Annotated in this window: 43 protein-coding genes (2 of these 43 running past the window's edge); 17 read left to right on the top strand and 26 right to left on the bottom strand. The window is 41.7% G+C overall.

Annotation, left to right across the window (positions count from 1 at the left end; all coding sequences use genetic code 11):
- The 3 genes from leuD to AC2SLT_RS09235 all read left to right on the top strand — a co-directional run.
- Window positions 1–392: the 3' portion of a 3-isopropylmalate dehydratase small subunit gene (gene leuD, locus AC2SLT_RS09245; RefSeq protein WP_486547365.1), read on the top strand. Its footprint begins 271 nt before the window's first position; the window shows 392 of its 663 coding nt (coding positions 272–663); its start codon lies beyond the left edge, outside the window; its stop codon occupies window positions 390–392.
- Window positions 393–519: 127 nt separating this feature from the next.
- Window positions 520–1,623, top strand: coding sequence for a 3-isopropylmalate dehydrogenase (gene leuB / locus AC2SLT_RS09240; protein WP_486547364.1), 1,104 nt, complete (start codon window positions 520–522; stop codon window positions 1,621–1,623).
- Between the two features lie 16 nt (window positions 1,624–1,639).
- Window positions 1,640–2,848, top strand: a complete 1,209-nt coding sequence (locus AC2SLT_RS09235) for a L,D-transpeptidase family protein (protein WP_486547363.1) — start codon at window positions 1,640–1,642, stop codon at window positions 2,846–2,848.
- A gap of 507 nt (window positions 2,849–3,355) precedes the next feature.
- Here the strand turns inward: AC2SLT_RS09235 and infA are convergent.
- From infA to AC2SLT_RS09215, 4 genes are all read right to left on the bottom strand, one after another.
- Complete coding sequence (gene infA / locus AC2SLT_RS09230; RefSeq protein WP_350558979.1) at window positions 3,356–3,580, bottom strand: translation initiation factor IF-1; 225 nt, start codon at window positions 3,578–3,580, stop codon at window positions 3,356–3,358.
- A 220-nt stretch (window positions 3,581–3,800) separates the two neighbouring features.
- The gene (truA, locus tag AC2SLT_RS09225; RefSeq protein ID WP_486547380.1) at window positions 3,801–4,616 is read right to left on the bottom strand and encodes a tRNA pseudouridine(38-40) synthase TruA; all 816 of its coding nucleotides are present in this window, start codon (window positions 4,614–4,616) and stop codon (window positions 3,801–3,803) included.
- Window positions 4,617–4,807: 191 nt separating this feature from the next.
- Window positions 4,808–5,914 (bottom strand): asparaginase, encoded by a 1,107-nt coding sequence (locus AC2SLT_RS09220; protein WP_486547362.1) that lies wholly within the window; start codon window positions 5,912–5,914, stop codon window positions 4,808–4,810.
- A gap of 94 nt (window positions 5,915–6,008) precedes the next feature.
- Window positions 6,009–8,045 (bottom strand): FimV/HubP family polar landmark protein, encoded by a 2,037-nt coding sequence (locus AC2SLT_RS09215; protein WP_486547361.1) that lies wholly within the window; start codon window positions 8,043–8,045, stop codon window positions 6,009–6,011.
- Between the two features lie 437 nt (window positions 8,046–8,482).
- On the opposite strand from AC2SLT_RS09215, the gene tgt reads away from it, so the two are divergent.
- Window positions 8,483–9,634 carry a tRNA guanosine(34) transglycosylase Tgt gene (tgt, locus tag AC2SLT_RS09210; protein ID WP_486547360.1) on the top strand — a complete coding sequence of 384 codons (1,152 nt, stop codon included), beginning with the start codon at window positions 8,483–8,485 and terminating at the stop codon, window positions 9,632–9,634.
- A gap of 48 nt (window positions 9,635–9,682) precedes the next feature.
- Here tgt and AC2SLT_RS09205 read toward each other — a convergent pair whose 3' ends face one another.
- Window positions 9,683–9,853, bottom strand: a complete 171-nt coding sequence (locus AC2SLT_RS09205) for a hypothetical protein (protein ID WP_486547359.1) — start codon at window positions 9,851–9,853, stop codon at window positions 9,683–9,685.
- An 848-nt stretch (window positions 9,854–10,701) separates the two neighbouring features.
- Here AC2SLT_RS09205 and fos point away from each other — a divergent pair.
- Window positions 10,702–11,100 carry a fosfomycin resistance glutathione transferase gene (gene fos, locus AC2SLT_RS09200; RefSeq protein ID WP_486547358.1) on the top strand — a complete coding sequence of 133 codons (399 nt, stop codon included), beginning with the start codon at window positions 10,702–10,704 and terminating at the stop codon, window positions 11,098–11,100.
- A 428-nt stretch (window positions 11,101–11,528) separates the two neighbouring features.
- Here the strand turns inward: fos and AC2SLT_RS09195 are convergent, their stop codons facing one another.
- The 3 genes from AC2SLT_RS09195 to AC2SLT_RS09185 all read right to left on the bottom strand — a co-directional run bounded on the left by AC2SLT_RS09195 (window position 11,529) and on the right by AC2SLT_RS09185 (window position 14,178).
- Window positions 11,529–11,702, bottom strand: a complete 174-nt coding sequence (locus AC2SLT_RS09195) for a peptidoglycan-binding protein (protein ID WP_486547357.1) — start codon at window positions 11,700–11,702, stop codon at window positions 11,529–11,531.
- Between the two features lie 186 nt (window positions 11,703–11,888).
- On the bottom strand, window positions 11,889–12,638 hold the full coding sequence (locus tag AC2SLT_RS09190; protein ID WP_486547356.1) for a DUF3800 domain-containing protein: 750 nt from the start codon (window positions 12,636–12,638) through the stop codon (window positions 11,889–11,891).
- Between the two features lie 652 nt (window positions 12,639–13,290).
- Window positions 13,291–14,178 (bottom strand): N-acetylmuramoyl-L-alanine amidase, encoded by an 888-nt coding sequence (locus AC2SLT_RS09185; RefSeq protein ID WP_486547355.1) that lies wholly within the window; start codon window positions 14,176–14,178, stop codon window positions 13,291–13,293.
- Window positions 14,179–14,581: 403 nt separating this feature from the next.
- Here AC2SLT_RS09185 and AC2SLT_RS09180 point away from each other — a divergent pair, with 403 nt between their 5' ends.
- Window positions 14,582–15,028, top strand: coding sequence for a DUF2147 domain-containing protein (locus AC2SLT_RS09180; RefSeq protein WP_486547354.1), 447 nt, complete (start codon window positions 14,582–14,584; stop codon window positions 15,026–15,028).
- Window positions 15,029–15,437: 409 nt separating this feature from the next.
- Here the strand turns inward: AC2SLT_RS09180 and AC2SLT_RS09175 are convergent, their stop codons facing one another.
- The 7 genes from AC2SLT_RS09175 to map form a co-directional block, all read right to left on the bottom strand.
- Window positions 15,438–15,980, bottom strand: a complete 543-nt coding sequence (locus AC2SLT_RS09175) for a DUF421 domain-containing protein (RefSeq protein ID WP_486547353.1) — start codon at window positions 15,978–15,980, stop codon at window positions 15,438–15,440.
- Window positions 15,981–16,010: 30 nt separating this feature from the next.
- A complete protein-coding gene (locus AC2SLT_RS09170; RefSeq protein ID WP_486547352.1) occupies window positions 16,011–18,095 on the bottom strand; it encodes a D-alanyl-D-alanine carboxypeptidase/D-alanyl-D-alanine-endopeptidase in 2,085 nt (694 codons plus the stop codon).
- Window positions 18,096–18,209: 114 nt separating this feature from the next.
- Window positions 18,210–18,815: a 3'-5' exonuclease gene (locus AC2SLT_RS09165; protein WP_486547351.1), complete on the bottom strand. Its 606-nt coding sequence runs from the start codon at window positions 18,813–18,815 to the stop codon at window positions 18,210–18,212.
- An 87-nt stretch (window positions 18,816–18,902) separates the two neighbouring features.
- Window positions 18,903–20,936, bottom strand: a complete 2,034-nt coding sequence (locus AC2SLT_RS09160; protein ID WP_486547350.1) for a DUF294 nucleotidyltransferase-like domain-containing protein — start codon at window positions 20,934–20,936, stop codon at window positions 18,903–18,905.
- A 257-nt stretch (window positions 20,937–21,193) separates the two neighbouring features.
- Window positions 21,194–22,414 (bottom strand): succinyldiaminopimelate transaminase, encoded by a 1,221-nt coding sequence (dapC, locus tag AC2SLT_RS09155; RefSeq protein WP_486547349.1) that lies wholly within the window; start codon window positions 22,412–22,414, stop codon window positions 21,194–21,196.
- A gap of 56 nt (window positions 22,415–22,470) precedes the next feature.
- Window positions 22,471–25,164, bottom strand: a complete 2,694-nt coding sequence (gene glnD / locus AC2SLT_RS09150) for a [protein-PII] uridylyltransferase (protein WP_486547348.1) — start codon at window positions 25,162–25,164, stop codon at window positions 22,471–22,473.
- A 106-nt stretch (window positions 25,165–25,270) separates the two neighbouring features.
- Window positions 25,271–26,068: a type I methionyl aminopeptidase gene (map, locus tag AC2SLT_RS09145; RefSeq protein WP_486547347.1), complete on the bottom strand. Its 798-nt coding sequence runs from the start codon at window positions 26,066–26,068 to the stop codon at window positions 25,271–25,273.
- Between the two features lie 617 nt (window positions 26,069–26,685).
- Here map and rpsB point away from each other — a divergent pair.
- Together rpsB and tsf are read left to right on the top strand one after the other, a co-directional pair.
- Entirely contained in the window at window positions 26,686–27,522 is an 837-nt protein-coding gene (gene rpsB, locus AC2SLT_RS09140; protein WP_486547346.1) for a 30S ribosomal protein S2, read from the top strand.
- 226 nt (window positions 27,523–27,748) lie between these two features.
- Entirely contained in the window at window positions 27,749–28,627 is an 879-nt protein-coding gene (gene tsf, locus AC2SLT_RS09135) for a translation elongation factor Ts (RefSeq protein WP_486547345.1), read from the top strand.
- Window positions 28,628–28,859: 232 nt separating this feature from the next.
- Here tsf and ppc read toward each other — a convergent pair whose 3' ends face one another.
- Complete coding sequence (gene ppc, locus AC2SLT_RS09130) at window positions 28,860–31,700, bottom strand: phosphoenolpyruvate carboxylase (protein WP_486547344.1); 2,841 nt, start codon at window positions 31,698–31,700, stop codon at window positions 28,860–28,862.
- Between the two features lie 234 nt (window positions 31,701–31,934).
- Here ppc and AC2SLT_RS09125 point away from each other — a divergent pair, with 234 nt between their 5' ends.
- A complete protein-coding gene (locus AC2SLT_RS09125) occupies window positions 31,935–32,897 on the top strand; it encodes a DMT family transporter (RefSeq protein ID WP_486547343.1) in 963 nt (320 codons plus the stop codon).
- A 118-nt stretch (window positions 32,898–33,015) separates the two neighbouring features.
- Here the strand turns inward: AC2SLT_RS09125 and AC2SLT_RS09120 are convergent, their stop codons facing one another.
- A complete protein-coding gene (locus AC2SLT_RS09120) occupies window positions 33,016–34,389 on the bottom strand; it encodes a solute carrier family 23 protein (RefSeq protein WP_486547342.1) in 1,374 nt (457 codons plus the stop codon).
- A 432-nt stretch (window positions 34,390–34,821) separates the two neighbouring features.
- On the opposite strand from AC2SLT_RS09120, the gene AC2SLT_RS09115 reads away from it, so the two are divergent.
- Window positions 34,822–36,141: an oxygenase MpaB family protein gene (locus AC2SLT_RS09115; protein WP_486547341.1), complete on the top strand. Its 1,320-nt coding sequence runs from the start codon at window positions 34,822–34,824 to the stop codon at window positions 36,139–36,141.
- Between the two features lie 41 nt (window positions 36,142–36,182).
- Here the strand turns inward: AC2SLT_RS09115 and AC2SLT_RS09110 are convergent, their stop codons facing one another.
- Together AC2SLT_RS09110 and AC2SLT_RS09105 are read right to left on the bottom strand one after the other, a co-directional pair.
- A complete protein-coding gene (locus tag AC2SLT_RS09110; protein ID WP_486547340.1) occupies window positions 36,183–36,779 on the bottom strand; it encodes a protein disulfide oxidoreductase in 597 nt (198 codons plus the stop codon).
- 17 nt (window positions 36,780–36,796) lie between these two features.
- Complete coding sequence (locus AC2SLT_RS09105; RefSeq protein ID WP_486547339.1) at window positions 36,797–38,434, bottom strand: GNAT family N-acetyltransferase; 1,638 nt, start codon at window positions 38,432–38,434, stop codon at window positions 36,797–36,799.
- A 264-nt stretch (window positions 38,435–38,698) separates the two neighbouring features.
- On the opposite strand from AC2SLT_RS09105, the gene AC2SLT_RS09100 reads away from it, so the two are divergent.
- Window positions 38,699–39,337 carry a BLUF domain-containing protein gene (locus AC2SLT_RS09100; RefSeq protein ID WP_486547338.1) on the top strand — a complete coding sequence of 213 codons (639 nt, stop codon included), beginning with the start codon at window positions 38,699–38,701 and terminating at the stop codon, window positions 39,335–39,337.
- A gap of 421 nt (window positions 39,338–39,758) precedes the next feature.
- Here the strand turns inward: AC2SLT_RS09100 and AC2SLT_RS09095 are convergent, their stop codons facing one another.
- Window positions 39,759–41,174 carry an FAD-binding oxidoreductase gene (locus tag AC2SLT_RS09095; protein WP_486547379.1) on the bottom strand — a complete coding sequence of 472 codons (1,416 nt, stop codon included), beginning with the start codon at window positions 41,172–41,174 and terminating at the stop codon, window positions 39,759–39,761.
- Window positions 41,175–42,209: 1,035 nt separating this feature from the next.
- On the opposite strand from AC2SLT_RS09095, the gene serA reads away from it, so the two are divergent.
- The 3 genes from serA to AC2SLT_RS09080 all read left to right on the top strand — a co-directional run bounded on the left by serA (window position 42,210) and on the right by AC2SLT_RS09080 (window position 44,667).
- Window positions 42,210–43,436 (top strand): phosphoglycerate dehydrogenase, encoded by a 1,227-nt coding sequence (gene serA / locus AC2SLT_RS09090; protein ID WP_486547337.1) that lies wholly within the window; start codon window positions 42,210–42,212, stop codon window positions 43,434–43,436.
- Window positions 43,437–43,795: 359 nt separating this feature from the next.
- Entirely contained in the window at window positions 43,796–44,323 is a 528-nt protein-coding gene (locus AC2SLT_RS09085; protein ID WP_486547336.1) for a hypothetical protein, read from the top strand.
- Window positions 44,324–44,388: 65 nt separating this feature from the next.
- Window positions 44,389–44,667, top strand: a complete 279-nt coding sequence (locus tag AC2SLT_RS09080; protein ID WP_486547335.1) for a hypothetical protein — start codon at window positions 44,389–44,391, stop codon at window positions 44,665–44,667.
- Here AC2SLT_RS09080 and AC2SLT_RS09075 read toward each other — a convergent pair.
- The 6 genes from AC2SLT_RS09075 to gmk form a co-directional block, all read right to left on the bottom strand.
- The gene (locus AC2SLT_RS09075) at window positions 44,664–45,833 is read right to left on the bottom strand and encodes a cation diffusion facilitator family transporter (RefSeq protein ID WP_486547334.1); all 1,170 of its coding nucleotides are present in this window, start codon (window positions 45,831–45,833) and stop codon (window positions 44,664–44,666) included. The genes AC2SLT_RS09080 and AC2SLT_RS09075 overlap by 4 nt on opposite strands.
- Window positions 45,834–45,927: 94 nt before the next feature.
- Complete coding sequence (locus tag AC2SLT_RS09070; RefSeq protein WP_486547333.1) at window positions 45,928–48,333, bottom strand: primosomal protein N'; 2,406 nt, start codon at window positions 48,331–48,333, stop codon at window positions 45,928–45,930.
- Between the two features lie 92 nt (window positions 48,334–48,425).
- Window positions 48,426–48,821 carry a Rid family detoxifying hydrolase gene (locus AC2SLT_RS09065; protein WP_486547332.1) on the bottom strand — a complete coding sequence of 132 codons (396 nt, stop codon included), beginning with the start codon at window positions 48,819–48,821 and terminating at the stop codon, window positions 48,426–48,428.
- A 363-nt stretch (window positions 48,822–49,184) separates the two neighbouring features.
- Entirely contained in the window at window positions 49,185–51,368 is a 2,184-nt protein-coding gene (locus tag AC2SLT_RS09060) for a RelA/SpoT family protein (protein WP_486547378.1), read from the bottom strand.
- Between the two features lie 718 nt (window positions 51,369–52,086).
- Window positions 52,087–52,347: a DNA-directed RNA polymerase subunit omega gene (gene rpoZ, locus AC2SLT_RS09055; RefSeq protein WP_486547331.1), complete on the bottom strand. Its 261-nt coding sequence runs from the start codon at window positions 52,345–52,347 to the stop codon at window positions 52,087–52,089.
- Window positions 52,348–52,482: 135 nt separating this feature from the next.
- Complete coding sequence (gene gmk / locus AC2SLT_RS09050) at window positions 52,483–53,097, bottom strand: guanylate kinase (protein WP_486547330.1); 615 nt, start codon at window positions 53,095–53,097, stop codon at window positions 52,483–52,485.
- 467 nt (window positions 53,098–53,564) lie between these two features.
- On the opposite strand from gmk, the gene ispH reads away from it, so the two are divergent.
- From ispH to htpG, 3 genes are all read left to right on the top strand, one after another.
- Window positions 53,565–54,521 (top strand): 4-hydroxy-3-methylbut-2-enyl diphosphate reductase, encoded by a 957-nt coding sequence (gene ispH / locus AC2SLT_RS09045; protein ID WP_486547329.1) that lies wholly within the window; start codon window positions 53,565–53,567, stop codon window positions 54,519–54,521.
- A gap of 127 nt (window positions 54,522–54,648) precedes the next feature.
- Entirely contained in the window at window positions 54,649–55,467 is an 819-nt protein-coding gene (locus AC2SLT_RS09040; RefSeq protein WP_486547328.1) for a thioesterase family protein, read from the top strand.
- 874 nt (window positions 55,468–56,341) lie between these two features.
- Window positions 56,342–57,671: the 5' portion of a molecular chaperone HtpG gene (gene htpG, locus AC2SLT_RS09035; RefSeq protein ID WP_486547377.1), read on the top strand. Its footprint extends 641 nt past the window's final position; the window shows 1,330 of its 1,971 coding nt (coding positions 1–1,330); it begins with the start codon at window positions 56,342–56,344; its stop codon lies off the right edge, out of view.

The raw sequence follows: 57,671 nt of genomic DNA, 5'->3' as shown, positions 1-57,671 counted from the left end.
GTTGTGGTTCGAGTCGTGAACACGCCCCTTGGGCATTATCAGAGTATGGGTTCCGTACTGTGATCGCCCCAAGTTTTGCAGATATCTTTTATAATAACTGTTTTAAAAACGGTATGTTGCCCATTGTATTGCCAGAGGCGCAAGTAGATAGTTTATTTGACGCCTGTTTTGCCAATGAAGGCTATGAGCTAACCGCTGATCTTGAGCGTCAAGTGGTCGTTACGCCTGATGGTACTGAATATCCCTTTGAGATTGATGAATTTCGTAAGCATTGCTTGCTTAATGGTCTTGATGATATCGGTCTTACGCTTCAGCAACAAGATGCAATCAAGGCCTATGAAGAAAAGATGCGTCAACAAACCCCTTGGATATTTAATGAGGTTAACGCTTAGGTCTTGAACCTTGCAAAGTAGCTCTTTAGATAATGGTTAATTAAAAAGTGACTACTTACAAGTGACTAATTAAAAGTGACTAATTAAAAAAATAACTACCTTAAAAACAACTTAGGAAATTGAAAGTATGGCAACTGTATTAACGCTCGCAGGTGATGGCATTGGACCTGAGATAATGACACAAGCCGTCGATGTGCTTAAAGCGGTTAATGAGAAATTTGATTTAGGACTAACCTTAGAAGAGGGAGATTTAGGCGGTGCTGCTATCGATAGGGCAGGAGTGCCGTTACCTGATGATACTTTGGAAAAAGCACGTGCCGCCGATGCCGTCTTACTCGGCGCGGTGGGCGGCCCTAAGTGGGACGGTATAGAGCGTAGCATTCGCCCTGAACGTGGCCTATTAAAGATCCGCAGTGAATTAGGTTTGTTTGCAAATTTACGCGTTGCTAAGCTGTATCCTCAGCTTGCCAATGCCTCAAGCCTAAAACCTGAGATTATCAAGGGACTTGACTTGTTGATCGTGCGTGAGCTCACTGGGGGTATTTATTTTGGCGAGCCTCGAGGTATTCGCACTCTAGATAATGGTGAGCAACAAGGCTATAACACCATGGTTTATAAGACCTCTGAGATTGAGCGCATTGGTAAAGTCGCCTTTGATTTGGCGCAAGTACGTGCTAAGGCTAATGGAACCGCTGCTAAGATCTGTTCAGTGGACAAGGCTAATGTCCTTGAAGTGACAGAGCTTTGGAAACAGACGATGATTAAGCTACAACAAGCCGACTATCCTGACGTTGCATTAAGCCATATGTATGCCGATAACGCTTGTATGCAGCTAGTAAAAGATCCTAAGCAATTTGATGTGATGGTCACAGGCAATATGTTTGGAGATATTTTATCTGACGAAGCCGCCATGCTAACTGGCTCTATAGGTATGTTACCGTCTGCCAGCTTAGATGAAAATGGTAAAGGAATGTATGAGCCGTGTCATGGCAGTGCACCTGATATTGCTGGTCAGGATAAAGCCAATCCGTTAGCCACTATATTGTCTGTCGCAATGATGCTGCGTTATACCTTTAAGCACGAAGCGTCTGCGGCAGCTATTGAGCAAGCAGTCAGTGATGTGCTTGATGACGGTCTGCGTACTGGTGATATTATGGATTCGGTTGAGTCGGGTCTTACCTTAGTAGGTTGTCAGCAAATGGGCGCCGCTGTCCTTGCCAAACTTAGCTAACTTATAAGGATAAAGCATGTTTAGTCAGTTGCAATCGAATATTTCAAAAACTAAATTAACAGGACTTGCTTTGGCAATATTGCTGACAGCGACATCGTGTTCAAATTCGTCCTCTACCGAAAATTCAGCCAGTGTTTCAAAAACTAAAGCCACACAAACCGCAGCGGAACAAACAGATGTCAATCAGACCGATAATAACTTCAATAATAAATCCGATACGGTTAACAATGGTGAACATACTAAAGTAGCAGACAGTCAAGATCAGGCCAATCAATCTAGCACAGGTACAATAAATACAACGTCAAACGACGTATTACCAACGCTTCAATACTCAGTAAATAACTTATCTGAAATTGCGCAGAAGGTAAATAATAGTGACTGGCAGTCTGGAAATAAGATTAACCAAGCCATAGCGACTAAATTACAAGCTTTGCTAAACTGGAATCATCATGGCGTTGGTGCTGTAGATGGTAAGTGGGGCAAAAATACACGCAAAGCCATGCAAGCCTTTCAAAAAGCCAAGGGCTTGACTGTCACTAATGACTTAAATCAAGAGACGTGGGATGCATTGAATGAAGACCGATCACTTGTTAATCAGCCTGTATTGGTGAACTACACGCTGACTGATAACGATGTTAATATTAATATGACAACCATCCCTGCAAGTGCTGAGGCGAAGGGCAAGCTTGAGGGTATGTATTACGAAAGTGTGGGAGAGGCCATAGCTGAAAAGTTCCATATGGACTTGCAGTATTTAACACAGCTTAATCCTAATATTAGCTTTAAATCGGGTGAAACCATTACGGTTTATAACCCTGGTAATCCTAATACCACGCCTGTCAGTCGGGTAGTCGCCGATAAAGATACGCAAACCTTATTTGTTTATGACGCAGATGACAATTTGGTCGCCAGTTATCCGACAACAGTCGGTAGCACAGCAACCCCTTCACCCAGTGGTACGCATCAAGTAAAAGTGAAAGTACATGAGCCAAATTATACTTATACTGCAGAGGATGGTAGCCAAACCATAATCCCACCAGGTCCCAATAATCCTGTCGGCTTAGTATGGATTGGACTCACCAAACCTTCTTACGGGATACACGGATCGCCAGATCCTGAGCGTATCAGCCGTCAAGCCTCATCAGGCTGTGTGCGCTTAACCAATTGGGATGCATTAGCATTGTTTGGGGCGATTGATGATGATGCCACTGTGGAGTTCAAATAATAACTTCTGAATTCCATAACCTTTCTTTATTCGTGATAACCGTTTTTTAAGCTATAGTCAAAGAAGTCTAAAATGGTTACAAGGCAACCGAGTGCAAGTACTACTTGAGTAGACTTAACGAGGTTAACACTGTAACCGTTTAGCAGTTCGCTGACTATATTGTTTTTATTTGGGTTAAGAAAACCATCCCCAACCCTTTCTTTGAAAAAAGGATGGGAGCTAATCTTTTCTAAGTTCAAAAAAGATTAATGATCGTTTGTCTAAAAGATGAGAAGCATTGCTTTGCAATAAAGGAGTGCCTACTACCTTAAATTTTATCGGTTGATTATCCCGAATTCAGGTTAATATAGCGTGATGCTTTTATAAAACTAAAAAAAACCGCTATCTCAAAGGAGTAGCGGTTTTTTGACTTAAATAGGTCATACTTCAAATAGTAAATGATACTAAAACCATTCGAATGTTATAGACTCTATAATAAGCCTGCGTTAACGAGATGATAAGTATGGGTTAGGTCTTACCACGGTAAGTAATACGACCTTTAGATAAGTCATAAGGTGTCATTTCAACTTTAACTTTATCACCCGTTAAGATACGAATATAGTGTTTACGCATCTTACCAGAAATATGGGCAATGATTTCATGACCATTTTCTAGGCGCACTTTAAAAAGTGTATTGGGAAGGGTATCGATAACTTCACCTTCGAATTCAATAATCTCGTCTTTTTTTGCCATAAGTATTTAGGTTAACCCTTTGAATAGAATTGTAGTAGGACATAATTATACGCTAACAAAGGGCTTATAGCAAATATAGCCACACTATCACTTGATAAGTTGCACATAGTTTGTTAAGGGTCAAAAGTTGACGGAGTGTTCAAAACGTTTTAATCAAGCCCCTTGCATAACGAGGCATTTATCCATAGAGGTTTAGCCATAGATATCTAGTCAGGTAGGTCTAGTCAGGTAGGTTTAACCACTGCGGCGTTAATGGCATTGATGGCAGCAAGGCTTGCAAGTGCTCAGGATAATAGGCATTGACAAAGTACAGTCCATCAGGAGAAGCAGTTGGAGGTGCAATCGTGCGATCTTTGGCCTGTAAGATACGAAGATAGTCATCCGGTTGCAGTTCACCTTTACCGATAGCAAACAAGGTTCCCATGAGATTCCTAACCATATGATGCAAAAAACCATCAGCCTGAATATCAAACACAATAAATTGACCGTGTTCAAATAAATTGGCATGGTGAATGTTGCGTACAGGCTGTTTAGATTGACAAGCTGCTGCTCTGAAACTGCTAAAGTCATGTTGCCCAACAATATGGCGAGCGGCTTGTTGCATTAAGTCCAATGCCAATGGCTCATGGATATGAGTGACTAAATGATTCAGCATGGCAGGGCGCTGTGGCTGATTTAAAGTAATATAACGATAGCGCCGGGCAATCGCCCCAAAGCGGGCATGAAACGCGTCTGGCATTGGCTCTATCCAGCGAACCGCAATGTCATCTGGCAAAATGCTATTGGCACCCCGAAGCCAATTATAGACCCCACGCTTTGCCGCCGTTTTGAAGTGAGCCACCATATTTCCGCCATGAACACCGGCGTCCGTCCGTCCAGCCGCCACCACCTCAACGGGCTCGTTGGCTATTTTACTCAGCGCTTCTTCCACAACCTGCTGTACACACAGTACTTCTTGCTGACGTTGCCAACCGCGGTAATTTGCGCCATTAAACTCAATACCCAGTGCAAAAGTTTGTAAAGACTGTTTAGCCATCTGATTAGGCGCCGTTGCCGAGGTCGGCATAGCGTCAGTGTCTAGGATAGAATCATTATCTGTGAGTTTTTCATCCGCTTTGATATCAGGCACCGTTTTTCTCTTTAGATAAGGGTAGTTTTTGTTAAATGGTCTTTAGATAAGGATAGTTTTGTTAAATAGTTTTCAGTTAAGGACAGTCTTTACTCATACTATTTACTGACACTATAACTCCAGCGTTGGCGTCGCCGTGCAGGACTATCATAGGCTAAGCATAACCACAGTAGACGGGCGTAAACCGCAGAAATGGTCAGTCTACCAGCGGACAGCACATGGTGTTCATATTGCCAGCTACCAGCCGCATAGGCATCGCTGACACCGCCAAACGGGCATTGAGTGGTACAGACAATAAGATGCCCATGCTGATAAAGCTGATCTAGTGTTGTCGCTAAGTGCTCATTGTAAGGAATATTACCCGCCCCAAAGCCGATGAGTATGATGCCTGTTGGGGGTAGCGTTAATAAGCTAGATAATTGAGTCGCCAGCCAATCACCCTCGTTCGGCACACAATAGACAGTCGCAACGATCGCTGCTTGAGCATTAGCGACAATGCTTTCTACCTTGGCATGTGCGTCTTCAATCCATACCTTACGGCGGGCAGGATGCAGCAGTTTGTCATAACTATTAGCAGGATATCCTGCTCGGTGATGACCGGTAAAAGCCATTAAATCATGGCTGTGAATTTTTTGCACGGTTTGCGCCGGCCAAGACTCTCCTGCGAAAGCAATAGAGACACCAGGGTCGCCATGTGCCGCCAGACCAAGGGCATCTGATAAATTCTGCCAAGCATCACTATGCGCATCTATCCTATAATCGTGAATATCATTGGGGTCAAACAAAGGTTTCATACTGGCCGTCAGTACCAGACACAGATCAGAGCCTGCAAATGCCTCAGCCAAAAATGAACCCAGATAGCTAAGCGTATCGGTCCCAGTAATTAATAGGAACTGCCTATTACCATCGGCATAAGACTCTACAATCAGTTTAAAAAAATGTGCTAGATCTGACGGGGTGAGCTGGCTGCTGTCTTTGACGCACGAGTTAGCAAGTACCGCTACATTAGGCGTAATATTTTGATGAATGTTATCGATAAGTAGAGGTAAAAAGGTTTGCGCTGGTAAAGCCGCTAAAGGTTTACCATAGCTTCCAAAAGTGCCCCCCGCATAAATGAGTTGCACTTTACGAGGGGGAGCTTGATCAGAATTGATATTTGAGTTTCTAAGAGGTTTGGCTGTGCTAGGTGTTTGCGATGAAGTCATGATAAGTAATTTACAACGTATTATTGCGGACTATGAAAGGTCGGCAGGACATCTAAAACCGATCCCTACCTTAACCCTTTCTGGAGCGCATAGTTTAATACAAGCGACTTAATATGTCTTTAGCAATCGACTTTTGTTTATCACTACCATCACCTTCGATAACTTCTTGCACCAAGCGTTTGGCACTGTCGTATTCACCCACTTCTAAATATTGATGAGCTAAGTCCAAAGTCAGCTGAGTGCTGTCTAATTCTTTAACGAAATCAAACGCCTGCATATCATTAGTCAAGGTGGCTTCTTGTTCCAAATCCGCGACGACAGGTGCAATCGAGATGTCTGACTCTGCGCTATCGGCAACTTTTTCTTGTTCTTGTTCCGGTTCAACCCGATTTTCTGACACGAGGTTAGCATCGCTTGCATCGTTAAGTTGACTATCCTCTACCTTAAGCTGATTAGGAATATTCTCTAACTGGCTATTATTAAGATCATTATCTATATCGTCTTTAATATCATTACCTTTTGACTGGCTTAGCTCCTGATCTTTTTTGATGCTTTCTTCTTCAACCGTTTTAGCTTTATTAGCCTCTTCATTAGCTAGGTCTTCATTAACAGTATCTTGCATACTGATGTCTTCATTAGCTATGTCTTCTTTAACAGTATCTTGCTTAACTGTTTGCTGACTAAAATCTTCATTGACAGTATGTTCGGTTGTGTGTTTATCATTAACCTTAACTTCTTGAACCACCTTTGTAATAGCATCATCTTGTGTGCTAGGTTTCGCAGGGGCGGATTCCTCTTTGACTGCCTCTAATGTCACACCATTGGACGTATCAGATCTATTGTCTTCGACTATGACTTTAGTTTTTGGTCCACTGGTTTTAAAATCCGTTTCTGTCACTTTAAGGGTTTTGGTTTGAGACGTGGGGTCGGTCTCTGGATTTACTACCGTATCAGCAGTATTAGCCACTTTGTTAGTATCAGTAGTATCAGGCGATTTAGCAGGTAAAACAGGGGTAGAGTCTGAGTCATCTACAGCTGCTAACGTTTTATACAAAGGGTCTTCAGAGTGACTAGCGGAGGTATTGCTTGTTTCAAGACTATTAGGGTCTTTTATGGTGACGGCACTCTCTGGATCTGCTATTGCAGGTTCAGAAGACTGAGCAGAAGAGGTATGTGATGCGTCCGAGTCTTCCTTGTTGTCCGGGCTGTTAAGGGTGTTTAAATGTTCAGTTTTATCATTCAGGTCATTATTTTTTAGAACATTGTCTTTAAGATCATTGTCTTTAAGATCATTGTCTTTAAGATCATTCTCGGGATGCTGAACTTTTTGTTGTAGCGTGACTTCTTTTTCTGGGTCTTCTTTTTCAGGGTCTTCTAGCTTAGAGTCTTCTTTAATAAGCTCTTCTTTCTGAAGGTCTTCTTTTTTAGACTCTACTATGTTTGGTTCTAGTATTTGAGTATCTTCTTCTTGAGCGTCTTTTTCATGAGTTTTTTCTTTCTCAGCTTGTTCTTCGGTTTCTAGGTTCTTAGCGTCTTCTTTATCTTGTAAAATATCAGCAAGTTCACTCTCACTGATTAGAGGTTGTTCGGCTTTTGAGTGCTCAGAGCGAGGTGTAACAGGCTGGCTAGATATCTCTTTCACTTCAGGTGAATCAGAAGCGTCAGTAGTCGGGGCTTCAATTGAAGCCTTGTTATCTAATTCTTTGTTAGCTATGTCTTTTACGGCTAAGTCTTTATCGGGTACCGTTTTAGATAACTCTTTTTCATATAAGTCGTTTTTAGCCAACTCTTTTTTAGATAAATCGTTGGGAACGTCAGCGGAATCAGCAGCTGAGACTGTCACAGGTGCGTCGTTTGCAAACTGTGCATCCACTATCTCATCGTCATCAAATTCGCTACTATAATGAGTGTCTCGCTCATGTTTAGCCTGTGAGTCTGCGAGGTTTGACTCTTCAGGCACAGCAAGCTCATCGAGTGCATCTGGCTTGTTTAGAGCATCTGGCGCATCTGGTTTAGCCTCTTGCTCAAGACCTTTGCGCTTAACTTGCGACGAGTCACCTCGAAATGCAATATAAAACAACGCAATTAATAGTAGGATAAATATAACGACAATAATAATTCTTAAGCTCATAAACGTATCCTCGCCTGACACCTTGACTCTTGGCAATGAGTAGATAGACGATGTTATAGAAGTAAAAAAGAAGATAAAAAGTAATGCAACTTGTGACAGGTCACTCTGCTTTTATATCAAAGTAAACTAACGATTACTAGTAAATTTTCAAATAAGCAGCGTTTAGCTTTGATACACAGTGTTATTGCTTTGAGTTATCGGTCTTTTAAGCAAGTACAAATCAAACTCTGTCTCAAAATCCAATAGCCCCCCGATAAGGCGCTGTGAGTGTTATAATTGCTCGCATGTACGACCTAATATAATTGAAATATCCTTTAATTCATAGCGCTTTTACGCTGTGACGTTAACCAATGCTTTCAATAGAAACTTTTGACCCCATTTTATAGTCTAAACCCATTATCTTAAGTCTCTACTTACACAATTTTTGAGTCAATGTTATGCAATTTACCTTACACAAAACCGCAGTGGGCGAATCACGCGCACGTCGCGGCACGGTTAGCTTAGCCCATGGTGAGATCCGAACGCCTGCATTTATGCCAGTGGGCACTTATGGCACAGTTAAAGGCATGTTACCGCGTGATATCGAGGCCATTGGCGCTGATATTATATTAGGCAATACCTTTCATTTATGGCTGCGTCCGGGCACTGAGATTATCGACGAGTTTGGCGGTCTGCATCAATTTATGAACTGGGACAAGCCTATTTTGACTGACTCAGGCGGCTTTCAGGTCTTTAGTCTGGGCGCCATGCGAAAAATCAGCGAAGAAGGCGTCGCTTTCAAGTCACCGATCGATGGGGCAAAGGTCTTCTTATCGCCCGAAAAGTCGATGCAAATCCAATACTCATTAAACTCCGATATCGTGATGCAATTTGATGAATGTACCCCCTATCCAGCGACGTATTCTGAAGCGCAAAAGTCACTGGAGTTATCGTTACGTTGGGGGCAGCGCTGCGTCGATGAGCATAACAAACTCGGCAACACCAACGCCTTATTTGGCATTGTACAAGGCAGTATGTATAAAGACTTACGCCAACAGTCGATGCAAGGCTTGCTTGACATTGGCTTTAATGGCTATGCCATAGGTGGTCTATCCGTCGGCGAGCCTAAAGAGGAGATGATCAGCGTCCTCAACTATATGCCAGAGCTGATGCCTGCGGACAAACCCCGTTATTTGATGGGTGTGGGCAAGCCAGAAGACATTTTAGAAGCGGTGCGCCGTGGTGTCGATATGTTTGACTGCGTGATGCCAACGCGCAACGCGCGAAACGGTCATTACTTCGTCACTGGCAACCTTGATAACCAAGGCATCGTGCGTATTCGTAACAGTCAATACCGTGAAGATGTCGGTCCTCTAGATCCAGAATGTGATTGCTATTGCTGTAAAAACTTCAGTCGTGCCTATTTATATCACCTCAATAAATGCAAAGAAATGCTCGGCGCGCAGCTCGCTACCATTCATAACTTACGCTACTATCAGCGCTTAATGCAGGGTATTCGTGATGCGATTGATAACGATACCTTTGATGAATTTGTGGCTGATTTTTATCACAAACGCGGTCAAGAAGTGCCCCCTTTAGAGCTTGAGTAGTTGTATAGAGTTAGCCTGATTGATTTCGAATAAGTCTATAACAGTGGTTTAGTTGTTGGAGCCAATCCCGCTTTCGCTATTATCTTGGTTTACACTGTGGCGTGCGCTACTGGCAAGTGCCGTTCCTGCTGCTACGATATCGCCACTTACCAAGCGCACGCACCACAGTGTTTCACCAAGGATATCCGCTACAATCGGGGCTAAAAAACCTTGTTTCAATTTGATAAGGTTTTTAAATATAAGGGTTTTCTAAATATAAGGAAGGCGAGTCATTAAATGACTCGCCTTTTTTGTGACTGGTCATATATTAAAAGGAATAGGCTACAAACGACTAACCTCACTACCTTAATTCTTTAGAAGGGGTCAAGTTTAGAAATTCTAGTTGATAAAATACCTGATGAAGAGAGTTTAATCTATTTTAAATGGCTGTATGTCGATTCATAATCTTCTTATCTTTCTTTCGTTTTTACTTAATCATTACGGATAATTATTGGTATTATTTTAAAATCCTAGTAAACTTATCTTTAGGTAGCATAAAGTTCAGCACGCGTAGCATTTATAGCATTTTTTAATAAAAGACGGTAGTTATTATTATCGATTAATATAGCTCTCTATATTGGTCGAAATGCTAATACCAAACGGTGCGCAGGGCACACCCTACCGACCACAATACATAATTACGATGCCCTTTCTTACCGAGAGAAGAATATAGCCTTTAATAAACGCCTACCTATAACGCATATAATTCTTAGTGAATTATTACCCCTAATATTAAGTCTCATACACATTTAAGACTTGTTGTTATCGAAGTTATATTCAGAGTTGATAATCTTTATAATATTTCGAACAACCCATCCAGCCTCTGAAACTGTTCTTACTAAAGAGCTTGTAAGCCCGCTGAGCATAATCGTAAACTTGCAATACTTCGCATAAGATCGTAGGGTGCATACCACCTACCATATAGAGCAGTCTCTATTTACTGATGTACGGGGCGCACCCTACTGTTTGTCGATTTGGGTTATTGAAAGCTGTCTATATAAAATAAATAAAGATTTATAGGAGTTGTCATGCTAACAGGACTCAATCACATCACAATAGCTGTCAGTAATTTAGAAGCATCATTGCATTTTTATACGCATATTTTAGGCTTTACACCTCATGTAAAGTGGAATAAAGGTGCTTATCTAACGCTTGGTGAGTTATGGTTTTGCCTATCTTGTGATATACCTAGCCCTAAAACTGATTATACCCATATTGCATTTGACATTGAAGCAAGTCATTTTGATAAGTTTGTTGAAAAACTCAAAGAGTCAAATGTCATTGAATGGAAAGATAACAAAAGTGAAGGACAGTCTTACTATATTTTGGATCCAGATGGTCATAAACTTGAAATTCATGTTGGCAATATTCAGTCAAGAATTGACTCTCTGACAAAGATACCTTATGAGGGTTTGGTATGGTTTTAAGCCAATTCAATGCTTTTATTTAGTTAAGAATAGGGATACATAAGTGGCTCTACTGCACTCTAAGTAAGTCTTCTCAAAAAACATCATTAATTTAAGGTTGTTGTTGCCGAGGGACGAGGCGCGCGCCACTGTATAGAGAAACAGGACGTATGAAGTTGCATATTTGGTAGGGTGGCAAGATTCCAGATGTTGCGGCCCGTTTTTAGGTTTTTAGCACTTTACCTTTAAAAGTTTTCGCCTTTAAGTTTTTTGAAACCTCACGTCCTATTTATTTGTTTTATTATTTAGCATTTACATTAAATTATCACCATTTATCAAGCTGCTTCAAAAGCACCTAATGGAAATTAGCCTTCAATATCTTAGATAAAATAGTAGTGAGTTACTATAGAGAAAATAAGGGTCTGTTGATTTATCAATAGACCCTTGTTTTATTTATCATACTTTTTATTGAGTGCGCTTAAGATAGCGTAAGTTTCTAAGTCCAATACTCCATCCGTTTTTTGCGGTCGAAAGTGTAGCTGAAAGGCATAAATAACATCGCGGCTTGGCTTATCCCATTCGTCAGTCGTGTTGATTGCATATCCGTAGTATCGTAGATACAAGGGTGCGTCCCATGTACCCTTTAGAACAGTCTACATTTATTGGTGCGCGGGGCGCACCCTACTGACCGGATCTAAAGTATATTGTCTTAATACTATTAATAGTCTATAATTCATTCATGGACCGGGAGTTCCCAGTCGGTAAAAGGTGCTAACTTAGGTTAGTGCCTTTTATTTATGGAGAACTGTTTAAGGGAAGACCTTAAGTCCATACCCTACATATGCCTTACCGGTATTTTCTCTACCATATTTACAATATAACTTATGCTTGATGACATCAAATGCCCTGTTATTCTGTTGTGGATTTAAAACATGGTTACCAATAGGGCGAGCTATTAAATCTGCAAATTGTAATCCAGTAGAGTTCACTTTTTTTGAAGCCATTACTAATTCAAAAGGGTAGCACTTATTATGGTGGTTATTACCCTGACAGTAGTCAAAGAAAGCTTGCCTAACCTCATTATCTTCCTTTAAACCTCGTTGTTCAAAAACGATGTGCGTCTTTTTATCCAGTTGACTCTTCTCTCCTAAGAAATTGTACAACCGCTCTAAACCGAATTTAATACCTAAATGATAGGGGTTATGTGGGGTTTCATAGCGCTTTAATAACTCAGGTTTATCAATAACACAGGATATGACAATAAAGTTAGTTTGATTTATCAGGGCAGTTAAATCATTCAATAATGACTGCTGTTGCTGACGAGTGATATTATTAAATTGTCCTGTATTTTTCAGAATCTCTCTTTCATGCAATATAATCATATCGTGACCAAAATGCTTGAATTTTAAGTTTTGAACCTCTTTGACAACTGTATTTGTATAGTGTCTTTTATGAAAAATACAGAAGGCTAAAACAAATATTGGGTACTTAGGGTTGTAACCTGTCAATCTTGGGTCGCCACTTTCGTCCACGTAAACAATATAGTCACTAAAATCCATTCATCTCTCAAAACTATCTATAAAGGTTTATTATAGTATATTTCTATATTATTAAGTTAAAGAGTTTAAATAATGAAAAGCAGATTCATAAGAAAGGAATATTACTCTTAATTGAAAATTATCAAAGCGTCAAAACTCAAATAAAACCTGCCTTAAAAGAACTATTACTGTCAGATATAGAACGTACCGATGGAATAGTACTACCTAGCAGAGACAGGCAAAAACCATACGTCGGAACATTTCACAGCTTGGCTAAATTTGAATGGTTATTTTTCGAGCGGAACAAAGATTGCTCTAAAGTTGTATAGTGATTCATATAAAATGGTGGTTGTTGCCGAGGGACGAGGCGCGCGCCACTGTTTAGAAAAACAAGACGTATGACACTGCATATTTGGTAGGGTGGCAAGAGTCCAGATGTTGCGGCCCGTTTTTAGGTTTTTAGCACCTTATCTTTAAATGTTTTGGCCTTTAAGTTTTTTGAAATCTCACGTCCTATTTATTTCCTTTTTTATTTAGCATTTACATGAAGTTATGCCTATTTAGCAAGCTGCTTCTAAGGCTAATAAATTATATTAATGAATGAATAGCCATCAAATATCCCTAGATATGACGAACCATACGATCACCCATAAGTCTATTCATAAGATTAAGTTTAGTGCTCTTTGATATACTTTTTATTGAGTGCCCTTAATATAGCGTAAGTTTCTAAGTCCATTTCTCCATCTATTTTTTGCGGTCGAAAGTGTAGCTGAAAGGCATAAATAACATCGCGGCTCGGCTTATCCCATTCGTCAGTCGTGTTGATTGCATATCCGTAGTCTCTAAATAACTGTTTTATCTGTGGAATAGTTAGGGTGGCAAAAGAGCCATCGCTCATAAACTGCTGTTTATCAATTTCGTCATACCAAGCACCGATACCATATTCTTTATATAAGCGCTCCCAAGGAAATTTGGCACCCGGGTCAATCTTGCGTGACGGTGCCATATCTGAGTGACCGATGATGTGGGTCGGCTCAATCTCATATTTATCGCTTAAGTCTTTAATCAATTGAGCCAATTTTTGCACTTGAGTATCGGTAAACGCAACAAAATGCTCAGGCGGATGGTAGCCGTTGTTGTCAGTATTTGTAGTACGTCGAAACTGTTTTTTGATGCCTTCATTGACAATTTCTATACCGATTGAGGTATCGTTCAACACGCGTCTCCCTGCAAAGGCACCCTTGCCAGCATGCCAAGCACGCTCTTGATCGGGGACTAGCTGATAAATGGTATTGTTTTCAGTCAAAGGAATTAAATAATGGGCGCTGACATTGGCAGTGGTGAGCAAGCGAATGGATTCCGCTTCATTCTCAGCAGTGTAATGCAGGACGATAGAGGAGATGCGTTGGTTTTTGCCTTGCGCCTGATAAGTTTGGCTATCGATAGCATAGTGCGGTGTGGTGATAGCGACACAGCTTGTTAACACTAAGCTGAGGCTAAGCCCCGCTAACGCTAATAGAGGTACGGACGGCTTTGGTATTGATTGATGTTTTTGGGTCATGTGAAATACTAATTTTACAAGTGAATGAAGTGAAATAAGGATAGTGAAAGGGTGTATTTTAAGGGTAAAAGGCTGACTAAAATGAGGTAATAAAAAAACGACTAGCATTAAATACATAACGGTAATAATAATGCCTTAATGTTACGCAAATGCGTAAATATAATGGATAAACAGTATTTTAAGACCTATTGCATAATAGAGTGTCGACATCCTGAAATTTAAATTGTATGATTAGGCTGTTCGTTGCTACACAAGCTTTGAACCCTGATAAGATCAGGTTGAGTGTTTGGTAAGTCTTAGGACACGTCAAATATTTTAGCCAAGCTTATCAAATCATATTTAGCGATATGATCACGTTGAATACCTTAAATGGATTTACTTATTTTTTCGATTGGAGTCGATTATGAAACGTTTTACTACTTTACTTGCAACTGCTACCTTGACAGGTTTACTATCTACTGCCGCTATGGCAGCCTCTTTAAACAATACCCAGTGGCAATCTGTTGATGACAAAACGGGTGAGAAAAAAGCCGTTATTAAGATGACTGAAAAAAATGGGGTCGTCACGGGTACCATCATTAAAGTGAATGACGCGTCTAAAGCGAAAGAAGTCTGCTCAAAATGCTCAGGGTCCTTAAAAAACAAACCAATCGTCGGCCTGCCAATTCTTACGGGTCTGAAAGCAGACGGTAATAACAAATGGTCTGGTGGTAACTTGGTAGATCCAGAAACTGGTAAAGTGTATGGCGGCAAAGTAACATTGGCATCGAATGGTCAAAGTTTGAAGCTAACTGGTAATATTAAATATACCCCATTAAAGCGTAGCCAAACTTGGACCCGTATTAAATAATGAATGGTTTGATTACTATGATTTAATTATGGTAAATTGATTACCCTAATTACGATAAAAGGTTAGAGAGCTTAAGTTCTCTAACCTTTTTTTGCGCGTTATGTTTAAGATTCGGCTTATGAAGCAATGATAAAACAAGTTAGGTTTTTAAATAACCTTAATTCGGGATAAGATTTTTTGTCAGCCATTGTTTTTATTTGGGTTAAAAAATCCATCCCTAACCCTTCCTTTGGAAAAGGAAGGGAGCTAACCTTTCCAAAGTGAAAAAGGGATGAAGATCATTTGTATATAAGGTAAGAAGCATTCCTTTGCAACAGAGCGGTGCCTATTACCTTAAATTTGATGAGTTGATTATCCCGAATTCAGGTTGAAAAGCTAAATCAGTTGAATAGTCTTAGTGCTTAACGGACTAAGATAAGGCATCAAGGGTATCAGAAGGTTTTAAATTGCCATCTTCGTCAAAGCGATCGTCTGCATCGCGAATAGGCACAACAGTCAGCTTGGCATCACTCTCAAAAATAACGGCGGCAACCTGATCAAAATCATGAATACCTTCACTGCGCATGGCGCATTCGATCTCTTGACGCGTTAAGCGCTCTTTACGCATGGCATCAGGTAAAAACTGACCTTGATAAAAGACCACGCGAGGCTCTGCAATAATAATGTTTGCAAATTCAGCCGAAATTGAAGAGTATTTTGTCACGATATATTGTAAGGACAGTAGTGTTGCAATAGAGGCCATCCCTTCAATGACAGGCACGTTTTTTAATACAATGGTACTGGCGCCGATAGACCCGATCATAACGGTCACTACCCAATCAAAATTATTGAGCTGCGAGGTTGAGCGCTTACCAGAGACTTTGTGAAAGGCGACAATGCACACATAGACAAACACCGCTGTGATGACAATGCGGCTTAAGGTCTCCCAACTGTCAAAAAAAATCATATCCATTAACACATGCCTTTTAAAATAAATGAATATTTATTGCTGAGCTGTCCAGTCTAACATGGTATCGAGCACGTAGCGGGCTTCATACGTATTTAAAGGCTGAGCATTGTCTGAGCTATTGATAATGCCTACCACCACATAGTCTTGACCAGAGTTGCCATGTACATACCCTGCCATCGACGTGACATTATCAAGTGTCCCTGTTTTAATCCAAGCACGACCTATCGCTGCTGAGTTTGGCAAACGATCGGCATGCTGGGCGATTGTACCATCTATACCTGCGACACCCAATGAGTTCACGTAGGTCTGAAAGTCTGGATGTTGATACGCAAACTGGAGTAATTCAGCCAGATTGTCCGCAGTAACGCTACAGTCTCGGCACAGTCCTGAGCCGTTCGTCATAACAGGCGGCTGGGTTTGTAAGTTTTTTTGCCACCAGTGGTTGAGAGTCGCTAAGGCTTTGGTATAGTCTGAATGAGTCTCTTTAATGGGTTTGATGGCGGTGGTATTGTCATAACTACCAGCTTCAAGTGTCTTGACATCAATATATAAGGGTAGCGTTAAGGTCACTTGTTCAGTCATAACGTTATTTGAATAATGGTTAATGTCGTAAATCTGCTGTGATAACGGCAGTGAGGGGTAGCTTACGAACGGTATCGGCGATGACGGTAAACTTGAAAGTGAGTAAACGGTCGGGGTAGTGTCTTGCTCGGTACTCATGTCTAAATAGCTTCCAAACTCAGTCTTTAGGGGGTATTCAGTATTAATAACCCCACCAGATAAGGTGTGGCCTAAGTTTAAAAACTTAACATTACCCGTAATAGAATTGTCTAAATTTAGCCATTTATTCTTCACCACGCCCTTAGCGAATTGCTTGGCATCAGGATAAGCAATATAAAAAGAGTGTGTACCACAAGAGCGTGGTAAGTGCTTTCTAAGGCTGAGGCCTTCGTTTTGCCATACAGGCGCTAAAGTGGAACGAATACTTGAACATCTTCCTAAGTTTGTAAGACCAACACTGTTTGGTAGCTGGTAATCAGCAAGCAATGGCTTATAGATAAGCTGAGCCGTATCATTTTGACCAGCATTCAGTAAGGGTATGGCGGTCATCTCTATACTACTAAAGTTGATCAGTAGACCATCAGGACTGGCATTGTAGGGTCGAAGGGGGTCGTTATCAAACGCAGCAGGATCTTTACTAACGCCTTGAAATACAGAGCTATCCAATATAATGTCGCCTTCTATATGACGAATACCAGCCTTACTAACCTCATACAGCAGTTTGTTTAAACGTTGATGGGTCAGTTTAGGATCGCCACTGCCTCTAATAATCAAGTCGCCATACAAGGTATTACCAGAGATATAGCCTGTATGATATATCTTGGTAAACCATACAAAATCAGGTCCTAGCAAATCCAATGCGATAAAGGTGGGAATCAATTTCATGGTGCTGGCAGGGGTGCGCGGCACATCAGCAAGATGCCGAAAAGGAAAGTCGGCGGCAGCAACACCGCTTAAAGTATTCGATGACTCGTTAATGTCTAATGAATTTTCTGCTAGGACGGGCTGCGTATCGGTTGATGTTGAGCCTGATGTTTTCGAGCCTGTTGTCTCAGTATCTTGATTAGATATAGATTTGGCAGAAACTGAGGAAGGCGTTGGTTTTACGAGTATTTTAGGCACTTGGCTTGGCGGCTGCTCAGGTGGAATGGCATCTGGATCAGTGATGACATTCTGTTTTTCCTTAGCTACCGCTGGATTGACGATAGCAGACAAGCGGCTAGTAGGGGGACGGTCAATGGTTTGTCCCTTATTAGCTTGATTCGGATTAGCTTGATTAGCGTTGTTGTTCTGGTTGGGCTTGTTTAGATTAGGCTGTGGGCTAACAGGCAGTATCACCAAACTGATATCATCTTGACTAATATGAGCTCGATTCAGGGCATGCTCGATGGGTTCAGGCAGTTGCGAATGAGCCTGTGAGAGAGCACCAAGACTAATACCCAATCCAATAGCGATACGAGTGGTGAGTTGAGATACTTTTTGTAGACGTTTTTTATTAATAGTAAAGGTGTCTTTTGCAATATTGGGGTCAAAAGAATTCAAAAGAGGCGACATCATAGGATTAGCAGTATGGTGATTGAGTTAAAAGGTTGAGGGACCAAATAGAAGCGTTAGATAGACATATTGTAGGATAATACTAAAATTTTACAATCTTTAGATGCAGTTGTTTGATTATTTTAGATGTAAAAACGCCATGGCGGTCATGAGTGCATCATTATAGGCATCGTGGGTGCCAAGATTTGGTATCCTTAACTGATGGCAGATATTGGTAAGATGTTGCGATTGATGGGACACGCCTTGGGTACGATTGCCACTATAGCGGTTGTAAAGATGACGAATATCAATGACATGATTGGGAAGGGGGACGCCCATATAGGTTTTTGCTAAAAGATTTAAAAACTGCATATCCAACTGCGGACAGAACCCGACAATGGGACGATTGCCTATGTAAGGCAATAGAGTATTGAGCATTTGCTCATAGCTTAATCCATTTTCAACATCTATAGGCCGTAATCCATGAATGATAATCGTATCCTTTTTTGGCATCACAGGAGGACGGCAGATGAGATGTTGCGCACTACCAGTATTGATAACGTTACCATTAATATGGACTGCGGCAACAGATAGGATATGGTTTTTCTTCGCATTAAGCCCAGTCATTTCACAATCTATAGCTACCCACTGATTTAGGGGTGGACTTTCAAACATACCCTTGTGCTCAGGGCGGGTTAAGCGTTGAAGATACCAAGCTGACTTTAGCTGATGCACAAGGTTCATAATGTTGGCTCTATAAATAATGACAAGAGATAGTTTGGGTCAGATGGTCAAAATATTATGCCTTATACCCAAGCTTATCCTAACCGATCAGGCAACTTCAAGCTGATAACGGTGGCGCAGCTCATTTTTAAAGCTTTTAACCACATTTAAGCACTCCTTAAGTATATCCCGTTCTAGTGCCGATAACGTGGTCGGATCCACTTGTCGAGCTTGCTTATCTTCTGTGGCTAGAGCGATATCTAAACGGCGCGCCATAAAGAATTCAAGTGCTTCATTAAGCGTCTCAGCCCGTTTTTTTGACAGTACATCGGCCCGCACTAAGTGCTCAAGTCGAGCCTTGGTACTTGTTACCTCTACAATATCATTTTCTAATGCCAAGGCACGAATACCATGGACTAAAGGAAATATTCCCGCTTTTTTAAGATCTATGTCTTGTGGCAATGGTTTGCCGATCAGCGGCATAAACTTCTTCCACCACTGATTGACATCGCCAAACTGCAAAGCGGCCTTTGCAAAGCTGCGAATAAACATGGGGTCCGTGCTACGGTGGGCGATCTGTAAATGGCTGCGAAGACTGTCAAGTAGCCGTTCATCTCCGCACACGTAGGCGGCATCGAGTAGTGACGCCAGCCAAATAGCATGCTCTGGTTGCTCTTGTTTAAACCAAGAAGTGACTTGAGCTTTAAAGCGATTTAACGATTGGCGCCACATAGGGTTGGTCATCATAATATTGCCATCGCATAGCGGATAGCCCATTTCAGCGAGGGTTTGATTAAACGTATTGGCATAGGTGGCCAACTCAGGGTGACTAAAGCCATTTCTGATGATTAAGGCATTATCCTGATCAGTACGCATGATTTGCTCACCTCGACCTTCAGAGCCCATGACGATAATACAGGTATTCTCAAACACCATGTTTGGGACGATAATACGCCAAAGTTTTGCAAATACTTGAGCATTTAGTGCCTGAACCATGCGGCTTATCACACTGATCTTTATGCCGTTTTTATGTTGCTCGCGGATATATCGCCCAATCTGCTCAACGGGCTCTTTAAGTCGCTCAATGGTATCGGCTTGTTCGATCTGTAGTGTAATTAAATGAGAGTGGTGACTGATAAAAGCCAGTAAATCCGTTTGACCAAGAACGCCAATGACCTGTTGATTGTCATCGATCACGGGCAACCGGTGGACACGGTGGCGAATCATAGTTAATAACGCTTCGCTGACATCTTGGTGATGGTCAATGGTATGCAGCTTAAATTTGGCATAATCACGGCATAGCGTCGTACTCATATCTACCTGATCACTGACAGCACGGCATATATCAGCGTCAGTTAAAATACCCATATTGCTTTGATGCGAGCGGGTAGGGTGACGCTCTATTGTCGGTAGACGCTTCACCAAAACATGCTTTAAGCCTGCCTGAGTCATGGTGGAGGCGGCATCAAATAAGGTTGCATTCTCAGAGACAGTATGAACCTGTAACATACGAATGGCGGATACGGGTTGCAGCATCAACTGCTGAGATTCTGCTTGCGGGTTGCTTAATGCGCCCTTTGAATGGGTGGCGCGTTCTTGCCAAGGTGAATAAGCGTGTCCCCGCTTACTATAGGCATGCATTCGCTCAGCAAGCTCGCCCCCCAGCAGGTTTTTGATGTGTGGGTTTTGAGCCATTAGCATATCTATCGCTTCAGGATTGACTTGCAGTAACAAGCTGTCTTCAATGGCTTGATAGTGGTAAGTCGGATTAACGTCCTGATTTAAATTAGGCGCTATATCGTCATTTGATACAGCATGATTGGCGTGATACAGATCATCAATTTGGGGAATGGCAATCCGTTGTGGTAGATAGCTAGCTTGAGAGCTTGATGAATCCAGAGGGGTTTTACGACCATCAAACCAGTCATTGCTATACATGGTAGAGTTAAAGTCGTCTGCCTTATTGCCTTTTAAACTTTGCTGAATACCGCCCTTTAATATCACATAAAAATAGTTAATATCTTCAGGACTTATGACCTCATCTTTAGCCAAATAGCGGATCTGGGTTTGTTTTTTTAGCATTTCTCGCTCATTGGCGCTTAAAACGTCAAAAGGAGGTTGCGTAAAGTCTAGCCTTGTCATAAACCGCTCCATGGTTATGTCATATTGTTTGGGTTAATATAGTCGTAGACAAACTATGGTCAGCGAACTACTAAATGGTTACGGCGCTAACCTCGTTAAGCCTACTCCCGTATTACTTGCTACTTGAACTCGGTTGCCTTGTAACCATTTTAGACTTCTTTGACTATATATTTACAAGCGATAGTTATGCAATTTTAAGGCAAAAGAATCCATTTAAAGGGTGTGAAAGCCGGTTCTTAAATAGTGCTATAACGCCGTTAATTTAACAAGTCTTTTATGCGTTCAATAGCTTCACGACTTTCCTCAACACTGGCGACTAATGCCAAACGCACAAAGCCTTTACCAGGATTAAAAGCATTGACGTCTCTTGATAAATAGCGACCTGCCAACGCATTGATATTAAGCTTTTCGTACAAGGCTTTGACAAAAGCTTCATCATCGCGCTCGCCTTGTGTGTCACTAAACTGTTCTGGGGCTTGTACCCATAGATAAAACCCAGCATCAGGCCTGCGTATCTGTAGGATATCTCCTAATTCACTCATCCACAGATCAAATTTTTGAGCATATAACTCACGGTTGTGCGCCACATGATCCTCATTTTGCCAAGCGGCAATAGAGGCCAACTGATGGTGAATGGGCATGGCACAACCTTGATAGGTACGGTACTGCAAATAAGGGGCAAGCAGCTGTGCATCCCCAGCGATAAACCCTGAACGCAGTCCGGGTAGGTTTGAACGCTTTGACAGCGAATGAAAGACAACGCAGTTTTTATAGTCATCACGGCCCATATTGGCACAAGCTTCAAGCAATCCCATTGGCGGCTGATCGAAATACAATTCGCTATAGCATTCATCACTAGCGATAATAAAATCATGTTTATCAGACAGCTTAATGAGTGCCTGCCAGTCAGACTCACTAAACACGGCGCCGGTAGGGTTATTGGGACTACACACAAAGACGAGTTGAGTACGCGCCCATACCGCCTCAGGAACAGATTGATAATCACCCTTAAAGTCATTATCTGGTGTACACGGCACAAAGTAGAGCTCTGCGCCTGCTAGTAGTGCCGCCCCCTCATAAATTTGATAAAAAGGATTGGGCATGACAATTAACGGCTTATTATCCGATTCAGCAGCAGTGGGTTCAATAGCCGCTTGCACAAAACTGAAGATAGCTTCTCGCGTTCCCATGACGGGGAGTACCTGAGAGTCCGCACTGATATGATTGAGCGCAAAACGGGTTTGTAGCCAGTTTGCAATCGCTTGGCGTAGTTCGGGTAGGCCATTCGTACTTGGATAGTTTTGCACCCTACTTAAGTTTCCAGCAAGCGCCTCAAGCACAAAAGCAGGCGGCTCATGCTTAGGCTCACCTATGCCAAGCTTAATAGTCTTATACTCGCTGGCAGGCACTGATTCAGCTAAAAGTTTGGCCATCTTGGCAAAGGGATAGGGATGGAGAAGCTCTAATTTTGGATTCATAGTGTGCCTATTCAACGTTTTACGTATTGTTATGTTTTCAATGAAATATCAATGCCCTAACTCGGCGTGGTCAATATCTGTATCAACGCCTTTTGTAAACGCTTGAGCTTTTCATCGCTGAGCATGCCATCTCCGATATCACTGATATAGAACATATCTTCAGCGCGCTCACCTAAGGTGGTAATGCGAGCCGCATGAACCTCAATGTGTTCATTCAAAAACACTTGTCCAATGCGCGCAAGCAAACCCGGTTGATCCAACGTGGTTAGGCTCATAACATGCTGTCTACTGGCTTCATTATAGTTAAAATCAATGGTCGTTGGTACCTGAAAGTTCTTAAGCTGTCGGGGCAATCGTTTTTGTACCAATTTAGGCGCTTCAGGATTTTTGAAGGCATCGATTAAACGATGCGTCAATTCTTTACGAGATTCTGAGTCAGTGAGCAAAGTTCCATGACGGTCTAGTAGCACATAAGAGTCTAAGGCAAAATCACGAGTGGCAGTAATGATTCGTGCATCAAGGACATCAAGGTTCATTTGGTCAAACACTGCCATAGTGACAGCAAACAGATTGGCTTGGTTTTGGGTATAAATAAAGATTTGTACCGCATCAAGTGTCAACTCACGGTGTTCCCGTAGCACTACCAAAGGTTCACTACTCGCGTCAGAGGCTTTACCGATAGGTGGATGGTTCAAGATGGCTTCGGTATGCCACATAATCGCTTCTGGAATCTCACGTAAGAAGTACTCGTCGCCAAGCTCATCCCATAACGCCAATACTTCATCACGGTTCATGTGTTGATTGTCCACTTTATCTAGCATCGCAATGGCCTGCTTACGCGTGGTCTCAATCATTTCTTGACGGTTGGTCGGGGCATCTAAGTCAGCTCTTAAAATACGACGCGTCTGAGTGTAGAGCTGTCGCATTAAGCTGGCACGCCAACTGTTCCATAGTTGCGGGTTGGTCGCATTCATGTCCGCCACTGTCAGCACATATAAATGGTTAAGATGAGTGACATTACCCACTAGATTTGCAAATCGAGTCACCACTTCAGGATCAGAGATGTCCTGCTTTTGTGCCGTCATTGACATTAATAAATGATAACGCGTCAGCCAACCGATAAGCTTAGCATCGGCTTCACTCATACCATGCGCTAGACAAAACTCAATCGCATCCTCTTCGCCAAGCAAGCTATGGTCTCCCCCTCGTCCTTTCGCAATATCATGGAAAATGGCCGCCAATACGATGATCTCTTTACGCTCAATACGCTGATAAATAGAGCTTACTAAGGCAAATTCATCTTGATACTTTGGATCGGTAAAGCGGTGCAACATACGTATTAATAATAGAATATGCTCATCGACCGTATAGCGATGGAATAAATCGTATTGCATGAGTCCTATAAGATTGACAAACTGCGGCATATAGTTAGCCAGTACCCCATAGCGTTTCATAATTCGCAAACGATGGAATAAGTAGTTTTGCTCTTTTAAATTATCCAAAAAAAGCTTTTTATGCACAGGGTTGTCACGGTAAGGTTGATCGATACCCCGCGCCGCTATTTTTAGAGCACGTAGCGTACGAGTGCGAATCTGTTTGATACCATGCTGACCCATCAATAAAAACATCTCAAGAATCGCCTCAGGATGCTGAGCAAACACATGATGGTGAGCAATGGCGATTTGATCATCACCTATTTTATTAAAGCGGGCGTTGAGTACGGATTTATTCGGTTTTTCAGATTCAGGTAGTCTTGCTTCAATCACCGTTTCATAATAGTGAGAGGTCAACATTTCTGATAACGTCGAAATTTTCATGGCACAACGATAATAATCGCGCATAAATCTTTCTACAGCTGCATTGGGTTCATCGTCAGGCTCTTCGGTATAGCCCATCCGTTCTCCGATATCTCGCTGATAGTCGAACAGTAGCTTATTTTCATTTCGGCCAGTTAAATGGTGCAAGTGATGACGGATTTGCCATAAGAACCCTTCAGAATATCTGAGCTCATCGTATTCTTTTTCTGTTAAAAAGTCTTGGGGCACCAGATCATATAGTTTGCTAATTCTAAAATAGCGTTTGGTAATCCAGCCAATGGTATGAATATCCCGTAGTCCACCGGGTGATATTTTTATGTCAGGCTCAAGGTTGTACTCAGTATCATTTTGATGAGTGTGACGCGCTCTTGATTCCGCAATTTTAGCGTCATAGAAGTCTTTTTGTGACCACACTTCTTTGACAATATTATTGGGTATTGTAGACAGTGCTTCATTACCAACCAATAACCGTGCTTCTAATATATTGGTAGCGACCGTGATATCCTCAGCCATTTTTAAGCAGTCAGCCACGCTGCGTACAGCAAGTCCAGGCTCGATGCCGACATCCCATAAGCTTGCGACAAAACTGTCCACCTTTTGCGCGTCACTATCATTAATAGCGTCTTGTGCGAGCAGTAAAATATCAACATCAGAATAAGGGGAGAGTTCGCCTCGTCCATAGCCACCGACGGCAAATAAAGCAAGACCTGTCTCATTCAATCCATGCAGATCAAAAAGCTCAGTCAATAAACTGTCTATGGCAAAAGATCGAGCGCTAACCAACTGTCGTATATCCACCCCTCTATCGAGCGCTTTAGAGATATCGGCTTCTACTTCTTTCAGCCAGTCAGGAATGCCTAAATTGCGTGAAGGGTTGTTTTTTAAGTCTGGAAGGGGTGGTATTAAAGAGTCGGTGGGGTCATTAATAAACATATTTGGTTCCAAGATATGTAGGATAGTATAGGGTCAAGACACGCTTACTATAATAGGCGTTTATTTTGCCAAAAAAAAGACTGCCAAGGCAGTCTTTAAATGTGTACTAAGTCGATAAAAAACTTAAATCTTCTTCCGGACGGGCTGTAAACACTTCACAGCCATTATCAGTCACCATTAAGGTATGCTCCCACTGTGCCGATAGCTTACGATCTTTTGTGATGGCAGTCCACTGATCAGGTAAGATTTTAGTTTTCCAAGTACCTTGATTGATCATAGGCTCAATGGTAAAGGTCATACCCGACTTAAGCTCTATACCAGTACCCTTGCGTCCATAGTGTAATACTTGTGGCTCATGATGGAAGGTATTACTTATGCCATGTCCACAAAATTCACGAACGATGCTAAAGCGCTCTGGCTCAACCACTTCTTGAATGGCAGCACCAATATCGCCTAGGTGCGCCCCATTTTTGACCACTTTCATACCTGCGTATAAGGCTTTTTGAGCCACATCACAAATACGCTGCGCCATAATTGAGCCTTCACCAATGATCCACATTTTAGAGGTATCACCATAATAGCCGTCTTTAATCACTGTCACATCAATGTTAATAATATCGCCATCTTTTAAGATTTTATTTTCCGATGGAATACCATGACAGACCACATGGTTTACTGAGGTACAAATAGATTTAGGAAAGGGGGGTTGACCATAGTTTAGCGGGGCAGGAATGGCATCATGATCTAACGTAAACTCATGAGCAATTTGGTTAAGCGCTTCTGTACTGATGCCTTCTTTAACATGGTCATCAAGCATTACCAATAGATCGCTGGCAAGTTTTCCGGCGACGCGCATTTTTTCAATGGCCTCTGGGGCCAGTATTAAGTCATTAGTATTCGTCATAAGATATTATTTTATAAGTTAATATTGATAGGTTCAGGGTTAACAAACAAGGGCCTGATACCGTCTGTTTGAATGAATATAGTTAGTAAAGAGCAAGCGTTTAAAAGATTGAGTTAATAGTCGATTAGTATAACATACGCTTCGCTTACTTTTATTTATGGCTATGTTACCGCCTTGTATTCATTATCAATTTATTCTAACGTATGTCAGATTATTTTAAGCATTTTCAAGGAGTTTAATCGAAAATCGATAGCCGTATAAATACTTCACCTCAGGCTTTAATTATGGTAAAATATGTGCCTTATTTTGTTTCTATAACATTCTGTGTAATTAGTGCTTGATTTATGGCGTATTTTTAATAAATCACACTTATACAAGTAACACATAAGAATCAAAGTAAATATTAACTTAGTTTTTAAACCCATCTTTAACCAATGACACACACATTGCGTCTAAAAATTGCTGGGTGTCCGTCGGCTTGACTAATTTGTTGTATCAGATTTAGCCTTAACGAGTTTTAATCGTTATTTAGGCTTTTGAAATAAAGCAAATGCGTGTCGATGGATCGGTAATTTTTGCAGTGTGGAGGCATAACCCAACTTTCAAAGGAAATTTACATGTCAAACAGTCCAACTAAAATGCCAATGCGCGACCTTCTACAAGCTGGCGCTCACTTTGGTCACCAAACCCGTTTTTGGAACCCAAAAATGAACCAATACATTTTTGGCGCTCGTAACAAAATCCATATCATCAACCTTGAGCACACTGTAAAAGCGTTCAACGAAGCGTTAACTTACGTAAACGGCCTAGCCGCTAAAGGCAACAAAGTATTATTTGTTGGTACTAAGCGTGCGGCAAGCGAAGTCATTCGTGAACAAGCGCTACGTGCTGGTCAGCCATACGTTGATCACCGCTGGTTAGGTGGTATGTTGACAAACTGGAAAACACTACGCCAGTCAATCAACCGTTTAAAAGAGCTAGAAAAACAAGCTGAAGACGGTACTTTCGCTAAGCTAACTAAGCGTGAAGCTTTAGAACGTACACGTGCTATGGAAAAACTTGAGCGCTCTTTAGGTGGTATTAAAAACATGGGCGGCTTACCTGACGCTATCTTCGTAGTGGACGTTGACCACGAAGCGATTGCTATTAAAGAAGCTAAAAACTTAGGTATCCCAGTGATCGGTATCGTTGATACCAACTCAAACCCAGATAATGTTGATTACGTTATCCCTGCTAATGATGATGCTATTCGTGCCGTAACTTTATACGTAACCCGTATGGCAGATGCCATTATCGCGGGTAAAGAATACGCGAAAACTCAAGCGGGTGGCGCGGCTGCTCCAGCTGAAGAAACGCCTGCTACCCAAGACGCTCCTGTTGCGGAAGCTCAAACTGCTGAAACGCAAACAGAAGAAGCGGCTGCCCCTGAAGCACCAGCTGATTCAGCTGAGTAATTAAAGTATTGAATAGTTAAAAGTTATGTGACGTTCCTGAATTAGGTATTTATTTATAGTCATGATTGTTTATATTGAAATAGACTACTTACCTAATTTCACGCGTATTACTTGACTCATAGCGGCATGATGTGGAATCCCTCGTCATGCCCTTGTCATTTTATATCCTTACACTGTTCCATATCTAAATTCTATATCCCATAACAACTCAAATAGAGGAAAAAAAATGTCTAAGATTTCTGCAAAATTAGTAAAAGAACTTCGTGACCGTACTGGCCTTGGTATGATGGAATGTAAAAAAGCATTAGAAGAAACCGCTGGCGATGTAGAAACTGCCATTGATAACCTTCGCAAATCAGGTCAAGCTAAAGCCGCTAAGAAAGCAGGTAATATCGCTGCTGATGGTGCCATTATCATCGCTCAAGAAGGCAATAAAGCCATTCTTTTAGAAGTGAACTGCCAAACTGATTTCGTTGCTAAAGACGACAACTTCACCGCATTTGCTAATAAAGTCGCTGAGCTTGCGCTTGCGAACAACGAAACGGATCCTGCTAACATTGCTGAGCTTGACTATGGTAATGGTCAAACGGTTGAAGAAGCACGTGTATCTTTGGTTCAAAAAATCGGTGAAAACATTCAAGTCCGTCGTGCAAAAATCGTTGAAGGCGACAATCTATCATCTTATCGTCATGGTCTACGTATCGGTGTTGTGGTTTCAACGGAAGGCGGCAACGATGACAGTGGTAAGAACTTAGCAATGCACATCGCAGCGTTCAATCCAGTAGCTGTGAATGACACTGATGTACCAGCCGATATCCTAGCTCGTGAAAAAGATATCGCTGAAGCAAAAGCACGTGAGTCTGGCAAGCCTGACAACATCATTGAAAAAATGATTGAAGGTAGCTTACGTAAATACTTAGACGAAGTGGTATTGGTTCGTCAAGCTTACGTCATGGATAACGACCAAAAAGTGGGTGATGCAATGAAAGCTGACGGCGTTACGGTTAAAGAATTCGTTCGCTTTGAAGTAGGCGAAGGTATCGAGAAAAAACAAGAAGACTTCGCTGCTGAAGTCGCTGCTGCTCAAGCGGCTGCTTCAAAGTAATTGATTAATGTTTAACTCTTAATACTAATTCTAAGCGCTCAATACACTGTTATTTAAGTTATTTAAGTTATTTAAGTTATTTAAGTGTTTAGAGCTTTAGACTTTTAAGCGGTTAAAGCCAATCATTAAAAGCCCATCGTTAAATCATTAACGTTGGGCTTTTTGATGTCTTTAATTTGGCTATTTGTTTATTTAGCTATTAATTTATTGAAACGAGACTTAACTTATACACTTAGCCTGTATTACGCAGCCCTGCGGCCAGAGCATTAATACTGCGAATGAGAGGGTCTGTGACATTGATATCGTTATCGTTATTAATAGAATGATCATTATCAGGACTATCAATAATAACAGTACTGTCACGGTTAACTACATTTTCAGACGCGGTAGCATTATGATGTCGCAGCCGCTTCAACAGCTCAATTTGAATATAGTTAATAGGATCTAAGTAGCCATTTCGCCACTCAAGTGATTCCGCTAAGTCTTGCTGATTGGACAATAAAGCCTGTTGATCTAGCAATGAATTCAGACCATCATGGGTTAATTGATGCTCTTTTAAAACAGCGTGCATAATCTTTTCGCGTAAGCTGTCATCATCGCACAATAAACTATAGGCTTTTGCGATACTCATCTCTGACTTGGTAAATGACATCTCGATATTACTAATAAAAGCCCGGAAAAATGGCCAATGGGCGTTCATTTCTTTCATCATTGCCTCATCCTCTTTGACACTGCTTAGCGCACTACCGACGCCATACCAAGCAGGTAGGGTAAAGCGAGCGAGTGACCAGCCAAATACCCAAGGGATGGCGCGGATGGTGGATTTACTCGGCAGACCTTTTTTGCGATGAGAAGGACGTGAGCCAATATTGAGTAAAGATATTTCTTGCACTGGTGTTGCTTCAGAATAAAACTGGTAAAAGCCTGGCGTATGGTCTGTCAGCGCTCGGTATTGTGTTTCTCCTGCCTCAGCAAGCTTAGCAAATAAATCCTCATACTTTGAAAGCGCATCAGGCTGTTTAACAAATCTTGATGAACTGGCTTTTAATGCACCGGTAATGCCCATGGTCAGCTCATAGACGGCGGTGTCTGGATTGGCATACTTGGCGTACAGCACTTCACCTTGTTCGGTAAACTTGATTTGACCATCAAGCGTACCTGCTGGCTGCGCTGCAATGGATTGATGGGTTGGACCACCACCACGACTGACAGAGCCACCACGGCCATGGAACAAGCGGGTTTTGATGCCATACTTTTTCGCTATGCCAGCAATGGTCTGTTGAGCCTTATAGAGCTGCCAAGCTGAGGTGATAATACCGCCATCTTTTGAGGAGTCGGAATACCCAAGCATAATCTCTTGCAGGTTTCCAGAGTGTGCTAGCATGTCTCTATAGAGCGGGTTGTCTAATACAGTAGGGAGGATTTTGTTGATATTTTTTAGATCTTCAATGGTCTCAAACAAAGGTGCTATCGGTAAAGCTGAGGTTAGATAACCCTCGTCACTAATACCGGATAGACCTGAGAAGCGCATCAGCAATAGGACTTCTAACAGCTGACTGGCATTGTTGGTCATGGAGATAACATAGCTACCAAATGTGTCTTCGCCGATAAGCTTTCGCAGTGTCGCTACGGAGTTCATTAACGCAAGCTGTTCCCGCGCTTGATCGCTTAGATTGTCGACATAGATCAGCGGTGTCCCAGTTTTTTGTAGCAGCAGCGTTAGCCAGTGTTGACGTTCACTTTCATTAAGCGATTTATAATCAGGTAAGTTTGGCGCATTAGCGAAAATTTCAGCAACGACATCGCCGTGATACTCTGAATCTTGACGGATATCTAGGGAGGCCAAATGGAATCCGCACGTTTTTACTAAACGTATGGCATCGAGGAGCAATCCATTAGCATGAGCACTATCATGTTTTTCAACACTTTGTCGAATGATGCGTAAATCTTCTAGCAGCTGCTTCGGTGACTGGTAAGCAAATGGTTGTGCTTCAGTATCTGAGCCTTTACTTTGGATAAAGTCATTGGTTGCTTTGATCTTGGCTAGAATAATTGACAATAATCTGCGATAAGGCTCGTTATTATAATCATTAGGATTGTAGTAGAATACTTTTTTATCAAGCTCACTATACTCTTCTATTTTTTGGTAGACTTCAGAAGATATATCGATAATAGTATTACTATGGATCAGCTCACGACGTAGCTTCTTGATCATAACTTGATAATGGCGTAAAACCGTATCAGCATGCATGAGAACTGCCATTTCAGTGGTCTCATGCGTGACAAATGGGTTACCATCTCTATCACCGCCTATCCAAGAACCAAAGGTCAAAAAAGTAGGTAGCGGGTAGTCGTTTAACTCGGGATAGATATGATCAATGGCTTTTTTAAGATTGCGATAAACCTGTGGAATGGCAGTAAATAAGCTGGCATTAAAATAATGCAGACCATTATTAATTTCATCAAATACCAAAGGTTTGCGGGTGCGTATTTCATCCGATGACCATAACAGGTCTATAGTTTGTGCCGTTTTTTGTTTGGCTTGCTCGTAGGCGACACTGTCTTCTGGCAGCTGCTTTAGATCATAGGTATATTTATACAAGGTTTGCAGGATATTCATGGTGGTGCGTCGACGCGCTTCTGTCGGATGTGCAGTAAATACCGGTATGAACTTAAGCTGATCTATCAGCTCTTTTATTTGTTCAGGGCTGACGTTGCGCTCACGGCACTCTTGTAAGGTATTACGAAATGAGCCTTCCCAGTATAGTTTTGACTGCTCTCGTAAAACACGGCGCTGATCACGTAAGTAGTTTTCTTCTGTGAGGTTAGCTAAAAAGAAATAGATAGAGAACGCACGAATGACATTCTTCAAAGTTTGGTTGTCCAGCGAGGCGATAAGATCTATCAGTTGTTGCTTATTTTGTTCATTAGGATCGCGTCGTTCTTGTATAAACCCCTGACGCAAGGTTTCAATAGTACGTAACGTTTCCACCCCAGATTGGCGAGAAATGGTCTCTCCCAACAATGAGCCTAATAGTCTAATCTTTGCACGTAAAACATCATTTTTTGGCATAATCGGCTTCCTTGACATCTCTTTAGCTGTTTTGAAAATCAAATCTATCATTTAAAAACCTGTATGGAAATAATACACTAACACATGAACAATTAATGGTCTAAATTTGCACTGATTAACCAAAAGGGCAGTCCGATAAAATAGGGCAGTCTAATAAAGAAAGCCTTTATTTATTTCAACCAATTAAAAAGCTAAGTTCTCTATAGCCTCTTATTAAAAGCGCTAGGTCGTCATATGATAAAAATTAAGGACAACGCCCAATTACCTGCGATAGGGCTGATTATTGGGTGTATTATTTTTGGGCTAGGAAGTCTTATTGTCGCCCATGTGGATGTCGGCGGCTATGCTATGTCATTTTGGCGACTGGCGATATCAGGTATTGTGTTTACCGTATTGGCAATGATTTTTAATCAACGCATGCCAAAGGCAGAGACGCACAAAAAGTCTCAAAAAGCCTTGTTTTATGCGCTACTGTCTGGTGCATTTTTAGGAATAGATTTGGCATTATGGCATGAAAGTATTTATGCAGTAGGGCCAGGTATTTCGACGTTGCTCAATAGTTTGCAGATATTTTTCTTAGCAGCGTTGGGTTTTTTGATATTCAAAGAGCGTCAAACCATCTTGCAACTTATCAGCTTGGTCATTGCTTTACTAGGCGTGGTATTCATTGCCAGCCCCGAGTTTGCCAATAACAACCATGCGGCTTACGGATTTGTTACGGGCATCGTATCCGCCAGTATGTTGGCGGCCTCAATGACTTTTATTCGCTTGACCCACCAAACCGTTGCCACGCCGATTTTTATTCTAATGCGGCGTATTAGTATTGGCGGTAGTCTTGCGATGTTGATACCCATGCTGATATTTGATGGTGGAAAAATACTACCCAACTCGTTAAGTGAACTTGGCTGGATTATTATATATGGTACGGTGATGCAGTGTTTAGCATGGGGACTAATCGCTTATTCGATTCCGAAGTTGTCTTTAGCGTTAACGGGATTACTGCTGTTAAGTGAGCCGGTCGCCGCTTTAGTAATCGATTACTTTTGGCTAGATAAACCCATCAATACGCTACAATGGACAGGCGCAGCTATGACCATGTTTGCCATATATTTAGGGTCGCTCAAACCAAAACCACTTAATCAAACGGCTAAACTGCGCCGCTATCGTTTCTTTGCTCGTTTTTACCGTCGTCGTTAGCGTGCAATGTGGAAATAAATAAAGCCCATTTCAATCAAAATGGGCTTTGTTATTTAGACCCAAAACCTTAATTTGAAACAACGCCCAGAATTAGAGTTTCGATGTTAGGTTTAAGAGGCTATTTTTTATTAGCGATCTCACGATTAAACAGCAGATTTAGAACAATAGCCGCAAGCGTTGCGGTTCCGATACCGCCTAAGTCAAAGCCGCCGATATGGAGACTAAAATTACCAGCCCCCATTATGACAGTAACGGCAGCGATGATGAGATTGCTATTTTTACTAAAGTCAATTTTATTGTCGATCCAGATTTTCACCCCAGCAATGGCAATTAATCCAAATACCACAATAGACGCGCCCCCCAATAAGGCTGCTGGAATACTTTGAATCACTGCCCCAAACTTAGGCGATAGGCCAAGGAATATAGCCACCACACCTGCCATAACAAAGATAGTAGTACTGTAGATTTTGGTGACGGCCATTACCCCAATATTTTCAGCATAGGTAGTGACGCCCGTACCGCCAAAACCAGCTGAAAATGTGGTGGCGACACCGTCAGCAAAGAAGGAGCGACCAATATAAGGGGTGACATGAGATTTAGTCATTCCTTCAACGGCTTTGAAGTGGCCTAAGTTTTCAGCGATTAAGATAAAGGCAATGGGCGCAATTAAAATAATAGCATCTAAGCTAAATTCTGGCGTGTGCGTCGTAGGCAAGCCAAACCAAGCCGCTTGTTGTACGGTAGTGAAGTCAATAGGTGTGCCGTAACCCATTATATTTGCGACCATGTAGTAAATAATGTAAGACAGCAAAAGGCCGACAAGTAACAGCAGACGGCGAAGCATACCTCGGGTAAAGATAGCCACACTACTGATCAGCACCACGGTTAAAGTGGCCATCCACGCATCAAATTGGTCAGCAGATATGCCTTGTACCGTAACAGGGGCTAAGTTCAGACCGATTATCATCACGATTGCACCGGTGACAATAGGTGGCATCAGCTTTTCTATCCAATCAGTACCGACTTTCATCACCAAAAGCCCTACCAAAGCGTAAAGCATACCGCACACCATAATAGCGCCAAGAGCAACATTTAAGTTGGTGTTTGGGCCACTGCCTGCATAGGCCGTGACTGCGATCACTGGACCGATAAACGCAAAGCTAGAGCCAAGATAGCTTGGCATACGACCGCCCGTTATTACAAAGAACAGTATGGTACAGATGCCTGACATCAAAATAGCCAAATTCACATCAAACCCCATCAACAATGGGGCTAACACCGTCGCGCCAAACATCGCAAAGGTATGTTGAATGGCTAGCATGACACTTTTGACAGGCGGTAAATATTCATTGATAGCGACTGGATGGCGATCTAAATCACCCTGAAAAGGCTTCCAGTTTGGAAACCACTTTCCATTACTAAAGTCTGGGTTATACTCATATAAAGGGAGGGGTTCTTTTGCAGAGGGGGTATCAGTAGCGTGAGGGTCCATAAACTGTCCTTAACCGTGTGAGGTAAAATATATAGTCAAAACACTTTAAGATCGTGTGACTATCAGTGAGAGTGGATACCCTCGTTCATGGTATAACTTATTCAAACGTATTATAGACGAATTTATCCGTTTATATGAAGACCGTTGTTAGCTTAACCTAAAAATGTGTCAGTCATAAAAAGTTATGCTGTGTTTAACCCGACTCGACCTAACTCAAACTAACCTAGTCATATTCAACTGGAGTTACGTGAAGCGTGTAACGTGCTTTTAAGCAATCTGAAACCCACGACTTAAAATCAACTGTCATGCAGGCGTGTTATAATTTTTAATCATATTATTCTATACAGACCCAAACATCTCGCCAATATTTATTGAGATTTATTGAGGATTTATTGAGATTTATTGGGCCTAGACACCATTAAGAGTACTCCTATGATCAAACACCATGGTCGTACCACGGCGATAGACCACCACGCCGACCTACAGGTTTTAAAGCGTATACGCCAGTTTTTATTGCCAAAAGATTTCACGGTTTCAGAAGACTTATTGAATGAAATGGCTCAAGGGTACGATAGGGGAGACCCTGTTGCAGACAGACTGCTTGCCGCCAATTATAAGTTTGCCAAACCGCTGCAAGCTCATATTATGTCCGAGCACTCACTAGCAGATACGACCAAACCCTTATCAGCGTCATTCAAGACTGAATCTGACATTGTTATAAATGGCGAGGTGATAGACGACAATGCTTTAAACGGCAATGCATTAAATAACAATGCTTTAAACGACAATGCGTTAGACGATAATGCCAATTATCAACAGCTTGTCGAGCAGTTCTCCTCCCACCCTGAGTGGTTTAATGCAGATTTGGCAGAAATTGGCGCAATTGCTTACCGCCGCTATCCATTGATGCTGATATGGTTACTTCGAAATGTAGCCTTAATGGCAGGGTATAGCATCCCTGCGTTATCGCTCCCTTTAACCCAGACTGGTGCATTGGTTCACGATGCACTACCTAGGCTGATGCGAACCTATTCTTATATTTTAGCAGTCTCAGAGCATCCTCAGATTAATGGGGCAGATAGTGTGCTAGCGATAGGCAGTGAAGGGTGGCGACAAAGTATTAGCGTCCGCCAGATACATGCCATCGTCCGTCAAAAGCTGCTCAAACAAGAGTGGGATACTGCCTATTGGGGCACACCAATCAATCAAACTGACATGGTCGCCACCCATTTACAGTTCTCTTTACTAATTATGCGAGGGTTAAGGCTTCTAGGTGCTAGAATTACTCAAGAAGAAGCCAAAGGTATCCTGCACTTATGGCATTTAGCCAGTTGGTGGATGGGTATTGATTTAAAGCGGCTACCCGACACTGAAACCCAGTGCTGGGAGTGGATCTATACTTATTTGGCCACGCAGCATTTAGACTTTGAGGTCGGTAAACCGTTAGCAGATGCGCTGCACAGGTTGCCATCAGAGATTATGGGCGAGGACAATAAAAAAGGCAGATTTGTTGAATTGGTCAATGCCAGTGTCACAAGGACGTTAGTTGGTGATGATATTGGCGATGGACTGGGGTTGCCTAAGTCAAAACTGCGTCATGGGGTATTGGTCAGTGTGCCGATCTTATTTGGTATTGATACATTAAGACGTCATAATGTAAAAGCTGCCACAAAGCTTGAAGCGTTTAGAGCGAAACGTCAAAATAATATGAATTGGTGGTTAAGAGAACACGATAGCTACTATCGTAAATAGCAGACATTACTCATTTGCATAACCCCTGCATTACACCTACATTACATCAAAGAGGATAACCACAATCTTAGTCTTAAAGACCATTGGGGTTGAATACCTGTTAATCCTTGGGTCATTTCGCCATCTTTTAAGATGACATATGACGGCGTCACTTGCCCTTCCCAATGTCGAAATATCTCGCCAGACTCATCATTGATCGTGGTGAAAGTATAGTCATGTTCGGACAGATAGTGATGAAGCTCATCATTACTCCCCGATTGGATGGCAATGGTGACAATCGGATAATGACCAGACTGTGCCAACGCATTAATCTTAGGCGAGGTCACTTGGCAAACCCCGCACCACATTCCCCAGAAATAGACCAATACTGGGGAGCGCTGACTCAAATTATCGATATCGACAGGTTGTCCTCGATAATCTTTAAGCTGTAGGGTAGGGCTGGCAGGCATCACCGGCTGACGCCACCAGTTTATTACCGTATAAATTACCAAAAACAAAACCAGATACTTAAAGACTGAGCCTAACCAAGTCCATGCCCAAGCCCATGCCTTTTTTGAGGTTGCAAGCTTTGACGTAGAATTGGGCATAGAATTAGGTTTAGAATTAGACTCAAGTTTTTCAACATCACGGTGTGACATAAAATTCAACTATATTATTACATAGGTTTGGTCGCTCTATCATGTAGAGGCACCCCATCTCTCACACTATGAGAGTTGTCTTTAAGCTCTTTTGGCGTACTGTGTTTAACCGACTGTTTGGCTTTTTTCTTCCACTTTAAGGTGAAGATATCCTCACGACGGTCTTTAAGATTATTCACTGAGCCCTCATTGCGCACATGTATTAACTTGTCTAAATCCAAGTCCGAGAAGAACACCATCTCCGTATTGGCAGTGGTTTCAGCCATAATGGCATCATGGGGAAACGCAAAGTCAGAAGGGGAGAATACGGACGATTGGGCGTACTGAATATCTAAGCTTTCTACTTGCGGTAAGTTGCCGACTGAACCACAAATCATGACATAGCACTCGTTTTCAATGGCGCGTGCTTGGGCGCAATGGCGCACGCGTAAGTAGCCATTTTTGGTATCTGTCCAGAAAGGCACGAACAAGATGTCCATGTCCTCTAGCGCTAACAGACGCGCAAGCTCAGGGAATTCAACATCATAGCAGATTAATATACCAATTCGTCCTGCATCGGTATCAAACACCTGTACTTTATTACCGCCTTCAATCACCCATGCACTGCGCTCATGAGGGGTAATATGAATTTTGCGCTGCTCTTCAACGGTGCCATCTCGTCGGCAAAGATAGCTAACGTTATACAATATTTCTTCTTCTTCATCAAATAATGGCATAGATCCGGCAATCACATTGACGTTATAACTGACCGCAAGGTTCGAGATTTCGTTTTTAAACCATTCGGTATAGTCCGCTAAGAAGCGAATGGCAATATTTTGATCAGTTGACTCACACAGACCCATTAATGGCGCGTTAAAAAACTCAGGCAGGCAGGCAAAGTCAGCATTATAATCCGCCATAACATCGACGAAGAATTCGACTTGCTGTAGTAGCTCTTCAGGCGACTCGACCTCGCGCATCTGCCATTGGATACCGCCAATACGCACATCGGTTTTGCGGGCATTAGGTTTGTAGTCTTGTGGCTCATAATAGATATTTGCCCACTCAAGCAGGGTAGCAAAGCCTTTAGACTGTTTGTCATCAGGTAGGTAGCCGGTCAAAATACGTTTAACGATAAACCCATTGGATAACTGGAAAGACAAAGTAGGATCATAGATTTCACGGGCCTCAACAGCATCGATATATTCGCCGGGCGTCAAGTCCTGATGGTTATAGTATTTAGGGATACGACCACCGGCCAAGATAGCGCGAAAGTTCATTTGGCGGCACAGCTCTTTTCGCGCATCATATAGGCGGCGTCCCAATCGATAGCCTCTATAATCAGGATCTATGAGCGCATCAATACCATATAACGCATCACCTTCGGGATCATCTTTGATGATTTCGCTTTGACCGAGTAGGTCATCATAAGTGTGTGGATTTGAAAAGCGTTGATAATTGACCCGCATGGTCAGCACCATACCAATCAGCTTATCGTGGTCAAACAGAGCGATTTGTCCTTCAGGAAAAGAGTCAATTAACGTATTTACGGTGTTTTTTGACCACGCCCCGCCCAAGTTTGCGTACACACGATCCATTAACTGCTTTAGTTGGGGATAGTCTTTTTTTCTAATCTCTGCAATTTTTAAATGAAAATCTTCGATTTTATCTGTCATATAGTTACCTTTTAATTTGTCTGATGTCACTTAAGCTGCTTTTTTTTCACAAGGTTATTTTTATTAATAAGTTTAGTTTTTCCTAAATTGAATTACTTTTAAACTGATTTACACAAGGTATGGACGGTTACAAGCGTTAAACTATGTAATACAAAGTTACTATATTTATGCTAGATTGGTAAGACGAATTAGTAAATTCATACTTTGCCTTATCAGTCGTCTATAAATTGACATAAATTACGACCTGTTTTAAGGATTATAACAATGCCTCTATACGAGCATTCCACCGTTGAAACCTTAAGTAAAATCGATGATGATGATTTTATGAGGTTAGTTTATGTGAGTAGTTTAACCTTCAAAAGTCGTATAGACACTAAGATATTTGCAATGGTTGAACAACAAGCACGTCGATATAATCATCAAAATGCGGTAACCGGTATTCTTTGTTATGGTAATGGTCACTTTTTACAATGTATAGAAGGCAAGAAGAAGGTATTGATTCCTTTATTAAGTAATATCTTTGAGGACAAACGTCACAAGCACATTAAGGTAATAATGGTGCAACCAATTAAAGTGCCAAAGTTTGATAATTGGGCATTTCGGATGTTATTCCTTGAGCGCTGGCTATGGTCGCCGACCACCAAAAAGCAAGCCAATAGTCTATCTGAGTTTCTTCCCTTTAAACCTAATTCATGGAGCCCTGAATATACGGAGAAATTTCTAAACGCAGTGCAAAAAATTGAGACACCACCGTATATCAGAAAATCAGGCATTACTTTAAATGCGATGGGCAATATGATTCAACACGTGGTCGGCCCCCATCAGACCTTTTTATTAGTTCAAGGAATATTAGGAATATTTGTACTTTTAGCGCTCGTATATTTACTTCCTATCATTTTTTAAGCCACTCATTTTAGACTGAACGGTTTATTTTTCCTAATCACTTATGTTCTATTTACTTTCTTAGAATGTAACCGTAGTAGCCAATCTCGCTTTACACTTGTATCTGCCAATTTGAGCGAGACGTTGGCTACACCTTGGGCTGTCGCTTGCTTCGCGTCGCCACCCCAAGCCTAGCCACGCCATTCGCTCAACTTAGCAGGATACCGTTGCAATCGAGGCTAAACCGCTCTTTCTTTTCGCCCTCAGTTTGCTCTTATGTCAATTGACGACAGGTCAGATCATCTGACGAAATTACCTAGGTGTTATTTGAATAGAATGAGCACTTTCAAAATGTGCACTTTTATAATGACACGGCTTTTTCTAAAGTGTTCTAAAGGAGCTTAAGTCTACCTTAAGTCTGAAAGGCTAAAAGAGACGTCGCCTAAAGATCAAAGATTTTGCCACGGTTCATAATCCCATTCGGATCAAACACTTTTTTAAGCTGTTTTAAGTACTCAATCTCAGTCTCGCTACGGGTGTATTGTAAATAGGGCTTTTTGGTCATACCCACCCCATGCTCAGCCGACACCGAGCCGCCGTATTTCTGTACCGTGGCAAACACTAAGTCATTAACGCTTTGGCACTTCTCAAAAAACTCATCTTTCGATAGGTTAGCAGGCTTCAAAATATTGAGGTGCAAATTACCATCACCAATATGACCAAACCAACAAATCTCGAAGTCAGGATAGTGGCTATTGACCACCGCCTCAATGTCTTTTATAAACTCAGGCACGTAGCTGATTAATACCGATACGTCATTTTTATAAGGGGTAAACACCGAAATCGTTTCTGAGATGTATTCGCGTAGCTTCCAAAGCTCAGTGGCTTGAGCAATGCTTTGGCTCATCACCCCGTCCACTATCCAGCCGTTGTCCATACACTGCTCGAACATCGCCATCGCTTTGTCCATAATAGGCTCATATGGAGCTTCAAACTCAAGTAGTGCATAGTATTTAGTCCGCGCCTCAAAAGGCTGCTGTACATGACCCGTGGCCATGAGCTTTTCAATGGCTACCTCATCAAAGAACTCGAATGCCGTCAGATCAATTTGGGATTGAAACGCCGATAGGACATTCATCACATGCTCAAATTCGTCCATACCGAACACCATCACCGTTAAGTCTTGCGGTGCACGTTCGAGCTTGATTTGAGCTTTGGTAACGATGCCTAGCGTACCTTCAGCGCCAATAAACAAATGGCGTAGATCATAGCCTGTGGCATTTTTGATCATGCCTCGGTTCAACTCCAGTATATCGCCTTTACCGGTAACGACGGTTAAGCCCAATATCCAATTACGGGTCATGCCATATCGAATGACTTTAATACCGCCAGCATTGGTACCGATATTACCGCCAATCTGACTTGAGCCTGCTGATGCAAAGTCAACGGGGTAGTATAAGCCTTGTTCTTCAGCAAACTGCTGTAGCTGTTCAGTGATGACGCCAGCTTCGATATCAACCAGTTTATCAGCAGGATAAAACGTGCCAATCTTATTCATCTTATCTAAGCTGACGACGATTTCTCCATTACTGGCAACAGCACCGGCAGATAGACCGGTACGGCCACCGCTTGGCGTGACGACAATGTTATATTTATTAGCAAGCTTGATAATGGCTTGAACTTGTTCGGTTGATTTCGGGAACACAATGGCGCTAGGTGCTGGCGCAAAGTGCTTGGTCCAGTCTTTACCCCAATGCGATAAGCTTTCTGTATCTGTCTTGATTTGCGTACTATCGAATTGGTGCTCAGAGATTAGGGTATTGAGTAGCGTGGTCAATGCCGCCGGATCTGTAGGCATATCAGCAAGCTTGTGGCTATCAAGCTTTGGGCTATCAACCTTGGATTGATGAGCGCCATGTGTCCGTTCATGAGCAGTCGCATCAGTCGTTTTAGCCGTTTTAGCCGTATTAGGGTTCATTAGTGTCATATCGGTCTCTAGATAGGTTAGGTATGCAATGGAATAAAAAGGTATTGTATTGTAATGTGTACTGAGAAATGTTATTAGTCAGATGTCTAAACCAGTTAAGCTATGATAAATGGTAGTCAATATACCTTCAAAGTAAGCGGTAACTAATCGTCAGTTAAAAAATCGTCAGTTAAAAAATCGTCAGTTAAAAAATCGTCAGTTAAAAAATCGTTAAGTTAAAAAGTCGTTAAGTTAAAAAGTCGTTAAGTTAAAAAGTCGTTAAGTTAAAAAGTCGTTAAGTTAAAAAGTCGTCAGGTTTAACATAAGCTCTTAAGCTAAAATAAAAGCGACGTTTAAGTAATACCATAACTTTATTTTTGCCAATATAGTCTTAATTGGCAAGGGTTTATTCATAATTTGATCTGACAAGGTTAAGTCATATGTTATAAAATAGTCCTATTATGACATACTGATAATAGGTAGTGTAAGAACCTTTATTCACAACCTATAATTGGCTCTTTTGCCTAAAATAAGCCACTACGTTGTTAAAATTTAGATTAAATACAGTGACTATAATAACGAATGATTTCCTCGTATTGACTCATTGTATGCTTAAAATATCATAACTATAGCTTATGAATACAGGTTCTAAAATATATTCTACTGTTTCATTAGATTATGTTTTTTAGTTTTATTAAAATTTCAGATGGGTTATTTATTGACGTGATGTTTTTAGTCTAGTAGATTTGTGAACGGTTATTAGCAGTGTTTAAAATTAAATATTTCAGAGATCATATTTAACGAACCAAATTGTTTTATAATCTAGCCTTGAACTGGCATTCTTCTACTACCATAAATAGTAATGATACATTTTCATTTTAAAGAGCGTCATTTAAATACGCATTCAGAATACATAAGGGTTACGACATGGCACTATCGCTTGATAAAGATAAAATTAAATTTCTTTTGTTAGAAGGGTTGCATGACAATGCCCTTAAAGTACTAAACGATGCAGGCTATACCAATATTGAATATATTTCACATGCTCTTGATCCAGAAGAGTTGGTTGAAAAAATCAAAGATGCTCACTTCATTGGTATCCGCTCACGTACTCAGTTGACACGCGATATCCTTGAACAAGCTGATAAATTGATCGCTATTGGTTGTTTCTGTATTGGTACCAATCAAGTCGATCTAGAGGCTGCACGTGAGCTTGGTATCCCTGTCTTTAATGCGCCATATTCGAATACCCGCTCAGTAGCAGAATTGGTATTGGCAGAAGCGATCATGCTATATCGTGGTATTCCCGAGAAAAACGCTGTGGTTCATCGTGGTGGCTGGGGTAAGTCCGCTAAGAACTCGCATGAAGTACGCGGTAAAGTTATGGGTATCGTTGGGTATGGCTCTATCGGCTCACAGCTTTCAGTACTTGCTGAAAGTCTAGGTATGAAAGTCATCTATCATGATGTGGTGACCAAGTTACCATTGGGTAATGCGGAGCAAGTGGGTAGTCTAGAAGAGCTTCTTAATAAAGCAGATATAGTGACATTACACGTGCCCGATGTGCCTAGTACCCGCTATATGATGAAAAAAGAGCAGTTTGAGCAGATGAAAGAGGGCAGCTACTTTATCAATGCTGCGCGCGGTACCTGTGTGGAGATTGATGACTTAGCAGAGGCACTTGAGTCTGGTAAAATATTGGGAGCAGCAGTAGACGTATTCCCAAAAGAGCCAAAATCTGCGGATCAAGAGTTTGAGTCGCCATTACGTAAATTTGATAATGTTATTTTGACGCCGCATATCGGTGGTTCAACCCAAGAAGCACAGGCCAATATCGGTCTCGAAGTTGCTGAGAAATTTGTTAAATACTCAGATGCCGGTGATACTACCACAGCAGTGAATTTCCCAGAGGTTAGTATCCCTGTTAAAGAGGACTCGCATCGTCTATTGCATATTCACAAAAACGTACCCGGTGTGTTATCACAAATTAACACCTCTTTTGCATCAGCGGGTATCAATATCCTAGCGCAAAGCTTAATGACAGAAGGCGACGTGGGTTATTTAGTAATGGATGTGGACAATCGCAACTCTCAAGAAGCGCTTGATAAGCTGCGTGACATTGAAGAAACCATTCGCGTACGTGTGTTGTTCTAGAGCCCCTAATATCTAAACTTTAAATTTTTAACCTAAAAAAGCTGGCAATTTATTTGCCAGTTTTTTTTAGGTCTATGTTTGAGTATAAGGGATTCCGAAAAAGATCTAATAAATTATAAGGATTATGCAAACGCAAACGGCAAGTATAGCGCCTATTATTTATTCACCAACAAGGATGTGATATTATAGCGAGTATTATCGTGGGTTTAACTGCTTTTGTTTCAGTAAATGCTGAAACACTATCGCATTGCAACTTCCAGCACGATATAAAATAAATCTGGTAAAGCGCATGAGCCTCTTCTCCGACAAGGTTATCAGTGCCGTATAAGATTCTATTTGTCGGAGTTTAGGAGTCTGATATGTCTGTATTACCCCCTTCTTATTCTGATTGCCAAGGCGTACCCGTACTGGATTCAAGTGCTAATTTTCAATCGAAGTCTCAGTCAAAGTCTGAGTCAACTTCGCAATCAAATTCGCTAGCTAATTCACAAACAAAAACTGAATCAAGCTCTTCGTCAATTTCGCTAGCAGCATCGCAATCAAAATCGCAATTAAAATCTAAGTCAAATGCTCAGCCGAATTCTAGATTAGTAACCCGTCGTTATACCCCACGTTGCGCCCTTGCTGAGCAGGCTGTCCATAAAATGGCTGCTTTAGACTTAAATGCCAGTCTAATTATTAAAGCAATGGGCTATCCTCGTCAACATACCATTGCTGCCTCTGAGCGCTTGCGTTATGTTTTATCCAGTCCTTATATGGGTTTGGATGGAAGTTATATTGATGCCTATTACAGCGCCCAAGGTTTCTTATTAAAATTATGTGAGTTGCTTCAGATTGAGTCTGACGTTGTCGATGCTGAAATAGCGGTGCTCTTTAAAAGACTATAGCTACTTTCTAAAGTGTTTGAGTATATAGACGTTGTCTTTAATTTGGCCTAAATCCGGAGTCAACCATGAGTAGAGAGCAACAACCCCCACTCAGTCAAAATCCACTAAAACTAGTCATTAAAAGTCTGATTAGAATAGGGGCTGCTGGGCTCGGTGGTCTTATTGGTTTTTATCTGATGTTTATATCGACTATGGGACCTTCTTACGCGCCAAATATTTGGGAGGGTCGCTGGGACCTTATTATTAGACTCTCTGAGCTAGTATTAGGCGCAGGTATGATTATTGGTGCTTTTGTCTGGCTGATTTGGCCTTTATTACGATTTATTATTAATAGGCTAGGTTAGTGGTGGTGTGAATGGTCATGATGATGCCCATGATCATGTCCATGATAAGGCTTCGTATCAGAACTGTTTGCAGGCTCGTCTATGGCGCAAACCATAGCATCAAGTCGATTATGAGGATGTTCTACTGACTCCACTTGAATGGTGGTATGGCTAATTCCTAAAGCCTCAAGACTGTGTTCAAGGTCATGAATGAGCTCGCTTGCTTCAGTAATTCGCATATCTCCATCAACGACGACATGACACGAGAGCGCATGTAGACCACTGGTAATAGTCCAAACATGAAGGTCATGCACAGCAATAATTTTGGCATGAGATTCGATGCTACGGGCTACTTCATCGATGGAGATCTCTTCTGGCGTACCTTCCATAAGAATATGAGTAGACGCCTTAACCACCCGAAAACCACTTATTAATATTAAAATAGCGACGATAATTGAGGCTACCGGATCAGCCCACCACCAGTCCATCCACATCATGGCTAAAGCGGCGATTATAGCCGCAACAGATCCTAGCAAATCTCCCAATACGTGCAGATAGGCACTGTGCATATTGAGGTTTTTTTCTGCAGGCTTTGCATGATTCTCAGAATGTTGATGCGACTGGTGGGGTTTAGGATCATGTTCATTATGGTGTGGGTGTGCATGTCCATGGGATGCACCGCTTCGGTGTAACATCCAAGCGACGATTAAGTTCACCATGAGACCCATACTGGCAATGATTAACATGCCCTTTGACGCAATGTCTGGAGGGGAGGTAAAGCGACCGACTGCTTCCCATAATATCATTACTGCAATGATAATTAAGGTTGCCCCATTGGCCCCAGCGACCAATATTTCAAAGCGTTTATAGCCATACGTTTTCTGTTTACTGGCTTGCTTTTCTCCAATTTTAAAAGCCAATAAGGTTGCCCCTAACGCTGCAGCATCCGACAGCATGTGACCTGCATCAGATAATAAAGCCAAGCTATGTGTTAGTACCCCGCCAATGGCTTCCACTAGCATAAATCCAGTAATAATCAGGAAACTAAACATCAGGGTACGACGCTGTTTACTTAGGTCTCTGGCGGTTGGGTCATCATGGAAGTGTGGCGGGTCATGCGCTATCCTTGACCCTTCGAGGTGGGGAGGGTTAGAGCTATTGTTTGAATGTTGCGGTTCTTGAGTCACCTTAATCTCCCTATGTTAGACCATCAAAACACTCGTCCTTTATGACCTAAGACAAGCAAAAGACTTATTTGCTAGTCACTATAGACCACTGACGCTACCATCCAATAGGATCAATATCTAACGTTAATTTTAGATATTTGGCAGAAGGCAGTTGTATCACTTGTGGCCACCAAATGTTAAGCACATGATGTAAATCAGGGCGTTGTTTGGCCAATAGTAAAAGCTGACTATGATAGCGGCTATTTTTCATTTTCATTGGAGCGTCTATTGGCCCTAAAATAGCCAAGTTATGTTGAGGCAGTATGGCGATGGCATCTTGTAATGCCTTGGTGGCGCGCTCTAACGTTTTACCTTCACAGCGTATTAATGCGCTATAGGTATAAGGCGGCAGACCCAACATTTTTCGCTCCTTCAACAGCTCTTGAGCAAAAGGTTGGTAGCCTTCACGCACCAATTTTCGCAGTAATAGATTCTCAGGTTGGACCGTTTGGATCAATACCCTACCAGGTTTAGTGCCGCGACCTGAACGTCCCGCAACTTGAACAATGAGCTGAGCTGTATGCTCAGGGGAGCGAAAGTCTGGGGATAAAAATCCTCTATCCGCATTGGGTAAGCAGACTAAGGTCACATTTGGGAAATGATGCCCTTTGGCTACCATCTGCGTACCTACTAATATAGCAGGATCTCCGGTATGAATACGCCGATAAATGTCCTCCCAACTGTCTTTGCGTCGCGTGGTATCCCGATCTATTTGGATAATAGGATAGGTCTTTTTGCTGGTTTGCGGATTTGCAAACAAGGCATGCAAACTTTCGGTAAGGCGGGTGGTGCCCATACCTACCGCACTTAGATTGACGCTAGCACAGTCGGGACAAACCTTAGGAATGGCGGCTTGCCAGTCACAGTGATGACACTTTAAGTAGCTAGGTTGATGGTTATTCAGGTGACTGTGGTGAACGGTTAGGTGAGCCTCACAGCGGACACAGTCAGCTTGCCAACCACATGCTTCGCATAGCAATATTGGGGCGTAGCCTCGGCGATTCAAAAACACCAACACTTGCTCACCTGCCTCCAAGGTCTCACGAATCTCGCTGATAATACTGTCGGTCAACCCGGTATTTTGTGAACTCTTTAAGTTAGGCAACAGTGAGGGTTGTTTGCCACCACTTGAGGCAGTATTGGTATCCTGAGCCTGAACGGGCAGATCACTGAACTTAGTCGGGTTGTCTCGGGCGTCTACCAGCTGCATTTTAGCAGGCAAAGCTTTGCCGGCACGTTCTGTTAACCTCAGCTCCGTGAGCTTGCCATCTTCTACAAGTTTAAGATGTTCTAATGAAGGCGTTGCCGTTCCTAAAACCACCGGTATGCCGAGTTGAAAACCTCGGTATAACGCCACATCGGCAGCATGGTATCGAAGTGTATCTTGCTGCTTATAAGACTGATCATGCGACTCATCAACGATGATCAATCCTAAATCAGCAAATGGGTGCAGTATCGAGGATCGTGTACCAATGATGATTTGGGCTCTACCTTGACGGCAATCCTCCCACCCATGCAGGCGCTGAGTATTATTAAGACCGGAATGAAGGAGCAGAATATTTGCCGCAAAGCGCTCTGCAAATCTTGCTCTGGTTTGTGGGGTCAGCCCAATCTCAGGTACGAGCACCAACACCTGTTTACCTGCCTGCAGTACTGGAAACATGGCCTGTAAATAAACTTCAGTCTTGCCACTACCTGTAACCCCGTTAAGCAAATAGCCTGTATACTTACCCTCTGTTGTGGTAGATAAGATGGCATCAACCGCCTGTTGTTGCTGCTTATTTAAGGTAAGCGGCATTTTGGCGATGGTCACCGGTTTTGGGGCAGGCTGTTCTTCTAAAAAGTGCTCGATTACGCCTTTGTCTTCTAACCGCTTTAAAAAAGGCCGCTCCATACCCTCTAATAATAAAGCCTCTTCACTGGCCCCACTACCCCCATAGAGTTTAAGCATCGCAAACTGTTTCTTTTGCTTATGTGCATTAGCAGGGAAGTCTGAGTCATTGATATGAGGCAGTATGCGCCAATGCGTGATCAATAAATCTAATGGTTTGCCTTGGCGAATCAGTGTTGGCAACATGACAGAAATCACATCACCATAAGGATAATGATAATAACGGGCTAACCACCGTGCTAACGACAGCATTTGTTCGTCCAAAATAGCAGAGCTATCAAGGCTGGATTTTATAGATTTAAGCTTATTGATAGGGACATCGCTGTCATTCATATCAATATGATCGACCACAATACCGATTAAAGTTTGCCGTCCAAAAGGTACTTGAACCCGCCCACCGATTGGCGGTAAATCGGTAGTTAATAGGCTGATATTTTGCTGGGTTTGACTGCTATTAGTAAGACTGCTAATGTGCTTCGCATTAGAGGGTAGGGAGGAACTAGAAGATTTTGGCGGGAGATAATCAAACTCACGATAGAGAGGAACCGGTAATGCGACACGAATAAGCATCTTGGGGTAACCTCTCTATGACTATAGGATTATAGATGAAATAATACGTATCTAGATGTTTGCTTGCTATCTGTCAGTATTTTATAAAGACCCTAGTCTTCAATAAATAAAATTGACTCGATTTCAACCACACCGCCTTTGGGTAGTGCAGCCACTTGTACGGCAGCACGAGCAGGGTAGGGTTCAACGAGACGCTCACTAAAAATGTTATTAAGTGCCGCAAAGTCATTTAAGTCGGTTAATGAGACATTGAATTTAATCACATCACTCAGTTTACCACCGGCTGCTTCACAAATCGCTTCAATATTGTCCATAACTTGTGCGGCTTGAGCCTCAAAGCCGTCACGTAGTTGCATGGTATCAGGATCAAAGCCTAATTGACCTGATATATAAACTAAGCTACCCCCATTGGAAGGGATTTTTACCGCTTGTGAATAGGCGCCTACCGCGGCTGGGGCTTTATCGGTATGAATAATTTGCTTTGACATATTGATTTCCTTAATTGTCATTATTTTGCTTTTATTTTTACGATTACTTTTAAAGAATATTTAAAGGATAGGTATAACCAATATAGTGTTTAACTTTTAACCAATCATTTCTTAAGCACTACTCTCTAAACGCTAATCCTTAACTTATAAATCAAACTCTAACTTCTGACTACTAATTTTAAACCGCTAATTGAAAAAACACTATTGAAAAAACACTATTCAAAAAACACTATTCAAAAAACACTATTCAAAAAACACTATTCAAAAAACACTATTCAAAAAACACTATTCAAAAAACACTATTCAAAAAACACTATTCAAAAAACACTAAGTGAGAAAATTATAATCAGGCCACCTCAAAAGTTATAACCGGTAAAGACGTCTAATACTACCAAAACCAACATGTGGACGTAACGCCTCAATACCTTCTAAAATATGGCTTCGACTACGCACTATGACATGAATTACGGTGGAGTCTGAGCGTATATCAATTTTCTCAATGCCAATACTGAGTTGACGAAGCGTATATAGGACGTGGGAGACTTGCTCATCGTTTAACGCCAAGTTGATTTTCAAATAGGCCGTAAAATGAGGTCGATCACTCGGATGCTTAATATGCTTTTCAATCTGATCTTCACTGTACCAATTGAGCTGGACTAATTCATAAGGCTTTTCGACATATTTATTGATAATAGAGTAACAGCGATGGCGATGCAGTACCAGTCCATGCATGGTTAAATGACCAATAATCGGATCGCCAAATATAGGTCGACAACAGCCTGCAAAGTGGACTTCAACACCATTGGCATTTGATAACAACTGATTGGGACGATCAAAGCCCGTCTGATGCGCACGTTGGTGAGATTTGGTCACATCATCACTAAATAAGCGTGAGACCACTAATTGAGGCAGGAGTGCCCCAACACTCATATTTTCATACAGCTCATTTATACTGCTGACATTTTGCCATTTTAATAAGTCGTCCCAGTCCGCTTCAGTGACGTCATTGAGTGATTTGCCATAAGTTTTTAAGGCACGATCTAACGCTTGTTTGCCATGCTGTTGTTGTTCGGCTTTTGGTAAGTTACTAAACCAGCGTTTTAGGGTACGCTGCGCTTTACTAGTCACCACAATACCTAGCCATTCGGCTTTAGGTTTGGCGTCTTGATCCACCTCAATTTCAACCGTTTGTCCAGCCTTTAGGGTGGAGCCAAGCTTAGAGTCTTTACCGTTGATTTTTGCGCCAACTGCCACGTTGCCAACTTTTGGACCGACTGCATAGGCAAAGTCTAATGCAGTCGCTCCACGCGGTAGCTCATAAGCACGACCTTTCGGACTGTAACACAAGATTTTTCGTGAGTTTAAGTAAGAAATCAGCTCATCGATGGTTTGAACCAAATCATCAAAATCAGTACCGTTCGTATTATTTTCCTGATTTAAATCAATCAACTCCTTCATATTTCGTAAGGATGCTTTGATGACCGAGCGACTCAGCTCAGAGGCCTGTTCAGCACCAATGACGCCTAAACGAGAAGCTGCCTGCATTTTGCGAGTCAATAAGGTCACTTTAATCGTATCATTGTCCCGCTTATAGGTTAGTGTTAAAGATTGATTGCCTCCAGGTAAGGGATGGCGGATATTATCTTCGACAAAGCTGTCTTGAATTTTATATTTATTAATTAGATATTCCGCCAATAAGTCACAGTCCTCAATAGTATTTGTGACAATTTCAAACGAATAATGACGTAGCAAATCATCAATTTCACCGCGGTTACGGAAGAATTGCCGATACATAATAACTTGATTGTCTAAGACGCGCACGTGACCTGAAATTTTATGCTTATCTAATACATAATTTAGATACTGCTGGATGCTTTCTTTTTGATACTTTCTGCCAAGTCCGTGCTGTAACAGTTTATCCGACATTTTGGTATACATGACGGGATCAAGATTTCGATAACACAAGATCTCCATATAATCGGCAATGTCATTAAGTCCCATTAATCGGGCAAAAGGCACATAAAACTGCAAGGTTTCAGTAGCAGTAGCGCGCTGTTTTTCAGGACGAACCGAGTCTAGGGTCGACATGTTATGCAAACGATCGGCCAACTTTATGATCAAGACTCGCGGGTCATCAAGTGTGGCAGACATAATCTTATGGAAGGTGGCGGCTTTATTTTGTTGCTTGTTATGATGTGACGATTTTAGTTTAGTTACGCCATCGACCAAGTGAGCTACTGTACTGCCAAACCGCTTAGTAATCTCATCAGAGGTGACTTCGGTATCTTCTACGGTATCATGCAAAATGGCGGCGATTATAGTGTCTCGGTCTAGTCTAAAACCCGCTAAAATTTCCGCTACCGCAATAGGGTGAGTGATGTAGGGCTCACCTGATTTTCGTTTGTCTTTAATATGCGCCAAATCGCCATAGGCACAAGCTTCGAGCACATCCTTTTTTTCATCATCATTCAAGTAAGCAACGGCACGCATTAGATTGCGCTGTGCCTCGTCTACTAAATGATGACTGAGTTTTGGTAAATTCTGCATATAGGTGGTTTGATTCAAATGCTCATCATCATGTGAATCTGGGAGGGTAATATAGGGGCTTGAGACAGGGTCTATAATATTATCAGAGTTAGCAATATTATTAATGACATTACCATCTATGTCAGTATTAAAGGGTTTTATCATATTATTTTCAGGGTCGAATGAGGTAACGCTAGCATCTAAGAGAGTTGTCGAATTTTCAATAAAAGGCGGCATAGTTTCATCCTTCAGCTAGCAAACATTAATACATTAAAAAGTAAATTAAATTAGTTGTGAAAACAATCGATTAATAGCCGTTAATCTTAAATTAATTATGAGGCTTATATTTAACTTAATAAAGCAAGAAATTTTAAAGGCAGTCATTTAATTAATCGCAAATATAGTGTGGTGTCAACTCTAAAGATGAGGAAACTGTAACTAAATTTTGAAATGAACCCTTTTTTTATGAATACCCCATCCTTTTTAGACTCGATTAGACTCATTAAATGGACTATTAATAACGTTTGTAGTAACGTTTGCACACGTCTTAGATGATAGGTTACCTTAAGAGGTTAATTCTAGATTGGATGTCCATCCTGTTTTAAGTGTGCTGATCATCAAATCAAAGCCTTAGAATAAAAAAACCACGATTTGCAAAATGCTTATCGTGGTCTTTGTGATGAGTTGTTTATTAAGCATAAAACTCACTTTTTGTCGAAATAACGCTGCTCAACACGAGTTAGAAACCTTGACCGCCACTTAATGCTAAGTCTAATGAATTTGTGGCAAAATGATGCTCTGGTTGATCTAAAATATCTTTAGTTACTAAACCGGCAGCAATTTCACGTAAAGCCAAAACCGTTGGCTTGTCGTTTTCTACTTCTACTAAAGGCTCAGAAACACCTTTAGCCAATTGATGGGCGCGCTTACTGGCAACCAATACCAGCTCAAAGCGGTTGTCTACTGCATGTAAGCAGTCTTCTACGGTTACACGGGCCATAAAATCCTCTTGTTATCACTAAGTGATATGTAATATAAATGACATTTAAAAATTAATAATAGATAGTCAATCGGTCATTATAACAAGGTTAGTCAATAATTTGTTAAATTTATTGAAGGTTAAACGGCCAGCAGTTTAATCTTCAATCAGATCTGCAATGGTGTCGCCGTAGCGGGCTTGTTGACGAGCAAGGGTTTGACGTTTTGCGACAATGATTGCTTTGAGCTCAGATAATGCCGCTTCAAACTGATCATTAATGACTAAATAATCAAAATGGACATGCTGCTTCATTTCGGTCACTGCCCCAGCCAGACGCTTTTCTATCACCTCTTGAGAGTCTTGACCACGTGATGATAGACGTTGGCGAAGAGTGGCTTTATTAGGGGGTAAAATGAAGATCATAGTGACATCGTCATAGCGCTCCTTCACTTGTAACGCCCCTTGCCAGTCAATCTCTAAGATGACATCAATGCCTGACTCTAGCTGTTTATTGACACTTTGCTGTGAGGTGCCATAGTAGTTGTCGAATACTTGTGCGTGCTCTAAAAACTCACCTGCCTGAATGCCTTCTACAAATTGAGCGGTATTAATAAAATGGTAATGCTGACCATCAATTTCTCCTGGGCGAGGCTGGCGGGTAGTGTGCGAAATACTGACAGCCAAGTCATTAGTCGTCGCTATAAGTTGTTTTACCAACGATGTCTTGCCTGTGCCTGAGGCAGCGGTAATAATAAAAAGTGAACCTTTCATACGGGAAGTTCCTTAACAATAGTGATGTATAAAGATTATGGCGGTCATTAAGGCGTGTCCCTAATTGGTACTTTGAAGATTGATGGGCTAAAAAATGGCTAAATTTCCGCTAATCTTTGCAAATTTTTAGACAATATATCTATATTCTCTGCAAAATTTACTTTGATTAACTAAAATCTATCACATTTTTAGCCTCACCAACCAAATAGGGACACGCCCTAAGAATGATGAAAAAACAATGTTTATTACGATAAAATAGCCCGTGATTTGCCTGCTATTTTACTAGATATGTTAAAGTAGTCACTAAACAGTCTGACGGTAATTTTAAGTTAGCCAGTTATACCAGTAAGCAAACTATGTTATCTAAGTGTTGAGTCAGCTAAGTGTTGAGTCAGCTAAGTGTTGAAAGTTAGTCAGTGTCATCTGCCCCCTCTTATTCATTCGATTATCTATTGTGAAGGTCTGTTATGCAAATTTATCTTGCCAATCCACGTGGTTTTTGTGCGGGTGTCGATCGAGCTATTGCTATTGTCAATGAAGCATTAGCTCGTTTTGAGCCGCCTATCTATGTCCGTCACGAAGTCGTTCATAACAAGTTTGTGGTATCAGATTTAGCCAATCGTGGTGCGGTCTTTGTTGAAGAGCTTGATGAAGTACCTGATGGGTCAATTGTCATTTTTTCAGCGCATGGCGTATCAAAAGCGGTACAGGATGAAGCTGAGCGCCGCGACTTAACCGTATTTGATGCCACCTGTCCTTTGGTCACTAAAGTACATATCGAAGTGTCTAAATTTGCCCGTGACAAAATGGATGCTATTTTGATTGGGCATCAAGGTCATCCTGAAGTAGAAGGCACAATGGGACGTTTTAGCGCTCAGTATGGCGGTGAGATTCATTTGGTAGAAAATGAGTCAGACGTTGCTAAGCTTGAAGTTAGTGATCCAGATCGTCTGGCTTTCGTCACTCAAACAACCTTATCAATGGATGATACGGCTGTCGTTATTGATGCTCTACGTAAAAAGTTTCCAAATATTCAAGGGCCTCGCAAAGACGATATCTGCTATGCCACTCAAAACCGTCAAGATGCGGTAAAAGATCTCGCCAGTCGTTGTGAAGTCGTGTTGGTCGTCGGATCGCCAAACTCTTCGAACTCAAACCGACTACGAGAGCTTGCAGAACGGATGAATTGTAAAGCTTATTTGATAGACAATGCGGGTGAAATGCAAAAAGAATGGTTTGAAGGGGTTAACGCGGTAGGGGTTACTGCTGGCGCTTCAGCGCCTGAGGTCTTAATCCAAGAGGTGCTGGAACAACTGCAACAGTGGGGCGGTGATTTGCCAGATGAGCTGAAGGGTATAGAAGAGAATGTCACCTTTAGTTTGCCCAAGGAGTTACGCATCCCTGTAAAGCAAGTCAGGTTATGATACTTTTTTATGTAATAACCCAGAAGACCCTAATAAGATTTTAATAATGATATTTTAATTTGTTAAGATAAAAAAATAAAAATAATCAATCATTTATGAGTGACAAAGGTAATTTTAAGGATAATTTATGACGGCATACTATCAGTTCATTAGCCGCAAGATTCAGCCAGATAATAGTTGTATTGCACATTATAAACCGACCCCGCATGCAAAAGGCGCTTGGAATGATAATGAGCAACACATGGCGCCAGCGACCGGTATTTTGACTAAAGAAATTATTGCTTATTCTCCACACGATAATTTACGTTTGGCACGATTGAGCTTGGATATATTGGGAGTGATTCCGTTTCAAGAGTTTACGGTAACCACTCGCTGCATACGCCCAGGACGTACTATTGAGCTTATAGAGTCGGTGCTTAGTAGTGGTGACTGTGATAGTATCGTTGCAAGAGCGTGGCGATTGTGCACAGGTGATACCTCTGAAGTGGCAGGATTAGAGGATCAAGTGCCCAGTTCTGATCCGAATAATTTGCCATCGTGGGACGGAATGAGTGGGTGGCCAGGTGGCTTTATTGAAAGCCTACGTCTAGCCGCCGACCCAAATCGCCGTGAGGGTAAGGGCTTGGTATGGTTAACGAATGACTTAGATATGGTCGAGGGTGAGGTGACATCGGACGTAGTACGCCTCATGGGTCTGGTGGACACTGCAAATGGTGTGGTGCCACGAATAGCACCTAATTTAGATGAGATGCAATGGATGTTTCCCAATACAGATTTGCAAATTCATATGCACCGTTTACCTCAAGGTAAATGGTTGGGTATTGAGGCAGTTCAGCAATATGGATCAGATGGTGTTGGTTTGACCAGTGCGGTACTACATGATCTGCAAGGTCCTTTTGGGCGTAGTGAGCAGATATTGACGATTCGTCCTATGCCTAAGAAGTAGTCACCACTAGTGTCATACAACCCTATTCTACAGACTTAAATAGTTTGTATAGATGATACACATACTAGTATTTTTATACAACGCTGGCTATATTACCGCCGGCGTTTTTTTATTACCCTTTTAGCGACTGCGATGTCTGACACTCAAACCAACATAGTAGTATGCAACATGCGTAGCGTGTGGTGTAGCGAAGCGAAACCCACGTATAAGTCTTTATTCAAATTACAGTGTATATTGTAATTTAGGTTTTATTTTCCAAATTTAGAACTGACCCAGAATTAGTTTTTGATGCAACTGGGAATCATTTATTAACACTGTCTGAGAGATAGAGCCAGACGTTTAATAAATACCCGCCAGTTGCTTAGTAAGGGTTTAAATATTGTCATTTAGGCTAACGTTAAAATGTTATTAAGTTTAATTTTCCAAATTTAGAACTTTCTGAGATTTAATATTTGATGCAACTGGGAATTATTTATTGGCACTGTCTGAGAGATAGAGCCAGACGTTTAATAAATAACCCCCAGTTGCTTAGTAAGGGTTTAAATATTGTCATTTAGGCTAACGTTAAAATGTTATTAAGTTTAATTTTCCAAATTTAGAACTTTCTGAGATTTAATATTTGATGCAACTGGGAATTATTTATTGGCACTGTCTGAGAGATAGAGCCAGACGTTTAATAAATAACCCCCAGTTGCCTATAGCGTTTAAATACTTAAATATTATCTTTTGCGTTAACCATAAAGTTTTATTCTCCAAGAATGATTTATTATCTTGAAAAATTACTGTACTGACCCTATTAGTTAGTTAACCCATTGGTAAGTTAACGTCATTATAATTACGTAAAATTTGAGAGGATAATATGAGCGACGATAATATGAACAATAAGAACAACCCTACACAGCATGTTTTTGAGGCTGAAGTTGCCCAACTATTGCATCTCGTCACACACTCCCTGTATTCAAATTCAGATATTTTTGTGCGTGAGCTGGTCTCAAATGCATCGGATGCTTGTGACAAATTACGCTTTGAGGCGACCAGTGACGACAGCCTGTATGAAGATGATGGCGAGTTAAAAGTCCGTATTGATATCAATGAAGAGGCGAAAACCATTACCTTTATCGATAACGGTATCGGTATGAATGAAGCAGATACGATTGAAAACTTAGGTACTATCGCTAAGTCTGGTACCAAAGCATTTTTGGAACAGCTATCAGAATCGCAAAAACAAGATGGTCAGTTGATTGGTCAGTTCGGTGTTGGATTCTATTCAGGATTTATCGTTGCCGATACCATCACTGTAGAGTCTCGTAAAGCGGGCACGCCAGCTGATCAAGGCGTGCGCTGGGTATCAGATGGTACGGGTAAATTTACCACCGAAACCATCACCAAAGACACCCGTGGCACCTCAATCACGCTTCATCTAAAAGAAGAGTTTACCGAAGGCGAAGATAACTATCTTGATCGCAATAAGATCAAACGCTTAGTCAATAAATACTCTGATCATATTAGCCTGCCTATTCAAATGCGCAAAGAAGTCTGGCAAGAAGATATGGTAGAAGAGGGCGAAGATGATAACGATAAAGTTGACGAGTTTGGCGCGCCTGTGAGCAGTGGCGGTGAAATGGTATTGACCGATGAGTGGGAAACCATTAACAAAGCCAGCGCTCTATGGACCCGTTCGAGCTCAGAGATTAACGATGAAGAGTACATCGATTTTTATAAAAACATTACTTATGACTTTGACGACCCATTAGCTTGGACACATAACCGTGTCGAAGGGCGGGTTCAATATACGCAGCTGTTATATATTCCAAAAAAAGCACCGTTTGATTTATATGCTCGCGAGCAACAGCACGGTCTTAAGCTGTATGTAAAACGTGTGTTTATCATGGACGATGCTGAGCAGTTATTGCCCATGTACTTACGCTTTGTGAAGGGTGTGATTGATTCGCAAGACCTACCATTAAACGTCAGCCGTGAGATTCTTCAAGAATCACGTGATGTGAAGTCTATCCGTGATGGTAACGCGCGTCGTGTGTTGACGCTTCTTGGCAGTCTTGCTAATAGTGAAGATGCCGACAAGCAAGACAAGTTCAAGCAATTTTACGCTGAGTTTGGTGATGTCATCAAGGAGGGTCTTGGCGAAGACATGAGTAACCAAGAGCGCATCGCTAAGTTGCTACGTTATACCACCAGTACTCATG

This window comes from Psychrobacter sp. CX18 (assembly GCF_057396215.1).
Note: the sequence above shows the minus strand (reverse complement) of the source record. Positions and strands in the feature narration are given on the sequence as shown.

Bases quoted from the DNA above. Each gene is read 5' to 3' on its own strand.
- AC2SLT_RS09235 (WP_486547363.1), top strand. From the start codon at position 1,640: ATGTTTAGTCAGTTGCAATCGAATATTTCAAAAACTAAATTAACAGGA.
- gmk (WP_486547330.1), bottom strand. From the start codon at position 53,097: ATGAAAGGTTCACTTTTTATTATTACCGCTGCCTCAGGCACAGGCAAG.
- tsf (WP_486547345.1), top strand. From the start codon at position 27,749: ATGTCTAAGATTTCTGCAAAATTAGTAAAAGAACTTCGTGACCGTACT.
- map (WP_486547347.1), bottom strand. From the start codon at position 26,068: ATGACGAATACTAATGACTTAATACTGGCCCCAGAGGCCATTGAAAAA.
- AC2SLT_RS09095 (WP_486547379.1), bottom strand. From the start codon at position 41,174: ATGCCTACAGATCCGGCGGCATTGACCACGCTACTCAATACCCTAATC.
- AC2SLT_RS09065 (WP_486547332.1), bottom strand. From the start codon at position 48,821: ATGTCAAAGCAAATTATTCATACCGATAAAGCCCCAGCCGCGGTAGGC.
- infA (WP_350558979.1), bottom strand. From the start codon at position 3,580: ATGGCAAAAAAAGACGAGATTATTGAATTCGAAGGTGAAGTTATCGAT.
- tgt (WP_486547360.1), top strand. From the start codon at position 8,483: ATGCAATTTACCTTACACAAAACCGCAGTGGGCGAATCACGCGCACGT.
- fos (WP_486547358.1), top strand. From the start codon at position 10,702: ATGCTAACAGGACTCAATCACATCACAATAGCTGTCAGTAATTTAGAA.
- glnD (WP_486547348.1), bottom strand. From the start codon at position 25,164: ATGTTTATTAATGACCCCACCGACTCTTTAATACCACCCCTTCCAGAC.
- AC2SLT_RS09185 (WP_486547355.1), bottom strand. From the start codon at position 14,178: ATGACCCAAAAACATCAATCAATACCAAAGCCGTCCGTACCTCTATTA.
- truA (WP_486547380.1), bottom strand. From the start codon at position 4,616: ATGGCTAAACAGTCTTTACAAACTTTTGCACTGGGTATTGAGTTTAAT.
- rpoZ (WP_486547331.1), bottom strand. From the start codon at position 52,347: ATGGCCCGTGTAACCGTAGAAGACTGCTTACATGCAGTAGACAACCGC.
- AC2SLT_RS09070 (WP_486547333.1), bottom strand. From the start codon at position 48,333: ATGCTTATTCGTGTCGCATTACCGGTTCCTCTCTATCGTGAGTTTGAT.
- AC2SLT_RS09060 (WP_486547378.1), bottom strand. From the start codon at position 51,368: ATGCAGAATTTACCAAAACTCAGTCATCATTTAGTAGACGAGGCACAG.
- AC2SLT_RS09190 (WP_486547356.1), bottom strand. From the start codon at position 12,638: ATGGATTTTAGTGACTATATTGTTTACGTGGACGAAAGTGGCGACCCA.
- AC2SLT_RS09215 (WP_486547361.1), bottom strand. From the start codon at position 8,045: ATGAGCTTAAGAATTATTATTGTCGTTATATTTATCCTACTATTAATT.
- AC2SLT_RS09100 (WP_486547338.1), top strand. From the start codon at position 38,699: ATGCCTCTATACGAGCATTCCACCGTTGAAACCTTAAGTAAAATCGAT.
- AC2SLT_RS09160 (WP_486547350.1), bottom strand. From the start codon at position 20,936: ATGACAAGGCTAGACTTTACGCAACCTCCTTTTGACGTTTTAAGCGCC.
- ispH (WP_486547329.1), top strand. From the start codon at position 53,565: ATGCAAATTTATCTTGCCAATCCACGTGGTTTTTGTGCGGGTGTCGAT.
- AC2SLT_RS09115 (WP_486547341.1), top strand. From the start codon at position 34,822: ATGATCAAACACCATGGTCGTACCACGGCGATAGACCACCACGCCGAC.
- AC2SLT_RS09165 (WP_486547351.1), bottom strand. From the start codon at position 18,815: ATGAACCTTGTGCATCAGCTAAAGTCAGCTTGGTATCTTCAACGCTTA.
- ppc (WP_486547344.1), bottom strand. From the start codon at position 31,700: ATGCCAAAAAATGATGTTTTACGTGCAAAGATTAGACTATTAGGCTCA.
- rpsB (WP_486547346.1), top strand. From the start codon at position 26,686: ATGTCAAACAGTCCAACTAAAATGCCAATGCGCGACCTTCTACAAGCT.
- AC2SLT_RS09220 (WP_486547362.1), bottom strand. From the start codon at position 5,914: ATGACTTCATCGCAAACACCTAGCACAGCCAAACCTCTTAGAAACTCA.
- AC2SLT_RS09040 (WP_486547328.1), top strand. From the start codon at position 54,649: ATGACGGCATACTATCAGTTCATTAGCCGCAAGATTCAGCCAGATAAT.
- AC2SLT_RS09080 (WP_486547335.1), top strand. From the start codon at position 44,389: ATGAGTAGAGAGCAACAACCCCCACTCAGTCAAAATCCACTAAAACTA.
- AC2SLT_RS09105 (WP_486547339.1), bottom strand. From the start codon at position 38,434: ATGACAGATAAAATCGAAGATTTTCATTTAAAAATTGCAGAGATTAGA.
- AC2SLT_RS09120 (WP_486547342.1), bottom strand. From the start codon at position 34,389: ATGGACCCTCACGCTACTGATACCCCCTCTGCAAAAGAACCCCTCCCT.
- AC2SLT_RS09175 (WP_486547353.1), bottom strand. From the start codon at position 15,980: ATGGATATGATTTTTTTTGACAGTTGGGAGACCTTAAGCCGCATTGTC.
- AC2SLT_RS09170 (WP_486547352.1), bottom strand. From the start codon at position 18,095: ATGATGTCGCCTCTTTTGAATTCTTTTGACCCCAATATTGCAAAAGAC.
- serA (WP_486547337.1), top strand. From the start codon at position 42,210: ATGGCACTATCGCTTGATAAAGATAAAATTAAATTTCTTTTGTTAGAA.
- dapC (WP_486547349.1), bottom strand. From the start codon at position 22,414: ATGAATCCAAAATTAGAGCTTCTCCATCCCTATCCCTTTGCCAAGATG.
- leuB (WP_486547364.1), top strand. From the start codon at position 520: ATGGCAACTGTATTAACGCTCGCAGGTGATGGCATTGGACCTGAGATA.
- AC2SLT_RS09125 (WP_486547343.1), top strand. From the start codon at position 31,935: ATGATAAAAATTAAGGACAACGCCCAATTACCTGCGATAGGGCTGATT.
- AC2SLT_RS09085 (WP_486547336.1), top strand. From the start codon at position 43,796: ATGTCTGTATTACCCCCTTCTTATTCTGATTGCCAAGGCGTACCCGTA.
- AC2SLT_RS09180 (WP_486547354.1), top strand. From the start codon at position 14,582: ATGAAACGTTTTACTACTTTACTTGCAACTGCTACCTTGACAGGTTTA.
- AC2SLT_RS09110 (WP_486547340.1), bottom strand. From the start codon at position 36,779: ATGTCACACCGTGATGTTGAAAAACTTGAGTCTAATTCTAAACCTAAT.